Here is a 53,510-nt window from a genome sequence, read left to right as displayed (position 1 = left end):
CGCCCCCCCCCCCCCGCGGGGGCCCCCCCCCCCCCCCCCGCCCCCCCCCCCCCCGCCCCCCCCCCCCCCCCCCCCCCCCCCCCCCCCCCCCCCCCCCGGGACCGTATCTGTGTATCGACCGTGTCCCGGGGGGCGCAGCCCAAGGGCTGGTGCCGGCCGGGCAATGCGCCGTACCGGTTTGTACGTCGTCTTCAAGCGGCGGGACTGGCTCTGAGCGCTGTTGCGATCAAGGGCTGTCGGTCAGGGGCTGTCCTCGCCGCCCTCGGTGCCGCCGTTGGCCAGCCACTGCGCGTAGGCGATCGCGGCCAGGCGGGCCGAGAAGGCGTTGTCGCGTGCGGTGGCGGTAGTGACGGCGGCGGTGCCGGCGGCTGCGGTGAGGCCCGAAGTCGGCGTGTACATCGCCTCGTTGAAGACGGATCCGCTGGGGGCCGAGGCGACGGCGAAGACGGGATGTGCGGTTGTGCCGGAGAAGGACGTCGAGATGTAGTCGCCGACCATGGTGCCCTGCGTGGTGCTCGCCAGCCAGGAGTGGGTCATCGGACCGGCCAGCTGGGTGGGCGCCGTCCAGGTGCTGCCCGCGTTGGTCGAGGAGACGTACCCGACGTCCAACTGGCAGGTGGCGGCGGTGCAGTTGGCGGTCGGGTGGTAGTAGTACGTCAGCGCCAGGTGCGCGGTGGTGCCCGAGGTGGCCGGGTCGACCGCGAGGCCGGGGATGAAGTGGTCGACGGTGCTGGTCGTCGCGTCGATCGGGATGCGGGTCACCGACGACCAGGCGGTGCCGTTGGTGGTCGTCGCCATCACGATGTCGTTGGAGGTGCAGGAGCCTCCGCTCGCGCGGAAGCGGCAGTCCTGCCACACCACGTACACCTTCCCGGCGGCGTCGATCTCGGCGGAGGGCAGCGGGCCGCTGCGCAGCCCCCCGCGCACGGTGAACGTGCTGACGGTGGCCACGGTGCGGGCATTGGTCCAGGAGCTGCCGCCGTTGGTGGAGGTGAAGGCGCGGATCGCGGTCTCCGAGGCGTTGGAGATCGGGACCACCACGGTGCCGTTCGGCTGGACGACGGGCTGCCCGCCCAGGCCGGTGGCGTTGTTGCCGGTGTTCTTCGAGGCACCCCAGGTGAGACCGCCGTCGGAGGAGGTGGTCATCTTGATGCGGTCGCCGTCGCCGTTGTTGTCGTACTCGGTGTAGCAGTTGCCGTAGAAGGCGCTGGTGGCGGTGTTGTCGCAGACGATCCAGTTCTTGTCGAGGCTCGAACCGGTCGCGGTGACCACCGGGTTGCTCCAGGTCAGCCCGCCGTCGGTCGAACGGCTGGTGTAGACCTGGGGCACGGCGACGGACGAGGTGATGGGGATGGTGGAGATCAGCCAGGCGTTGTGCTTCGCGTCGTAGGCCACCGACGGGTCGCTGACCCTCTGAAAGGTGCCGCCCGCCTGTGTGGTGATCCCCGGCAGGAATCCCTTGGTCCAGGTGGTGCCGCCGTCGGTGGAGGTCGCGAAGCCGACGTTGGAGGAGCCGCCGTCGTTGAACCGGCCGACCTGGAAGGCGGAGACGATCGTGGAGCCGTACGAGAAGGTGTCCGGCTCGACCTCGGTGGCGTGCTGGCTGGTGGAGTTGGTGTAGGGATCGGCGCTGATCCGGGTGAGGGCGGGCGCGGCACTGGCGGTGGTCGTCGACAGGGCCAGCACGCCGGCCGCGAGGGCCGCCGTCACCAGGCCGGGTCTCGCCAGGCGGTGGAGGAATGACGCCAGGGACATGATCCGTTCCCTTTCGCAGAAGGGGCACGTCCGGCATCGGTGCGTCGCGAAGTGGGGTCGGGAGCATGCCTCGTACACGTCCGCGCCATGAGGGCGGGCGGAGCCCGGCCGGACCGAACATCGTGCAGGACGTGCTGAGGGACGCCGACACTCTGCTCTGCAAACATGGGCATGTCAATGCCATTGGTGCAACTCCGCCCGAACCCCAGGCAATTGACACCTCCTGCCCCGGAGAGAGCGCACGGCTCGCCCCCTCGGGCACAGGATCATCGGGTCAGCCGAGGCCGAACCAACCCAGGACGGTCTGGACGAGCAGGATGGTGGACATGCTCGCGACGCCCACCACCACGGCGGTGGCGGCGATGCGGTAGCGCGGGCTGTTGGCGGCCGGGCCGAGGACGGAGCGGCGGTTGGTCAGGACGAGGAGGTAGACCAGGACGATCGGGCTGATCAGGCCCTGCAGGACCTGGGTGCCGATGAGCAGCTGGATGACGTCGATCGGGGTCATCGCCACAGTGGCGCCCAGGACGATCTGGGCGGTGAACAGGCCGAGGAACAGCGGGGCGTCGCGGAAGCTGCGGGAGACGGAGCGCTCCACACCCGCGGCTTCCCCTATGGCGTAGCTCGCCGACAACGGCACCACTGCTCCGGCGAGGGCGGAGGCGCCGATCAGGCCCAGGGCGAAGAGGAGTTCGGCGTTCTGGCCGGCCACCGGTTCCAGGGCTTCCGCTGCCTGGGCGGCGGAGTTGAGCGGGCCCGTGCCGCCGATCGCGGAGGCCGTGGCGATGATGATCGTCAGGCTGATGATGCAGGCGAAGACCGCGCCGAGGACGGCGTCGGCGCGGATGAGGGGGTAGTCGGCGGGCTTGGCGCCTCGGTCCACCACGCCTGCGGCGGCGTAGAACTGCATGTACGGGCTGACCGTCGTGCCGATCAGGGCGACCGCGAGCAGGATGAAGTCCTTGCTCGGCTCCATGTGCGGGACGACGAGGTGGTGGCCGACGTCGGCCCAGTGCGGGTGGCCGAGGATCATCGCGACGGGGTACGCGAAGAAGGCCAGCGACATGATCAGGAAGATGCGTTCGGCCCAGTGGTAGGAGCCGAACAGGACCAGTGCCCACAGCAGGATCGCGGCCGGCGGGATGACCGCCCATTTGGGGACGCCGAGGAGTTCGAAGGCGGCGCCGATGCCGGCGAACTCGGAGACGACCAGGCCGGTGTTGGCGAGCAGCAGACAGAAGACGGCGAGCGCGGTCAGACGCAGGTTGAACTGCTCGCGGATCAGGGCGCCGAGGCCCTTGCCGGTGTGTGCGCCCAGGCGTACGGCCATCTCCTGGACCATCACCAGGGCGAGGGTGACCAGCACCATGAAGAACAGGGTGCCGTAGGTGAATTGGGAGCCGGCGGAGGCGTAGGTGGCGATGCCTGCGGCGTCGTTGCCGGCGTTCGCGGCGACCAGGCCGGGGCCGGCGACCGCCGCGATCATGGTGATGCGGCGCCACCCGGTGCGGCGGGCGGGGCTCTGCGCAGTCGTCGGCGCGGCGACGGTGTCGAGGTCGCGGGTCACTGCAGGAACCTCCGGAAGTGCAGGCGCCCGCGTTCGGGCAGCAGGGCGTCGAGCAGGTCGTCGGCCAGGATCCGGCCGAGCGGGCGGTCGCCGTCGTCGACCACGAGCAGCGAGGAGGCACGGGCGTCGACCAGTTCGTCGGCGGCCTCGGTCAGTGCGGTGTCCGGACGGACGGTGACGGGCGGACCGAACTGGGCCCGCCAGGCCACCAGATCGGCCACCGGGGTCGTGTCCTCGGCCACGGCGAGGTCGAACAGCGCGATGTCGGTGACCAGGCGGCCCTCCTCGTCCACGACCGCGACGGCGTCGATCTCGGTACGGTGCTCGGCCTGCTCGGCCAGCTGCGCGCGCACCTGGGCGACGGTCTGGTCCCGGCGGGCGGTGATCAGCAGCGTGGTCATGGCGCCGCCCGCGGTGCCCTCACGGTGGGTCAGCAGTCGCCGCAGCTCAGCCGCTTCCGTGGCGGGCATGCGGGTGAGCAGGTTCTCGCGCTCCTCCGGAGTGAGGTCGCGCAGGGCGTCGGTGGCCTCGTCCGGCTCCATCTCGTCGACCAGCCGGGCGGCGTGCTCCGGCTTCGCCTCGCGCAGGAGGTTCTCCAGCTCGTGCGGTTCCATCTCCTCCAGCGCGTCGGCGGCCTGCTCCGGCTCCAGCCAGCCCAGCAGCTGCTGCCGTTCGGCGCGGCCCAGGTCTTCGAGGATGTCGGCCAGGTCAGCCGGGCGCAGCCGGTGCAGGGCACCCCGGGAGGCGCGCAGCCGCACCTCCGGCGGGCCCTCGGTGGCCAGTTCGGCGAACGGGGCCACGGCCTGCCAGTCCAGCACCCGCTCCGGGGTCGGGCGTGCCTGCCAGCGGCGCGGGCCGAGCCGGCGCAGCAGTGTGGGCAGGGAGACGTCCACGCCGACCAGGACCACACGGTCGACCAGGGGGGCCAGGTAGAGGTCGGCGGCCCGGGTGACCTGGACGCCGTCGACGTCGACGAGTTGGTGGTCGAGGACGTCCTTGGCGAGCAGGGCCTCACCGGGGCGGCGGGCGAAGTCGCGCAGGTCCACCCGGGCGGTGTTGAGCCGTACGTGCCCGGCGTGCACCTTGCCGATCGCGTCGGCGGCCAGGAAGGTACGGCGTCGGCCGATGCGCAGGATCAGCCCGGTCACCGGCGGGTACGACTCCTCGCCGTACAGCCGGGCGACGACGTCGACGACGCGGCCGACCTCCTCCCCGGCCTGATTGGTGACCGGGCCGCCGATCAGACCGGCCAGTGACACCAGGGACGTACGGACCGCCTTGGAGGCAGTGGCACGGCGCTCCAGATGGACCCTGCGGTCGCGCAGGCGGGCCGAGGTGGACATGAGCAGAGTGTGGGCAGCCAAGGTGAACACCCCCTTGCCCCGGCGTGGCGGGGCATCGGGCGGCCCACGGCAGCGGTCTTCCCCACGGGGGCGCACCCGCACACGCGCACACGCCAATACAGGGCATGCGCAGGGCGGATGAGCGCGATTCAGGGGAGAGCGGGCTGCCTCGGGCCGCGGAAGGACGGCGCGGACAACACGAAGAAGGGCCGACTATGGCCCGGACTACTGTCCATCTCGCCTCCTCCCGGTCCCGGCCGCGTACAGGGGCGTCGCGGTCGCACGGCAAGGGGAAGCCGGGCAACGGACGGCCCGGCACACCCCAACTCGTCAGAGCTTTGGCACTCCACGGCGTGATCCCCCGCGGGGGAAGCCACTTGGGGTCACCCCTTGGGCCGGGGAGACCTGTCCTGATCCGGAGCGTCTCTCGACGGGTGGGATCAGTGGCCTGTGTCCGTGAAGACGCCTCACCGAACGAGGTGTCCGGTCAAACCGCCGACAGAATACGCCCGTCCCGGCCCCCGCCCCCAATCGATGACCAGCCCTTGACCTAGGGGGTACGGACCGACTCGGCCGTCGCGGTCTCCGGCTCGGCTTCCGCGAGCGCCTTGTTGCGGCGCACCGAGGACCAGAAGGACCAGCCGATCAGAACCACGCCGACCAGGCCGGTGACGACGTCGTTGATCTGGTACTGAATGGTGACCATGAGGATCACGGCCAGCGCGCCGATCGCGTAGTGCGCGCCGTGCTCCAGATAGACGTAGTCGTCGAGCGTGCCCTGGCGCACCAGGTACACGGTCAGCGAGCGGACGTACATGGCGCCGATGCCCAGGCCCAGTGCCATCAGCACGATGTCGTTGGTGATGGCGAACGCGCCGATCACGCCGTCGAAGGAGAAGGACGCGTCCAGGACCTCCAGGTAGAGGAACGTGAAGAACGCGGCCCGGCCCGCCAGTGCCACCGCGGAGCGCTGCCTGCCGGTGCGCGCGGCTTCCGCCTCCTGTTCCTCCTCTTCCTCAAGACGGTTCTCGAAGAAGCCCGACAGGCCGCCGACGACGAGATAGGTGGCGAGACCCGCGATGCCGGAGACGAGCACGGTCTGCGCCTTGTCGGCGTGCGTGCCGCCGTGCTGGTGGGCGTGGGCGGCGAAGGTGAACGACGTGATCAGCAGGACGGTCAGGGCGATACAGGCCGCCAGCATGTCGACCTTGCCGAGCCTGGCCAGCGGCCGCTCCAGCCACTGCAGCCACTGGATGTCGCGGTCCTCGAAGATGAAGTCGAGGAAGATCATCAGCAGGAACATGCCACCGAAGGCGGCGATCGCCGGGTGCGCGTCGGTGACCAGCTGCTGGTAGCGGTCCTTGTCGGTCAGGGCCAGGTGGACCGCGTCGTACGGGTTGAGCTTGGCCGTGATCGCGACGATGACGACCGGGAAGGCCAGCCGCATTCCGAAGACCGCGATGAGGACGCCGACGGTGAGGAAGATCTTCTGCCAGAAGGCATTCATCTTCTTCAGGACCCCGGCGTTGACGACAGCGTTGTCGAACGACAGGGAGACTTCCAGGACCGCGAGGATCGCCACGATGCCGAGAGCGGCCCAGCCGCCGTAGAGCACGCCCGCGCCCAGGCCGAGCGCCGTGAACACGAACGCCCAGCGAAAGGTCTTCAGCAGCACGGCCACCCACTCCTGTTGTCAACGCCCCGTACCCCTTAGAGCGTGTCTACCACGCTCACCTTTCGCCCGGATGGCCGGGCGAGAACCCCACTGCGATCCATCTGAAATGACAGGTTCTGATCAAAGAGTTGTCCAAATGCCGGACGCCTTCTCCCGCCGGTGATCAGGTCGTCCCCGACGGCAGTACCACCACCCGTTTTCGGAGGACCTGGTGCCAGCTCCAACCCCCAGCAGACGTTGGCTCACAACCTGCGCCATCACCGCAACCGCCGCACTGTTCGCGATACCCGCGAGCGCCGCACCCGCCCACGACAACAGCCCCTTCGGGGCCCGGACGCTCGCCCGACTCGCCGCCGAACGCGCACAGTCGGTGGGCGCCATGAGCCCCAGGCTGAAGGGCGAGGACGGTGACGACGGCAACGAGGCCGACGAGATAGCCGAAGGCGCGGACCAGTACGCCGAGGCCCGCACCTCGCCCGGCATCGTCGCCCCGGGCGCCTACGGTGCCGCCTGGGACGACCTGACCAACCTGCCCAGTACCGGCGGCAGTTGGCGCAACGTCACCGACCTGCCCTACAACTCCGACGACCCGCGCTACCGGGACATCGACTCCAACTCCAGCGGCGGCTCGGGCAATGTGACCGGCCGGATGGCGGCGCTCGCCGCCGACGACGACGGATACGTCTACGCGGGCAGCGCGGGCGGCGGCGTATGGCGGTCGAAGCGCGGCGGCGGGCACTGGCAGCCCATCAGCGACCGGCTGCCGGCCCAGTCCACCGGCGCACTCGCGCTGGACGGCGCCGGACGGCTGTGGCTCGGCACCGGCGAGGCGACCACCAACGCCGACGCCTACCTCGGCAGCGGCGTCTACGTCCTGTCCCGCCCGCACCACGGCACCTTCTCCACCCGCAGCCGGGTCGGCGGCGACGAGCTGGAGTCCACCACCATCCACGAACTGCGCTTCGGCGGCGGCAAGGTGTGGGCGGCGACCAGCGAGGGCGTGTGGAGCCACTCCACGAAGACGCTGAAGGGCGCCTGGAAGCTGGAGTTCGCGCCCAACCCCGACTATCTGCCGGGCGGTTCGAAGGCGAGCGACGCCTCGGCCGCGTACAAGAACATCGCCAATGACATCGCGATCGACCCCAAGGACCCGGGCAAGGTCGTCCTCGCGGTCGGCTGGCGCAGCGGTGACGACTACAACGGCTTCTACACCAAGGGCGCGGACGGCACCTGGACGCGGATCACCAGCGGCCTGGGCGACCTGCCGGCCGACGCGGACAACGTCGGCAACGTCACCTTCGCCCGCTCCGCCGACGGCTCCCGCTACTACGCCATCGACCAGTCGCCGGAGCAGCTGAGCACCAACCCGGACAGCGGCCTGGAGGGCATCTTCGTCTCCAAGTCCGGCTCCCCCACCGGACCTTGGACGAAGATCGCCGACTACAAGGGCCTGTCCGCCGACGGTTCGGCGCTGACGACCAGCGGCTACATGCCGGGCGTACAGGCCTGGTACAACCAGTTCCTCGCCGTCGACCCGAACAACGCCGACCACGTGTACGCGGGCCTGGAAGAGGTCTACGAGACCAAGGACGGCGGCAGCACCTGGTCCACCGTCGGCCCGTACTGGAACTTCACCTTCCCCTGCTGGTCGATCGACCCGGCCAAGCAGACCGGCGACTGCAACCCGACCACCCACTCCGACCAGCACGGCGTCGCGATCGGCAGCTACCACGGCAAGAGCTTCGTGTACGTGGGGAATGACGGCGGCGTCTACAAGCGGCCGGTCGACGGCGCCCAGGACGCCTCGGGGCATGCCACCGACTGGACCTCGCTGAACGACGGGACCATCGACACCCTCCAGTACTACTCGGTGGGCGTCGGCAAGGACCTGGACCACGGCGGCGTCTCCGTCACCGGCGGCCTGCAGGACAATGGCCAGTCCGTCCTGCGCAGCAACGACAAGGTGATGGGCTCCGACTTCGGCGGCGACGGCGGCGACACGCTCACCGACCCGGCCAACGGCTGCAACATCGCCGAGGAGTACGTCTACCTCGCCATCCAGGTGACGCAGAACTGTGCGGTGAACGACGGCAGTTGGGTCACCGACTCCAGCAAGGCCACCTCCTACAACGTCGCCCCGGCCGACAACGCCACCAACGAGGCCCGCTTCATCGCCCCGCTCGCGGCCGACGCGAAGAACCCCTCGACCTGGATCGCCGGCGGCCGCCACATCTGGGTGCAGAGCAAGGGGTACGCCATCCGCAGCGGCTCCGAGTGGAAGAGCGTGTACGACCTCGGCGCCGGCCGCACCGCGACCGCCGTCGCCGCCTCCGGCGGCAAGGTGTACGCGGCCTGGTGCGGCCCCTGCAACAACCAGGGCTTCGCCCGCGGCATCTCCGTCGGCAACGCGGACGGCACCGGCTGGCACGACATCAGCCTGCCCGTGGACGGCACGGTGCCCAACCGCTACCTCAGCGGTTTCGCCGTCGACCCGAAGAACGCCGACCACGTCTACCTCGCGGTCAACGGCTTCTCCCGGCACTGGACCGAGGGTCCCGGCGCCGGCGTCGGCCATGTCTTCGAGTCCACCGACGGCGGCACCACCTGGAAGGACATCTCCAAGAACCTTCCCGACGTGCCGACCAACTCCGCCGTCGTCACGCCGAACGGCGGCCTCGCCGTCGCCACCGACCTCGGCGTCGTCTACCGGGCGCCGGGCCGCACGGCCTGGCAGCGCGTCGGCAGCCTTCCGGCCGTCGCCGTGCTCCAGCTGAAGCCGAGCCCCGACGGCAGCACCCTGTACGCCGCCACCCACGGCCGCGGCATCTACACGATCAAGGTGCGCGACTGCGGCTGACGCAGTGCTGTCGCAGGGGTGGTCCCGGCTCCCGGGACCACCCCTGCGTCGTGTCCGCGCCGCGGATCGGAGCGCTCCGGTTCAGATCTCCGCGAAGTGACTGGGCCGGCCTTCACGAAGGATCAGGCGGCCCCGCCCGGCAGCCTCGGCCCCGGGGAGAAGCGTCCAGGTGCCGTCGGTGCGATGCAGCGCCGCCGAGTGCCAAGGGGTGGTCCAGGCGTCGGGGGTGTCGAGGAGGCGGATGCCGAACTTGGGGGCGCCGATCGGCTGGGGGTGGATGGACAGGCGTACGGAGTGGGGGTGGTGATCGCCGATGAGTTCGCCCCACGCGCGACTGCGCTGGATGACGCCGTACGCGCGCTTGCGGCAGTCGCGTTGGAGGGCGGAGCGGGTGCCTTCGTGGTCAGCGGTGTCCTCGACGAGGAAGCGGGTGATGCCGCGGTACAGGGCGAGGGTGGGGGCGTCCGTGTGGATCTCGGCGCGCAGGGCGTCCAGGGTGGGGGCGTAGCGCTCGTGGACGTGGGCGCGTTTCGCCTCGTGCGGGAGGTCGCCGAGGACGTCGCGCAGGTCGAAGACGGACAGTCTGTGCAGGCCCAGTTGTCGTATGAGGGTGCGGAGTTCGTCGGCGTAGGCGTCGATGCGGGCGTCGGGGACGCCTATCAGGTCGCCGAAGACGTGGCCGTCGGAGCAGATCAGCATGCGGGCGCCGGGCGGGTGGAGGCGCTCGATCTCCGTGCACAGGGTGTCGAGGAACGTGAGCGAGAGGCGTTCGCCCATGTCGGGGAGGTGACCGAGAACCTTGGCGGGGTTGGGCGACTTGCAGGGGAAGCCGGGCAGAGTGAAGACGATGGGGGCTCCTTTGCGCACGCAGTCGGTGATCTGGCGCAGTTGGTGCGGGAACGCCTCGGCGCGGGCGCGAGCCCGGTCGGTCGTGCGGTGGTGGGGCAGGAGCAGGTTCAGGATCGCGGTGCCGGTGGTCGTGGGGGTGGTGTCCGGGGCGGCCGTGAGCGGCATGTCGTTCCTTCAGGGGCGTGTGGGCATGACGGCATGGCGCGTCGGCTCGTGTGCCGGGCGCCGTCTTGTCGGATGGGCCGGGTCGGCGGGGACCGGGTAAGGCGGTACGGCCGGACCCGGTCAGCGGGAGGCCGGGGTCAGCAGCGGCGGTCGTAGCCGACGGGCAGGTGGTTGGTGCCGCGGCCGAGGACGGCCTGGATCCATGCGAGGTCCTCGTCCGGGATCGCCAGGTGCAGGCCGGGCAGGCGGGTGAGGAGGGTGCCGAGCGCGATCTGGAGTTCGGCGCGGGCGAGCGCGGCGCCGGGACAGAAGTGGATTCCGTGGCCGAAGGCCAGATGGGGGTTGGGCGAGCGGTCGAGGTCCAGGGTGTCCGGGTCGGGGAAGCGGCGCGGGTCGCGGTTGGCCGCGCGCAGGGAGACGATGACCGAGTCGCCGGCGGGGACGCGGGTGCCGTGCAGGTCGTTGTCCTGGTCGAAGAAGCGCCAGGTGGTGAGCTCGAAGGCGCTGTCGTGGCGCAGGAGTTCCTCGACCGCCCGGGGAAGCAGGGAGAGATCCTGGCGGAGGCGGGTGAGCTGGTCCGGGTTGCGGAACAGGGCGATCAGGGCCGTGGTGATCTGGTTGGTGACCGGTTCCTGGCCGGCCACCAGGAGCTGGAAGATCATCGAGTCCAGCTCCTCCTGGGAGAGTTCGCGGCGGTCGCGGGCCACGACCAGGCGGCTGAGCAGGTCGTCCTCCCAGTGCTCCCGCTTGTGGGCGACGACCTCGGCGATGTAGCTCTGCAGGCCGTGCAGGCGGGCCTCGTAGAGCGGGCGTCCGGGGTCGGTCGGGCCGACCGGTTGGACGACCTTCCCCCAGTCGCGGTCGAAGCGGGCCGCCAGCTCCCGTGGCAGGCCGATGACTTCGGCGAGGACCTGGAAGGGGAAGTAGGCGGCGAAGCCGGTGACGAGGTCGGCGGGGCCCGTCTCGGGGAGGGCGTCGACCAGGGCGTTCGCCAGCTGCTGGAAGCGGGGGCGGAGGCCATCGATGCGGCGCGGGGTGAAGGCGTCCGTCACGAAGCGCCGCATCCGCGTGTGCTTCGGCGGGTCCTGGTGGAGGAGGTGGACCTGGAGCTGGGAGTGTTGCGGCTCGGGCATGATCGAGGCGCGGGCGCGCCAGCGGTCGTTGCCGCGGTCGTGGTTCTTGCCGAGGCGGTCGTCGTTCAGGGCGGAGTGGGCGGCGTCGTAACCGGTGACCAGCCATGCCTGTACGCCGCTGGGGAAGAGGACGCGGTGCACCGGGCCGGCCTCGCGCAGCTGCTCGTAGAGCGGGTAGGGGTCGGCCTTGTACGGGCAGCCCATGAGAGGGACCGGGTCCGTGGTCGTGCCGGGTTCCTGGATGGTCATGAACGGGGCTCCTCAGAGGGCGAGTTCGGGCTGGTGGTGGTCGAGCCACAGGGCGAGGTCGACGACGCGTTCAAGACGCAGGCGGTGGCCCCACTCCAGCCGGTCGGGCGGGGTGTCCAGGCAGGGTTTGATGCGGGTTTCGTCGGCCAGGGCGCGGACCTGCTCGGTGGCGAGGGCGTCGCGGGCCATGTCCTGCAGGCCGCGGTTGTAGTCGGGGTGGTGGGTGGCCGGGTAGTGGTTCTTGGGGCGCCACAGGACCGACTCCGGCGCCAGGCCCGTACCGGCCGCGCGCAGCAGGCTCTTCTCCCGGCCGTCGAAGCTCTTCAGCGCCCAGGGCGTGGTGAAGGCGTACTCGACGAGGCGGTGGTCGCAGTAGGGGACGCGGACCTCCAGGCCCTGGGCCATGCTCAACCGGTCCTTGCGGTGCAGGAGTTGGCCCAGCCAGCGGGTCAGGGACAGGTGCTGCATCTCGCGCTGCCGGTGCTCGGCGGGGCTCTCGCCGTCCAGGTGGGGTACGGCGGCCAGCGCGCTGCGGTAGGTGTCGTCGCGGAACTCGCCGATGCGCAGGTCGAGTTCGGGGTTGAGCGGCATGGCGGCTTCGTCGCCCGTCACCAGCAGCCAGGGGAAGGTCCGGGCAGCGAGTGCCCTGGGGTTGTGGAACCAGGGGTAGCCGCCGAACACCTCGTCCGCCGCCTCGCCGGACAGGGCGACGGTGGAGTGCCGCCGTATCTCCCCGAACAGCAGGTACAGCGAGGTGTCCATGTCGCCGACGCCGATCGGCGAGTCGCGGGCCACGACGACCGCCTTGCGGTGCTCGGGGTCGAGCAGGGCGCGCGGGTCCAGTACGACCGTGCTGTGGTCGGTGCCGATGAAGGCGCCGGCCTCGGTGGCGTACGGGGTGTCGTGGCCCGTACGCAGCACATCGCCCGTGAAGCGGGACGCCTGGTCGCTGTAGTCGACGGCGTAGGAGCGGATACGGGCGTCCGGGCCCCCGCGCAGGCGGAGTTCGTCGGCGAGCAGGGCCGTCAGGACGGTGGAGTCGAGGCCGCCGGAGAGCAGGGAGCACAGCGGAACGTCTGCTTCCAGCCGGCTGCGGGCGGCGGCGCTCACCAGGTCGTGGACACGCGCGACGGTCGCCTGCCGGTCGTCGCCGTGCGGACCGGCCTCCAGCTGCCAGTAGCGGCGCTCGCTAATGCCGTCCCGGTCCAGGACGAGGATCCCGCCGGGCTCGACCTCCCGCACTCCCGCCCAGACCGTCGGTCCGGTGTTGAACAGCAGGCTGTACGCCTCCCGCAGACCGTCGGCGTCCACGCGCGGCCGGATCTCCGGGTGGGCGAACAGCGCCTTCGGTTCGGAGCCGAAGGCGAGGCCGCCGCCGACGGCCGCCCAGAACAGCGGCTTCACCCCGAGCCGGTCGCGCACCAGCACCAGCCGCTGTTCGCGCTCGTCCCACAGGGCGAAGGCGAACATGCCCTCCAGGTGCTCGGCGACGTCCTCGCCCCACTCGGCGTACGCGCGCAGCACGACCTCGGTGTCGCTGCGGCTGCTGAAGTGGTGGCCCAAGTGCCTTAGCTGCGAACGGAGTTCGTGGTGGTTGTAGACCTCGCCGCTGTAGCTGAGGACGAGGGACGGCTCGTGGGGCCGGTCGGTCATGGGCTGTGCGCCGCCCTCGATGTCGATGACGGCGAGGCGGCGATGGCCGATCGCCGCGCGCTCGCCGAGCCAGATACCTCCGGCGTCCGGGCCGCGCCGGGTGAGGGTGGCGGTCATGGCCTCGATGACCGGGGCCTGGGTGCGGGCGTCGTGGTGGAAGGACGCCCAGCCGGTGATTCCGCACATACGAGCTCCAGGGGGTCAGTGGTGGGCGGTGACGGTCTGCTCGGGAAGTGGCGCAGGACGTCTGCCGGGCAACGCGAGCAGGGGTACGGCCAGACAGGCGGCGGTGGCGGCGAGCGCGAGGCCCGCGGTCGGAGCACCGCCCGTTCCCCAGGCGGCCGTGGCCAGGGCGGGGCCGAGGGTGAAGCCGAGGCTGCGGGCGAGTTGGACGGTGGAGCCGACGGTGGCGATGCGGTCCGGCGGGGCCGAGCTCATCACCAGGGCCTGGGTCGGGCCGCCGTTGAGGCCCATGCCGACACCGGCCAGTGCCAGCCGCCATGCCACCTGCCACGGGGGCCAGCCGTCGCCCAGCGGGACGAGCAGGAGCAGTCCGGCTGCGGTGAGGGCGGCTCCGGTGACGGCCACCGGGCGGGCGCCGTACCCGTCGGCCAGACGACCGCCGAGCGGGCCGGCCAGACCCATGCCGAGCGGGAAGGCGAGGACGACCAGACCGGTCGTCGTGGCGCTGACTCCGTCGTCGCGCTGGAGGTGCAGGGCTACGACGTAGTGCATCGCGGCGAAACCGGCAGCCAGCGCCAGCACCGCCCCGTGCGCCCGCCACAGCCCCGAGACGCGCAGCACGCCCGTCACCGGACGCCCGCCGGGGCCGCGCAGCCACCGCCACAGCGGCGGGACCGCGGCGCACACGAGCAGCAGCCACCACGGATCGTCCGAGGCCAGGGTGAACGCCAGCAGAAGCGCCGCCACGCCGGTCGCCACCAGCAGCGCATCCGCCGACGAGCGGCGATCCGGTCGTCGCAGCCGCCCGTCCCCGGGCATCGCCCGCCACGCCACAACCAGAGCGAGCAGGCAGAAGGGAATCTTCACGAGGAACACCGCATGCCAGCCGAACCGGTCGAGGAGCAGGCCGCCGACAGCCGGTCCGGTCACCGCGCCCAGCGGGCCGAGGGTCGCGGGCACGCTCATCGCCCTCCCCCGGGCCTCCGGCCGCACCGAGCGCATGGCGAGCACCGGCATCAGCACGAACAGCGCCGCCCCGAACACACCCTGCGCGAGCCGGGCGGCGATCAGCCAGGCCGCCCAGGGCGCGACGGCCGCCAGCGCGCTGCACAGGCCGAAGCCGGCAGTGGCGACGAGCACGGCGGACCGCGTCCCGACGCCGTCCAGCCACCGTCCTGCGGGCAACAGCAGGGCGACGACGGGCAGTTGGTAGGCGAGCACGGCCCACTGGGCTGTGGCCGCGGACACGTGCAGCCCTTCGGCGATGTCCGCCAGGGCCACGTTGACGATGTTCATGTCGAGCATCGCCACGAACGACAGCAGGCCCGCCACGGCCACCAGCAGCCAGCGATCCTCGCCGGGGGCTGCCCGGCCGGACTGTTCGTGATGTATCACCCGTGCGCACCTCGCCGTCGCGGGTGGGCTGCCGGTGCCCGGTGGTCGAAGGCGATCAGCGGATCCCCGGTCAGGGGGTGGTCGACCACCGCTGCCCGCACCCCGAACACCTCCGCCAGCAGGGCGGGGGTGAGGACTTCGCGGGGCGGGCCGGAGGCCACCACGGCGCCGTCGTGCAGTACATGCAGCCGGTCGCACACGGACGCGGCGGCATTGAGGTCGTGCAGCGACACCAGTGTCGTACGGCGTCGGGTGCGCAGCAGGGCCAGCAGCTCGACCTGATGGCGGACGTCGAGGTGGTTGGTCGGCTCGTCCAGGACCAGGACGTCGGGGCCCTGGGCGAACGCCCTTGCCAGCAGGACGCGTTGGCGTTCGCCGCCGGACAGGGCCGTGAACCGGCGTCCGGCGTACCCGTCCATGCCTGCATCGGCCAGAGCTCGCGCGACGATGTCCCGGTCGGCGGCGTCCTCCCCGGCGAAGGCCCGCTTGTAGGGCGTACGGCCCATGGCGACGACCTCGCGCACGGTCAGCTCGAAGTCGCTGCCCCGCTCCTGCGGGAGTGCCGCGACATGTCGGGCCGACCGGGCCGGCGCCATCCCCCGGATGTCGGCCCCGTCGAGCAGCACCCGCCCGGACACCGGCTTCAGATGCCGGTAGACCGTGCGCAGGAGCGTGGACTTGCCGCTGCCGTTGGGGCCGACCAGACCCGTGATCTCGCCCTCGGCCGCCACCAGGCGGGCGCCCGCCACGACCGTACGGCCCGCGTACGCGACCTGCAGATCCTCGATGTCGATCCTCAACTGCCGCTCCCCAGCCGCCGGTCCAGCAGATACAGCAGGGCCGGAGCCCCGATGAGCGAGGTGACCACGCCGACCGGCAGCTCCTGCGTGTCCATGGCCGTACGGCAGACGATGTCGACCACGACCAGCAGCAGGGCACCGAACAGCGCGGAGACGGGCAGGAGCCGGCGGTGGTCGCCGCCGAGGACCAGGCGGCAGACGTGCGGCACCATCAGGGCGACGAAGGCGATCGCGCCGGAGACGGCGACCAGGACGCCGGTCAGCACGCTGGTCACGGTGAACAGCTCGCGACGCAGCCGCGTCACGTCGATGCCGAGCCCGGCCGCCGTCTCGTCGCCCATCAGCAGGGCGTTCAGTCCGCGGGCGCGGGCCTGGAGCCACACTCCGGCGGCGGGTACGGCGACGGCGGGCACCGCCAGCAGTTCCCAGTTCGCCCCGCTCAGGCTGCCCATGAGCCAGAACAGCACGCTGTGGGTCTGCTGTTCGTCCCCGGCCTGGAGGACCAGGTAGCTGGTGAAACCGGAGAGGAACTGGCCGACGGCGACTCCGGCCAGGACCAGCCGCAGCGGCGCGAAGCCCCCGCCCCTCCGCGCCACCGCCCATACCAGGGCGAAGGTGGCCAGCGCTCCGACGAAGGCCGCGCCGGACAACCCGAGTCCCAGCGCACCGCCGGCCCCGAAGCCGAGCACGATCGCGGCGACCGCCCCCAGCGAGGCGCCGTTGGAGATGCCCAGCAGATACGGGTCGGCCAGCGGGTTGCGTACCAGCGCCTGCACGGCCGTACCGACGAGACCGAGGCCGGCGCCGACGAGCGCGGCCAACAGGGCGCGGGGCAGGCGGAGTTGCCAGACGATGAGATCGTCCGTGCCGGGACGTGGTGCCTCGCCGGACAGGCGGTGCCACACCACGCTCCACACCTCGCCGGGCGGAATGGAGGTCGAGCCCCAGGCAACGGCGGCCGTCAGCGCGGCCAGGAGTGCCACGCCCAGGACGGCTGCCAGTGGGCCTGCGGGCAGAGGGCCGCGTGTCTCTGCCGTCGTGGTCGCCGTGGTCTTCCGGCGTACCAGTGTGAAGGCCACGGTCAGCCGACCTTGCCGGGGTAGAGCGCCTTGGCGATGGTCTCGACGGTGTCGGCGTTCTCGACGCCCGCGATGGTGGTCTGCTCGGAGCCGATGCGCAGGAAGTGGCCCTCCTCGACCGCCTTCAGGCCCTTGGTGGCCGAGTTGGACTTCAGCCACTTCTCGGCCTCGTCGAAGGCTTCTTTGTTCGCCGCCTCGCTGCCCCGGTTGCGGATCCCGAGCTGGATCCAGTCCGGGTTCTTGGCGATGACGTCCTCCCAGCCGACCTGCTTGTAGTCGCCGTCGCAGTCGGCGAAGACATTGCGGGCACCGGCCAGGGTGATCACGGCGTTGGCGACCTGGCGATTGCAGGTGACGGTCGGCTGCTTGGTGCCGGCGTCGTAGTCGAAGAAGAAGTACGTCGGCCGAGCGCTCCGAGCCGCACCGCCGACCGCCCTCTGTACGGCGCCGACCTTCTCCTTCATCGCGGCGACGAGTTCCTTCGCCTTGCCGCTCGTACCCGTGACCCGGCCAAGGGCGGTGATGTCGGCCTCGACGGCGGACAGATCGGTCACCGCGCTCCTGCTCTGCGCCGCGCAGGCAGTGGACTTCAGATAGATGTGCTTGATCCCGGCGGCCTGGAACTCCTCCTCGGACGGCGTGTCCCCCATACCACCGCCCATGCTCATCCCGGCGAAGGTGTCGATGTACAGGTCGGCGCCGGAACCGAGGAGCTTCTCCTTCGGGATGACGGCCCGGCTGAGCACCTTCACCTTCTGCGCCTCGGCGTCCAGCGCACCGGGCAACGTGCCCTTGCCCGGCGGGAAGCCGGTACCGGTCACCTTGTCGCCCGCACCGAGACGGAGCAGCAGCTCCAGGCTGGAAGCGTTGCTGGTGACGATCCTCTCGGGAGCCTTGGTGAAGGTGGTCCCGGCACCCTTGCAGTCCGTGACGGAGACCGGGTACTCACCCGAGACCGCCTTCCCCGCGCCGTCGTCCGCCGTGCCGTTCCTTTCAGCGGCCCCGCCACCGCAGCCGGCCGCCAGCAGGCCACCCAGCACGACGGCCGCCGTACCGCCCCACACACGAGAACGAGAACGCATCGAACAACTCCCGGATCCACTCGGCACACGGGGCGAACCTCCGTCACCCGGTCCAGTAGTCGGGGCGAACACGGCCTGAGTTCCCGGCCGGTCGGAGATACCGAGTCCGCCGAGGGTGTCGGGGCGGCCGGCCCGACACCCTCGTACGAATGGAGCTCAGACCCCCGCCGGCGCGGCGGGCTCGGCCTCGTCCAGCAGGTCCACCAGGGTCGCCCGGGCGCGGGCCACGCGGGAGCGGACCGTGCCGATCGGGCAGTCGCTGACCTCGGCCGCCTCCGCGTACGGGAGGCCCACCAGCTGGGTGAGGATGAACGCCTCCCGGCGCTCGTCGGGCAGCGCGGCCAGCAGGTCGAGCAGGGCGATGCCGTCGTCGAAGCCGGGCAGGTCGCACGGTTGGGCCAGTTCCACGGCCAGCTGCCAGTCCGGTACGTCGGACAGGCGGGGCCGGGCAGCGGCGTACCGGTAGCTGTCGACGACCGCCCGGCGCGCGATGGACAGCAGCCATGCGCGCGCCGAGGAGCGGCCCTCGAAGCGGTGCAGGCTGCCGAGCGCACGCAGGAAGGTGTCCTGGGCGAGGTCGTCGACCGCCTGGGGATCGCCGCAGAGATGGGCGACATAACGCTGGACATCGCGGTGCAGAGCGCCGACGAACTGCTCGACGGCGTCCGCGTCACCGCCTCGGGCGGCCAGCGCCCAGGCGGTTATCGACTCATCGACAGATGCCGCTTTCTTCGTCTCGTTCGTCTTGTCCGTCTTGCTGTGCGCATCGGGCAGGGCAGAGGTGATCACCTGGTGTCCTTCTCGGGATCCGTGCACCGGACCGGGGCGCGCGAGGGCGCGGGCGGTCCGGTGGAAAAGGGGGAGACGGCCCTACGGCGCTTGCGCGGGCGTAGGGCCGGGGCCCGAGGCGCGGATGGGCGGCCCCGGGAAACCAGCTGTCGTCAGATGACAGCCGTCTCCGCCGGAGGCCCCCGGGAGGTGATCGCGTGGACGAGGAGACGAAGGCTCGGTGCCCGGTCCGAGCGGGGGCGACGCGGGCGGACGCGCGGACGGTCCGGGGCGGCGGGCAGCGCCAGCAGCAGCCGTAGCGGCGCCGCCAGCCGTCCGGCCACCGCCCGCAGGATGCGGAACGCCGCCTTTTCGCCGTAGGCCAGCCACAGACCGGTCAGGAGCGCGGCGAGCAGGTGGGCGGCGAGCATGCCGGACGACATACCGCCGCCGTCCATCGAATGACCGACGTGCCCCATGTGATCCATGCGGCTCATGTCCATGTGCCCCATGTCCATGGAGTCCATCCGCATCGAGCCCATGTCCGCGGAGGCCGACCCGCCCGATGCCGACTGCGCGAGGGAGAACGCCTCGTGGAGCACCGTCTGGACGACGACCACGACCGTGATGATCAGCGGCAGTCCGCGTTCCCGGCCCGCCAGGCCCCAGCCGACGACGCCCGTCCCGGCCGCCCCGGCGACCAGCGCCCAGGCGGGCACATGGCTGCCGGACATCATGACGTGACCCAGGGCGGCGAGCAGCACGCATACGGCCGCGAACACCGCGGCCCGTACCGTGCGAGAACACCACCCTGCTGTCATGGCGCCTCATCCTCGCATCCGGGCGTCGGCCGTCATGCGGGGGTACGGATATCCACAGGGGAACACACTCAATCCACGGAGTGTGATCCAGACCACGACAAGGAGCTGGAACCGGCCCGGAGTTCCGTCCGACTTCTGGTGGAGAAGGGGGGTGCCCGCTCACGACCTCGGCCGGATGACCACCGCGAGAGTCTCGACCGACCCACTGCGCTCGAACCGCAGCGTGAAGGGCACGAGGTCCCCGGCCCGCATGCGCGCCTCGGCTGTCAGCGTGACGTCCAGGCCGTCCGGCGACATGGACACTTCGCCGCCCGCGGGGACGGCGGCCGAGGACACGTCGGCCCTGGCAGCGACCCCACCGCCGATCATGCGGTGTCGGCTGAGGGTGATCCGCCCGCTCGTGGCGGAGGAGGTCACCCCGACCAGCCGGTCGTCCGCCCCGCCGAGGTTGGTGACGTCGAAGAAGGCGGCGGTTTCCGTGGTGTTGCCGTACGGCAGGAAGATCCGCCCGTTCGACACGGCGACCCGGGCCGGGCTGCCCGCCTTCCCCGCACTGACCCAGGTGGTCAGCCCGCCCAGGGCGACACAGCACGCGGTGACGGGAGCGACCGCGGCGAGGAGGGTGTCGGTGAGACGGCGACGGGTCGGCCGCCAGAGGGACTGGTGAGTCATCGGGTACGCCTCCGTGCGGCGGCAGCGGGCGAGGGCTGCCGACCGCGCAACCGCAGGCTGTTGCCGACCACCAGCAGCGAACTGGCCGACATCGCGGCCGCGGCGAGCATCGGGTTGAGCAGGCCGACCATGGCGAGCGGCACGGTCACGACGTTGTAGCCGAAGGCCCAGACGAGGTTGGCGCGGATGGTGCCGAGCGTGCGCCGGGCCAGTCGTACGGCGTCCGCCAGGGCTTCGATGTCGCCGCGTACGAGGGTCACGTCGGCGGCCCCCATGGCCACGTCGGTACCGCCGCCCATGGCGATGCCGAGATCGGCGCCGGCGAGTGCCGCGGCGTCGTTGACGCCGTCGCCGATGACCGCGACCCGGCAGCCCTGCTCCTGCAGGTCCCGTACGAGGCCGGCCTTGTCCTGAGGGGTGCAGCGGGCGTGCACTTCGTCGATGCCCAGCGCCTTCGCGACGGCGCGGGCGGGCGCCTCCCGGTCGCCGGTGGCCAGCACCGGCCGTACGCCCAGGCGCCGCAGCCGGTCGACGGCCCGATAGCTGCCGGACCGTACGACGTCGCCGACCTCGATCAGGGCCTCGGCCACACCGTCCACGTACACCAGCACCGGTGTGTGCGCCACGGTCTCATCCACCGACAGTCCGGCGGGCAACTCGCCGTCCGGCGCAAGGACTTCGACGAGCCGTCCCTCGACGCGGCCGCGGACCCCCTTGCCGGGCAGGGCGCTGAACTCGTCCACCTCGGGCAGTCGCTCGCCCGACTCCCGGCGGGCGTACGCGGCCATGGCCCGCCCCAGCGGGTGCTCCGATCCCTGCTCGACGGCTCCTGCCAGCCGCAGCACCGCATCACGACCGAGACCGTCCGCTACGACGGTGATCCGGGCGACGCTCATATGCCCCGAAGTGAGCGTGCCGGTCTTGTCCAGGACGACGGCGTCGAGGTGCTGGAGTCCCTCCAGGGCCTGCGGACCGGTGACGAGGACACCCAGTTGGGCGCCGCGCCCGGTGGCGGCCATCAGCGCGGTCGGAGTGGCCAGGCCGAGCGCGCACGGGCAGGCCACGACCAGGACGGCGACGCACGCGGTGATCGCCGCCTGCGGATCGGCACCGGCGCCCAGCCAGAACCCGAGCGCCGTGACGGCCAGCGCCAGCACCACGGGGACGAAGACCCCGGCCACCGAGTCGGCCAGCCGCTGCGCCTTCGCCTTGCCGGCCTGCGCCTCGGTCACCAGCCTGGTGATCCGGGCGAGTTGGGTGTCCGCGCCGACCGCGGCGGCCCGTACGAACAGCAGCCCACCGGCGTTGACGGCCCCGCCGACCACGGCCGAACCGGGCCCGACCTCGACGGGTTCGGACTCTCCGGTGACCAGGGACAGGTCCACGGCCGAACTCCCCTCCACCACCTGCCCGTCGGTGGCGACCCGCTCGCCGGGGCGCACGACGAAGACCTGCCCGACGGCCAACTCCTCAATGGGGACGAGCCGTTCGGAACCGCCCTCCCGTACGGCGACCTCCTTGGCGGCGAGTCGGGCGAGCGACCGCAGCGCCGCCCCGGTGCCGCGCCGCGCCCGAGCTTCCAGGAACCGGCCCGCGAGCACGAACAGCGGTACGCCGACGGCCGCTTCGAGGTAGAGGTGCGCGACGCCGTCCGAGGCGGACGGCACCAGGCTGAAGGGCATCCGCATCCCGGGGTTGCCCGCGCCACCGAGGAAGAGCGCGTACGCCGACCAGGAGTAGGACGCCGCCACACCCAGCGAGACCAGGGTGTCCATGGTCGCCGCGGAGTGCCGCAGGCCGCGCACCGCCCGCGTGTGGAACGGCCACGCGCCCCACACGGTGACCGGCGCCGCGAGCACGAAGCACAGCCACTGCCAGTTGCGGAACTGGAGCGCGGGCACCATCGACAGCACGAGGACGGGCACGGAGAGCAGCGCGGTGACCAGCAGACGGTCACGCTCCCGCCGGGCGTCCGCGAACTCCGTACCCTCCTCGGGCTGTTGCTGCTGCGGCGGCTCGGGCAGAGCGGCCGTATACCCTGCCTTCTCGACCGTGGCGACGAGCTCGTCCGGACCGATCTGCGGCGGATGGCTCACCCGGGCCCGTCCGGTGGCCAGATTGACGGTCGCCGTGACCCCGTCCAGCTTGCCGAGTTTCTTCTCGACGCGCTTCACGCAGGCCGCGCAGGTCATGCCGCCGACGGTCAGATCCGTCGTGACCAGGGCCGTCATCGGTTCGGCGCCCATCAATTGCTTCCCCCGTGCATGTTCCCCATCTCGCCGTCCGTGCTCCCGCCGCCTCCGGTGCCGCCACCGCCCCGGCTCGTGCCGGTGCCGTGCATGCCGGGTGCGACGGGCCCTGCGGAGGTGCCGACGGCGTAGGACACCGCGAATATCAGGGCCAGGAGCAGAAGGAAGCCGCAGAGGGCGGGCGGGGGTGCCGGTTTCCGAAGCGCCGCACCCGCATCGGAGGAGGATTGCCGTGACTCGTCCACGCTTCAGGAGTCGGAGCGTCCAAGTACGGAGTTCCGAGGCCGAGGTGTGGTGCGCGTCACGGAAATCTGACTGACTGAAGCCGACCGGAGAAAATCAAGCCCATGCCCGCCTCCCCCGCCCCTCTCGCCTCCTACGTCGAGACCTGGCACCCCGATCCGGTCACGGACGGAGACGCCCTGCCGCCCGGTCCGGCGGCTGCCCTGTCGGCGCTGCTGGACCTCCCGGACGCCGCGGCCACGGCCGGTGACCCGCTGCCCCCGCTGTGGCAGTGGCTGTACTTCCTGCACTGGCCGCCCCAGCAGGCCCTCGGCCCGGACGGGCATCTGCGCGACGCCCGCTTTCTGCCTCCCGTCCCCAGCCGTCGGCGGATGTTCGCCGGAGGACGCTGCACGATCAGCGAGCCGCTGCGCCTCGCCGAACCGGCGGAACGCGTGAGCAGTCTGGCCGCGGTCACCCCCAAGCAGGGCCGCAGCGGCGAGCTGCTGTTCGTCACCGAACGCCAGGAGTTCCGGCAGCGGGGCCGTACCTGCCTGGTCGAGGAGCAGGACATCGTCTACCGCTCGGGCGACGGCTCAGCGCCCCGGCACCCGGCCACACTCGACGACTCCGCCGTACCGGAGGCGGAGGGTCCGTGGCGGCTGCGCCTGCGGCCGGACGAGACCCTGCTCTTCCGCTTCAGCGCGCTCACCGCCAACGCCCACCGCATTCACTACGACACCCCGTACTGCCGTGACGTGGAGGGCTATCCCGGCCTCGTCGTCCACGGCCCGCTCCTGGCCCTGCTGATGCTGGAGCTGGTCCGCAGGAACGCCCCGGAGCGGGAGGTGCGGTCGCTGTCCTACCGGCTGCACCGGCCGGCGTTCCTGGGTGAACACCTCCTCGCCGACGGCACACCCTCCGACGGACACGCCCGACTGCACATCGCCACCCACCGCGAGGACCGGCACGCGAGCGCCGAGGTGAGCTTCACCTGAGCCGGAGGAGGACGGCCGTGTCGGGGCGGGGCAGACGGACGGTGAGCGTGCCTTCCGCCGCGTTCCACCGTGCGGTGCTGTCGGACGCGGCGGGGTGGAGCACGTCCGGCCGGAGCCGGGCGCCCCGCAGGTGGGGAAGGGTGAGCTCGCAGCTCGTTCCGCCGGCGGACCCGCGGCGCCACACCGTGACGAACGTGGACTCCTGACCGCGCAGCCCGTGGGCGATCCAGGTGTCGTCCCAGCCCGGCAGCCCCAGCGGCCAGAAGGGGTGTGCCTGGGCGATCTGCGGCCGGATGTCCTTGTACACGCGCAGCGCCGAGCGTACGAGGGCGCACTGGTCGTCGTTCATGCGGTCGAGGAAACCGGAGAGATGGACACGGCCGAGCAGCGCCCCGGCGAGGGTGAAGGCGATCTCGTCGAGGGTGTGGCCGGGCTGCGGGTAGGCCCACACGGCGGCCTGCTCGGGGGTCACGGCGGTGGCGGCCGCGGCGGCGATCGGCGGGTAGCGCAGCAGGTCCTGCTGGTCGCTCGTGGACTGCAGCTGGGCCACCGCCAGCTGGGCGTAGTCCATGCGCAGGCCGCCCGATCCGCAGTTCTCCAGGACCAGGCCGGGGTGCCGGTCCAGGACGGCGGCCATCCAGTCGAGGTGGGCGCGGTGATGTCCGAGCAGTCCGGCGCCCGGGCTCTCGAGGCCGTTCTCCGTACCGGGGCCGATGTTGATGTTGTAGTCGAGCTTGAGGTACCCGACACCCCACTCGCCGACCAGCCGGTCCACGACCGAGTCGAGATGGGCGCGCGCCGCGGGGTGACGCAGGTCCAGGTGGTGCCGGCCGTGTTCGGTGACGCGGATGCCCCCGCGCCGGAAGAACGCCTCGGGCGGCAGGGTGCGGGCCAACGGGCTGCGCACACCGACGACTTCGGGCTCCAGCCACAGCCCCGGGGTCATGCCGTGCCCTCGGACGGCGTCCAGGACCTCCTGGATGCCGCCGGGGAAGCGCCCCTGGGCGGGCTCCCACGCGCCGACGGCGTCCCACCAGCCCTGGGCGTCGTCGTCGTACCAACCCGCGTCGACGACGAAGACCTCGGCGCCGGCCGCCCCCGCCGCCTCGATGAGCGGCAGGAGTTTCCTGGTGGTCGGGTCGCCCATGAGGGTGTTCATGTAGTCGTTGTAGATCACCGGGAGTGTGCGGTGGTCGGGGTGGTCGCGGCGCAGACCGCGGCGGTAGTCGGTGAGTTCACCGAAGGCGGCGTCCAGCCCGCCGGCCTCGGTGCGGACGAGCGCGGCGGGAACGGTGTGGAACTCCTCGCCGGGTGCGAGGGTGTGCTGCCACTGGTGGTGGGCGTCGTCGGGGCCGAACAGGGCGACGTAGGCAGCGCCTTCGCGTTCACCGGTCTCGAAGCGCCAGCCCGCGCTGGACTCGATCTGCCACAGCCAGGCGCGTCCGTCCGGGTCGGTGAGTGCGCCGACGGGGAGGTGGCGGCCGGTCGACCAACTGCCCTGCGAGCAGCGCTCGAAGCAGCCGCGCCCCTCGTGTCCGTGGGCGGACCGGCTGAGCGGGACGACCTGGTCGCGGAAGGCGGCCCGCCGCCAGCGGCATTCGGCGAGCCAGTCGTTGTCGGCCCAGTGCAGGGTCAGGCCTTCGGTGCCACCCTCGGCGCCGGCGATGCCGCCGAGGGTCAGGGTGGTCACGCTCTCCAGCCGGAGCGGCGCGCTGCCCTCGTTGACCAGGCGCACTCGCGCGCGCAGGAAACCGGCGCCCGGGCTCGTCTCCAGGACGACGTGGACGGCCAGTTCGGTCACGGGGTCCGCCAGCCGGATCGTCGTACGCGCCCGGCTTCCGTCCGCGGCCGTGTCGTGGCCGCGGTAGGTCAGACGGTCGCCGATGGCCGTCTCGATGAAGCGTTCGCCCGACCACAGGCGTCCGTGGCCGGTGGCGGTGACCTCGACGAGGGGGATCAGGGCGGCCCAGTCCTGGTCGGGCGTGCCCAGCCTGACCGAGCCGGTGGCGTCCACGAAGGCGTGCAGCCCGAGCTCCGGGTGCGACCAGAGGCGGGATCGCCCGGCTGTTTTGACGGCAGCGGTCAACGCGCATTCCCCTTCCGGGACGGTTCTGCATCCTGACCCTGTCGGGCGGTCCGATCGAGGGACATTGCGAGTGTCCGCGAGGGACATTGCGAGTGTCACCGAGGTGCACCGAGACGCGGAGCGCCAAGGTGGCCGCCATGAAGAAGAAGATCATGCGCTTGTTCGCGCTGTCGACCGTCCTGACCTGTCTGCTCGGCGCCGCCGATGGCCAGCCGAAGGAGGGCGAGCAGTACTTCAAGCTCAAGCACCGGGTCACCGGTGTCGCCGCCCGGGAGGTGGCGGAGGTGTTCTACTACGACTGCCCGCACTCCTACGAGCTCGAGAAGCCGCTGGAGGACTGGGCCGCACAGCAGAGTCCCGCGGTGAAGGTGGTGCGGATCCCCGCGGTCTGGGCGGACCAGCCCGACATGGTCGCCTACGCCCGCCTGTTCTACACGCTGGACAAGCTCCACCTCGCGGAGAAGGAGGCGCTTCCCGTGTTCCAGGCCGTGCGGGACCAGGGCAAGGACCTCACCTCCGAGCAGACCGTCGTGAGATGGGCGGCCAGAGAGGGGCTCGACGTGGCGGCGGTACGGGCCGCCTACACGTCCAAGGAGGTCGACGCCTCCGTCGAGGCGGCACCTGCGCTCCGTGAGCACTACCAGGTGACCGAGATGCCCACCGTGGTCGTGGGCGGGCGCTTCCGCACCACCCCGATGCTGGTCGGCAGTGCCGAGGACACCGTCACGGTGCTGGACCACCTCTACCGCACGTCAAAGGGCCGCTGAGCCGCGGTCGAGGCGGTCGGGGGGCTCCGGGAGCTCAGCGGTAGGTGAGCAGTCGGCGGCCGTCGCCGGTGAAGTGGGCATGGTCGTTGAAGGTGAGGAGGCTGGTCCCGGAGCCGCCCACGACGAGGGTGGTGACGGAGGCGTTGACGACGACGCGGTTGAGGGCGACCACCGAGGCGGGCGGCAGGGACAGCAGGGTGCCGCAGAGCGCGGCGAGGACGCCGCCCGAGGTGACCACGACCGCGTCGCGGCCCTGGCCGAGGGTCGTGGACAACTCGGCCAGCGCCGCGGTCGCGCCGCTCGCGAACGCCGTCCAGCCGGCCGGGCCCGTCTCGGCGGTGTCCTCGATCCACCGCCCCAGGGCGCGGTCGAGGACCACCTGCACTGCGCGGGAGTCCGCCTGGTCGTCGGGCCGGGGGTGCTGGGGGTAGCGGGACAGCAGGGCGGTGTGGTCGTACTCGTTCCACCGCGGGTCCTCGGGAGAGGGCCCCTCGAATCCGGCCGCGTCGGCGAGGAGCCGGGCCGTGTCGCGCTGGCGGGTGAGTGTCCCGGAGACGACATGCGGGTCGCGCAGCCCGCGGCGGGCCAGCTCCCGGCCGACGGCGGTGCCCTGTTCGCGGCCGAGGGCCGACAGGGCGTCGTAGTCCTGCGCGCCGAAAGAGGCCTGGCCGTGGCGGACGAGGCAGATGAGCGGCATACGAATGTTCCTGCTTCCCGGCTTTTCGGCGGTCGGTGCGGTCGATCGTCAATACGACGACGTCCGTCAAGGTAGTTGACGACCGGGCGCCGGACTGTGGTCGCCGATCCCCAGCACCCGGCGTCACGGGGTGCCGCCTCCCGGGGACCCGGTCACACGCTGAGTGCCGTGCGCACCGCCTGTTCCGAGTCGGGGCCGCCCTCGCCGGAGGAGGTGACCCGGCCGGCTTCGAGGACGTAGTACCGGTCGGCCGCGCGCATCGCGAACCCGACGTGCTGCTCGACCAGGAGGACCGAAAGTCCGCCGCGCCGGGCGAGGGCGAGGACGGTCTCCTCGATCTCGGCGACCACGGAGGGCTGGATGCCCTCGGTCGGTTCGTCGAGCAGCAGCAGCCTGGGGCGGGTCACCAGGGCGCGGGCGATGGCGAGTTGCTGACGCTGGCCGCCGGACAGCAACCCGGCCCGGCGGCCGGAGAGTTCGCGCAGGACGGGGAAGAGGTCGAGCGCCTCGGCGATCGCCTCCTTCCCGTCCTTGCGCCCGTCCGCGACGAGCTGGAGGTTCTCGGCGGTGGTGAGGTGCGGGAAGGACTGCTGGCCCTGCGGGACGTAGGCCATGCCGCGGGCCACCCGCTGGTGGGGTGAGAGGCGGGTGATGTCCTCGCCGTCGAGCAGGATCGTCCCGCCCTTCGGTTTGATCAGGCCCATCGCGGTGCGCAGCAGGGTGGACTTGCCGGCGCCGTTGTGGCCGAGGACGGTGGCGACGCCGTCCTTCGGGACCGACACGCTCACGCCGTGCAGGACGGGCGAACGGTCGTATCCCGCCCGGATGTTGCTCAGCTCCAGCATGCTGTCAGGCCTCCTCGGCGACGGGGACGACAGGGCTGGGTTCGGGCTCGGCGGCCCGCCCCAGGTAGACCTCCTGCACCTTGGCGTCGGCCTGGACCTCGGCCACCGTGCCCTCGCTGAGCACCTTGCCGGCGTGCAGGACGCTGACACTGCGGGCGAAGGAGCGCATGAAGTCCATGTCGTGCTCGATGACGACGACCGTGCGGTCCTCGCTGACGCGCTGCAGCAGCTCGCCGGTGGCCTCGCGCTCCTCGTGGCTCATCCCGGCCACCGGCTCGTCCAGCAGCAGGAGTCGGACGTCCTGGACGAGCAGCATGCCGATCTCCAGCCACTGCTTCTGCCCGTGCGCGAGGACGCCGGCCGGGCGGTCGCTCAGGTCGGCGAGGCCGGTGGTCTCCAGGGCCTTGGTGACCGACTCCGGCACGCCCTTGCGGCGCCGCAGCATGGTGAGCGGGCCGCGCCCGGCACCGGCCGCGATGTCCAGATTCTGAAGGACCGTCAGCTCCTCGAAGACCGTGGCCGTCTGGAACGTACGGCCGATCCCGAGCCGGGCGATCCTGTGCACCGCTTTCCCCAGCAGCTCCTCGCCGCCGAAGCGCACCGAACCCGTCGCCTTCACCAGACCGGTGACCGCGTCGACCAGGGTCGTCTTCCCGGCGCCGTTCGGCCCGATCAGGAACCGCAGGTCGCCGGGGCTGATGTCGAGGTCCACCCCGTCGACCGCGGTGAAGCCGTCGAAGGTGACCCTCAGGTCGCGGACGGTCAGTCCCTCGCCGCTCATTCCGTCTCTCCCACCGTCACAGCAACCGGTTCTTGTGCAGCAGGGGCCTTGGGCGTACGGCGCCTGCGCAGCACCGCGCCGAGCGAGGCGAGCCCGCCCGGCAGGAAGCCCACCGCCAGCACGAACAGCAGCCCCTGGAGGTACGTCCACGCGGCCGGGAACTCGTCGGACAGCGTGCTCTGCGCCCAGGCCACGGCGATCGCGCCGAGCACAGCGCCCACCAGCGAGGCCCGTCCGCCGACGGCCGCGCCGATGACGAAGCCGATGGACGGCACGATCCCGATCAGCGCCGGGGAGATGATCCCGACCGCCGGTACGAAGAGGGCGCCGGAAAGGCCCGCCATACCGGCCGCGACGACGTAGGCGACGAGCTTGACGTTGGCCGGGTCGTACCCGAGGAAGCGCACCCGCTCCTCCGAGTCCCGTACGGCGATGAGGAGTTCGCCGTAGCGGCTGACGAACAGCTGGCGGGCCAGGGCCATCAGGAGCAACAGAACGGCGGCGATGATGAAGTACACCATCCGCTGGTTGACCGGGTCGTCCAGCGAGTAGCCGAAGAAGCCCTGGATGTCGGTCAGGCCGTTGGTGCCGCCCGTGGTGGCCTGCTGGCCGATCAGCCAGATGGAGAGGGCCGCGGCCAGCGCCTGGCTGAGGATCGCGAAGTAGGCGCCCTTGACCCGGCGGCGGAAGACGAAGAAACCCAGCAGCGCGGCGACCGCCATCGGCAGCAGCACGGTCATGGCGAGCGCGAACGCCGGGTTGGCGAACGGCTTCCACCACCACGGCAGCGCGTCCGAAGTGCCGTACAACTGCATGAAGTCGGGGAGTTTCTCGCCGGTCGCGGCGGCGTCGGTGAGCTTGAGGTGCATGGCCATGGCGTAGCCGCCGAGGCCGAAGAAGACGCCCTGGCCGAGGACCATCAGCCCACCGCGGCCCCAGGCGAGACTCACGCCGACGGCGACGATCGCGTAGCAGAGGTACTTGGCGAGCAGGGAGAGACGGAAGTCGGAGAGGGCGAGCGGGGCGACGCCCAGCAACAGCACGGCGCCCAGGGCGAAGGCGCCGGGGACGCGGAGGCGTTCGGTGATCGTCGTCATGCCAGGCTCCGGGTGCGCAGTGTGTACAGTCCCTGCGGTCGCCACTGGAGGAAGGCGACGATCGCCACCAGCACGGCGACCTTGGCGACGCTGACCGTCGTCGAGTATTCGAGGACCGACTGCAGCACGCCCAGCGCGAACGCCGTGATGACGCTGCCCTTGAGCTGTCCGATGCCGCCGACGACCACGACGAGGAAGGCGTCGACGATGTAGTTGGTGCCCATCGTCGGGCCGATCGGTCCGACCAGGGTAAGCGCGACGCCAGCCACGCCCGCGAGGCCCGAGCCGATGAAGAAGGTGATCCGGTCGACCCGTCCGGTCGCGATGCCGGAGACCTCGGCGAGGTCGCGGTTCTGTACGACGGCCCGGATGCGGCGGCCGAGCGGGGTGAACCGCAGGACGAGGGTGAGGCCGAGGACGCAGAGCAGGGCCAACCCCAGGATGAACAGGCGGTTGTTGGCGAAGGTGACGCCGCCGACGGAGATGTTGCCGGTGAGGATGTCGGGCGCGGCGGTCTGCACATTGGGGGCGCCGAAGACGTCCCGGGCCAGCTGCTGGAGCATGAGCGAGACGCCCCAGGTGACCAGCAGGGTGTCCAGCGGGCGCGTGTACAGGCGCCGGATCAGCAGCCATTCGAGCAGCGCACCCATCGCTCCGGCGACGAGGAACGCGAGCGGCAGGGCGGCCAGGAGCGAGACGCCGGCGCTGCTGATGGACTTCTGCAGGACGTACGTCGTGTAGGCGCCGGCCATGATGAACTCGCCGTGCGCCATGTTGATCACGCCCATCTGACCGAAGGTGAGGGTCAGACCGAGGGCGATGAGGAGCAGGACGGCACCGATGCTGATGCCCGTGAAGGTTTGACTGAGGACGACCGTCATGAAGCGGCTCCGTGGGGCTCCGTGTGGAGGGGACGGGGGTGCGGGCGCGGGACGGAACCCGGCGCGGGTGGCGCCGGGTTCCGCGCGAGACGAGCTGGGGCTCAGGACAGGGCGGAGGCCCAGTCGTAGCCCTTCAGGTACGGGTCCGGCTTGATCGGCTTGCCCGAGTTCCAGACCTCCTCGATCAGACCGTCGGAGCCGACCTTGCCGATCCGGGCCGTCTTGTAGACGTGCTGGGAGGCGCCGTCGACGGTGACCTTGCCCTCGGGGGCGTCGAAGGTGATGCCGTCGCTGGCCGCCTTGACCTTGGCGACGTCGAAGGAGCCCGCCTTCTCGACCATCTCCTTCCAGAGATAGACGGAGATGTACGCCGCCTCCATCGGGTCGGACGTCGGCTTGTCCTTGCCGTAGGCCGCCTGGTAGGCGGCGACGAACTTCTTGTTCGCGGCGCCCGGGGTGGTCTCGTAGTAGTTCCAGGCGGTCAACTGGCCTTCCAGGTACTGCGTTCCGATGCTCTTGACCTCCTCCTCGGCGATGGAGACGGAGAGCACCGGCAGGCTCTTGGCGGTCAGGCCCGCGGACTTGTACTCCTTGAAGAAGGCCACGTTGCTGTCGCCGTTGAGGGTGTTGAACACGGCGTCCGCGCCGGCGTCCTTCACCTTGTTGGTGATGGTGCTGAACTCGGTGGAGCCGAGCGGCGCGTAGTCCTCGCCGACCACCTTCAGGCCCTTGGCCTTCGCGTACGCCTTGATGATCTTGTTGGCGGTGCGCGGGAAGACGTAGTCGCTGCCGACCAGGTAGAGGCGGGTCAGGCCCTGCTTCTTGAGGTAGTCGAGGGCGGGCACGATCTGCTGGTTGGTGGTGGCGCCGACATAGAAGATGTACGGCGACTCCTCCAGGCCCTCGTACTGGACGGGGTAGTAGAGCAGCGACTTGTAGCGCTCGAAGACCGGCTTGACGGCCTTGCGGCTGGCCGAGGTCCAGCAGCCGAAGGTGGCGACGACCTTGTCGTCCTTGATCAGGGCCTCCGCCTTCTCGGCGAACGTCGGCCAGTCGGAGGCGCCGTCCTGGCTGACGGGCTTGAGCTTCTTGCCCAGGACGCCGCCCGCCGCGTTGATCTCCTTCACGGCGAGCAACAGCGCGTTGTGGACGGTGACTTCGCTGATGGCCATGGTGCCCGAGAGCGAGTTCAGCAGACCCACCTTCACGGTGCTGCCGGAGGTGTCCGCCTTGGCGCCGGCGCCGGACGACGTGTCGGTGCCGGTCTTGGCGCCGCACGCGGTGAGGGCGGCGGACGCGCCGAGGGCGGAAGCGCCGGCCAGAAGACCGCGTCTGCTCAGGCTGAGCCCGGACATGCAATACCTCCTTGCCCGAGGGCAATGAAAAGAGATCGTGAATTCGGGAGGGGAAATGCGGGGGCGCACTTGGCGGTTGAGCTGCGGGAGCGCGGTCCACAGACTGCGCCGGGCCTGTTTCCCCCGCGTTTCAAGGTCATTGATGAACCGTTGCGCTTGGCGCACGGCAACATATGAATCAGAAAAATGGATACTTCCAGCAGGAAGCATTAATTACGGCTTGGGATGATCGCGGGTACGCTGTCGAACATCCCCCGTGGACCCGTGACTTGAGGAGTGCGATGGCGGCGAGCCGGCCCCAGGAACTGCTCCGGCTGCTGACCCGGGCCGAGCGCCTTTCCGCACGCCGGATGCAGCAGGTGCTGGACGAGTTCGGCTGCTCGGTGGAGGAGTGGCGGGTGCTGGCACTGCTCTCCGACGGGCAGGGGCACAACATGACGGCCATCGCCGACTGCGCCTTTCTGCCGCCGCCGAGCCTCACCAAGCTGATGGACCACCTCGTCGACCAGAACCTGGTCTACCGGCGCACGGATCCGGCCGACCGGCGCCGGATCCTGGCCCAGCTGACGCCGCGCGGGCAGCAGTTCTGGCAGCGGGTGGACCGCCGGGTGCGGGCGGACTGGGCGGAGCTGGTGCCGCTGCTGGAGCAGGACGACGGGGACCGGCTGCGGGCGCTGCTGTCCCGGCTGGGCGATGCCCTGGACGGGGACGGCGAGGTCACAACAGGTCGTGCGGGGAACGGAGTTGGGCGAGCACGGTGAAGTCGAGCCCGTCCGCCTGCGCGAGGTAGATCCGCTGGCGGACATGCCGGCCGTCCAGGCCGATCAGGCCGCGCGGGCCCTCGTAGGAGACGTCCTCGGCGGCCGCTCCGATCGCGGAGACGTCCAGGGTGCGGGCCCGTTCGATGAGTGCGGCGAGGAGCAGTACGCCTTCGTAGCAGGACTCGCCGAGGCTGCCGGGGACGGGCGCGTCGGCGCCGAACCGGTCGGCGTAACTGCCATGGAAGTCCATGCTGTTGCGGTCCGCGAGCGAGCTGAAGAAGCCGGCCGTGCTGAAGAGGTCGGAGGTGGCCTCGGGTCCGCTGCCCAGCAGCATGTTCTCGTCCATCAGCGTGCTCAGTCTGAGGCACCGCTGGTCGAGGCCGGCGGCGGCGAAGGCCCGGTTGAAGCGGACCGCGTCGCTGCCGACCAGCAGCATCAGCACGGCGTCGGCGTCCGTGCGCTCGATGCGCCGCAGGACGTCGCCGAAGTCCTCGGCGCCCAGCGGCAGATAGGCCTCGCCGCAGACCCGGCCGCGGCACTCGCGCACATAGCGACGGGCCGCGCGGGCCGTGCGGCGCGGCCAGACGTAGTTGTTGCCGACGACGAACCAGCGCCGCACCCGCCGGGTCTCCGCCAGCAGCCGCATGGCCGGCAGCAGCTGCCAGGCGGGCGTCTCGCTGGTCATGAAGACACCCTCGGTGCGCTCGCCGCCCTCGTACAGGGCCGTGTAGACGTACGGCACCCGGTGCGCGATGCGCGGTGCGACGGCCTGCCGTACGGAGGAGATGTGCCAGCCCGTGACGCCCTGCACCACCCCCGTCGAGACCAGGGCCTCGACCTCCTCGGCGACCCGCCCGGGTGCCGCTCCGCCGTCGACCTCGAGGAGCCTGAGCTCCCGCCCCAGCACCCCGCCCGCCTTGTTGATCTCCTCCGCGGCGAGCCGCGCGCAGGCCTCGCAGGTGGGCCCGAAAATCCCGGCGGGGCCCTGCATCGGGTACACGAGCGCGACGTTCAGGGCCGAGTCGTCGGCCGTGAACCAGTCGGGGGCGTGGAGGCGGGGCGGCGGCCGGTGCATGGCCACATGATTACGGGGCCGCTCCGGGTGCCCAAGCGGGGGGCCGGATCGAGACCGATTCGTACCCGGCGCGGCTGCGCCCGTGGGGGCGCCGTCTGCGAACCCGTCGCGTCAGCTCACCGCCCCGCCGTCCGTCTTCCGGGCCTCGCCGACGGCGTACGGCACCACCGTCACCGCCACGGCCGACAGTCTGCCCAGGGCGTGGGCCAGCCGCTCGGCGGTGCCGCGGTGCAGGAGGCGGCCCAGGAGGCTGGGGTAGGCACGACGCGGGAGCAGGAGGGTGAGTGCGGTGTCGCCGTCGGCCGTGGTCGCGGAGGCCAGTTCGGTCAGGGCGCGTACGACTCTGCGGTCCGGGCAGTCGACGAGTTCCAGCGCAACGTCGGTGGCGTCGGTCTCCTGCCAGCGCGCGGCGAGGCGCTCGGCGCGCGGGACGTCCGCGGCGACGTGCACGGCCCGCACCTCGTCGGGGCGCAGTTCGTGCGCGTACCGCAGGGCCTGGAAGACCGCCGGGTCGAAGGCGTCCACCAGGACGAGGACGATGTGCCGGCGCCAGTGCGCGCGGTCGCTCTCCTCGGCGGGCGGCAGGGACTGCAGCGCGACGGCCTCGGCCCGGTACTCGCGGTTGATGCGGATCAGCGTCCACACGCCGAGCGGGAAGACCACCACGACCAGCCAGGCGCCCTCGGTGAACTTGGTGACCGCGAAGATCAGCACCACGGCCGCCGAGACCACCGCGGCCGTCGCGTTGACCGCGACCTTCCAGAACCGGCCGGGCTCTCGCCGGCGCAGGTGATAGGCCGTCAGCCCGGCTCCCGCCATGGTGAACGCCGTGAACACCCCGATCGCGTACAGCGCGACCAGCCGGTCCACATTGGCGTCGGTGACCAGGAGCAGGGCCAGCGCCACCACGGAGAGCGTGATGATCCCGTTGGAGAAGGCGAGCCGGTGTCCGCGCCGGGTCAACTGCCGCGGCAGGAACTGGTCTTCGGCGACGAAGCTGGCCAGGTAGGGGAAGCCGGTGAAGGGTGTGTTGGCGCCGGTGTAGAGGATCAGCGCGGTGGCCAGCTGCACGAGGACCAGTCCGGCCCAGCCCGCCCAGGAGCGTCCGAAGACCAGATGGGCCTCCTGGGCGAGGACGGTCGGGGTGCCGTCGGTGTACGGGATCGCGTGGGTGAGGTGGGCGAGCCCGGAGACACCGAGGACGAGGACGCCGAGGATGCAGCTCATGGCGATGAGGGTGCGGCGGGCGTTGCGGCCCTGGGGTTCGCGGAACGCGGAGATGCTGTTGGAGATCGCCTCCAGGCCGGTCAGCGAGGAGCCGCCGTTGGCGAAGGCGCGCAGCACCATGAAAAGTGACGCTCCGTAGAGCCAGCCGGACCCCTGGGTGCCGAGTGGCACGGCCCCGGCGGCGTGCACGTCGGCGTGCGGGAGGTCGCCGAACATCCAGCGGCCCACTCCGACGGCGAGCATCAGCCCGACCGCGCCCATGAACAGGTACGCGGGCGCCGCGAAGATCCGGCCGGCCTCCCTCAGTCCGCGCAGATTCCCGTACGCGAGAATCCCCACCACCCCTACGCTGACCGGGAGTTGCAGGTGGTCGAGGCCGGTCCAGCCGCCGCCGGTCAGATGCGCCAGGGAGATGATCGCGTTGGTGCCGGCCGACACCTGGACGGCGACCGTGACGACGTAGTCGACCAGCAGCGCCACCGCCGCGACCTGGGCGATGTCGGGCCCGAAGTTCTCCCGGGCGACGACGTACGAGCCGCCGGCCCGGGTGTAGATCATGACGACGTCGCTGTAACACAGCGTCAGCAGCACCAGCACGCACAGGATCGCACCGGTCACCGGCATCAGCAGCGTGAACGCGGCGACCCCGACCACGGGGACCAGGACCCGCAGCATCTCCTCACTGCCGTAGGCCGAGGAGCTGATGCAGTCCGAGGCCAGCACGCCGAGGGCGGTGCGGTTGCCGAGTTTCTCATGGCGGATGCGCGCGGTGGCCAGCGGCGGCCCCAGCAGCAGGCGCTTGAGGCGGTAGCCGAGCGGCTCGGCGCGGCCGGGGACACGGTCGTTGACGGACATGGGGCCCATGACAGCGAGGTTCCCCCGGGAAGCCGAGGGGCCACCCCGGTTCAGGGCCAAGCGAGTGTAAAGCGGAGGTGACGAAACCGTTGACGGGAGCATGTCCGCACTTCTATCTTCGGCCGGAATCACGAACCACGTTCGAAATTACGAACGCGCGAGCAACCTCCGTTACGGCCAAGGAAATACGGACAGGGACGGTCTCGTATGCCTCAGACCCACTCCAGGACGCGCCGCAGACCGCTCTTCCTCTGCGTGCTCGCCGCCCTCCTCGCCCTGCTGGCGTCGACGCAACCAGCATCCGCGGCGGACGGCCGCCCGTACACCAACCCGCTGAAGTCGGCCAAGGGCGCCGACCCCTGGCTGGAGTACTACGACGGCAACTACTACCTGATCACCACGACGTTCACCGGCATCCTCGGCATGCGCAAGTCGCCGACCCTGGCGGGGCTCGCCACCGCGCCCAACGTCCAGGTGTGGTCCGACACCACCTCGACGCGCAACACCAACATCTGGGCGCCGGAGATCCACTTCATCGACGGCCACTGGTATCTGTACTACTCGGCCGGCCAGAGCGGTGTGGCCTGCTGCGACTCGCAGCGCACGCATGTCCTGGAGAGTGCGGGCACCGACCCGCTCGGCCCGTACACGTACAAGAACACGCTCACCGGGTCGAACCTCTCCCCGAACGGCTGGCTGATCGATGCGAGCGTGCTGCAGACGGGCGGCAAGCTGTACCTGGTCGGCAGCGGCTTCGTGAACGGCAGTGCGCAGAGCCTGGTCATCGCGCCGATGAGCAACCCGTACACCCTCGCGAGCAGCAGCTTCACGGTCATCTCCAGTCCGACGCTGGACTGGGAGAAGTCGGGCGCCCCCGTCAACGAGGGTCCGGAGCCGCTCTATCACGACGGCCGCACCTTCCTCACGTACTCGGCGAGCTACTGCCAGATCGCCGACTACAAGCTGGGCCAGTTGGAGTTGACGGGTTCGGACCCGCTCAGCCCTTCGTCATGGACGAAGAAGTCGACGCCGGTCTTCCAGCGCAGTGACGCGAACGGCGTGTACGGCCCCGGTCACAACGGCTTCTTCACCTCGCCCGACGGCACCGAGAACTGGATCGTCTACCACGCGAACTCCTCGTCGAGCGGCGGCTGCGGCAACGGACGGACCACCCGTGCGCAGAAGTTCACGTGGAACGCCGACGGCACCCCGGACTTCGGCACCCCGGTCGCCCTGGGCGCCTCCCTCCCCGGCCCGTCCGGCGAGACGGCGGCGACCCCGACGTCGTACACCCTGGTCAACCGCAACAGCGGCAAGTGCCTGGACGTCGACGGCGGCAACACCGCCGACGGGACCAACATCTTCCAGTGGACCTGCAACGGCGGCACCAACCAGAAGTGGAAGGCCGAGGACCTCGGCGACGACACCAACCGGCTGGTCAACGTGGCCACCGGCAAGGTGCTGGACACCGCCGACTGCTCCACGGCCGACGGGGCCGACATCCGGCAGTGGTCCTGGCTGAACAACAAGTGCCAGCGCTCCCGGCTCGTCTTCACGGCGACCGGCGACTACGTCCGGATCGTCAACGAGAACAGCGGCAAGGTCGCCGACGTGACCGACTGCGGTACGGCGAACGGCACCGACGTACGCCAGTGGACCTGGCTGAACAACACCTGCCAGCAGTGGCGGCTCGTCCCCACCACCTGAGACCTGCCCCCCTGAGCTCTGGAAGACTCGGAGAACTCCCTTGAGACGCAACGCCGTTCGCCTGCTCCTGGCCGCGCTCGTGGCCATGGCGGCCTGCCTCACCGGGCCGGGCTCCGCCGCCCACGCGGCCGTACCCGACTCCCCCGCCGTGACCTACACCAACCCGATCGCGGAGAAGCGGGCCGACCCGCAGATCTACCGACACACCGACGGCTACTACTACTTCACCGCGACCGTCCCGGAGTACGACCGCATCGTGCTGCGCCGGGCCACCACCATCCAGGGACTGTCGACGGCGCCCGAGACCACGATCTGGACCAAGCACACGAGCGGCGTGATGGGCGCGCACATCTGGGCGCCGGAGATCCACTACATCGACGGCAAGTGGTACGTGTACTTCGCCGCCGGGTCGACCAGTGATGTGTGGGCGATCCGGATGTACGTCCTGGAGGGCACGGGCGCCAACCCGCTCACCGCCACCTGGACGGAAAAGGGCCAGATCAAGACCACGTGGGAGAGCTTCTCGCTCGACTCGACCACCTTCGTCGTGAACGGCGTGCGCTATCTGGCCTGGGCCCAGCGCAATCCGTCCGAGGACAACAACACCAGCCTGTTCATTGCAAAGTTGGCCAACCCCTGGACCATCAGCGGGACTCCGGCCGAGATCTCGCAGCCCACGCTGTCCTGGGAGACCGTCGGCTACAAGGTCAACGAGGGCCTCGCGGTCATCCAGCACGGCGGCAAGGTGTTCATGACGTACTCGGCGAGCGCGACGGACGCCAACTACTGCCTGGGGATGCTCACCGCGTCCGCGACCGCCGACCTCACCGACCCGGCGTCCTGGTCGAAGGGTTCGCAGCCGGTCTTCAAGTCGAACGACTCGACCTCGCAGTACGGGCCGGGCCACAACTCCTTCACCGTCTCCGAGGACGGCAAGTCGGACATCCTCGTCTACCACGACCGCAGCTACAAGGACATCACCGGCGACCCGCTCAACGACCCCAACCGCCGCACCCGCGTGCAGAAGATCTACTGGAAGGCCGACGGCACCCCCGACTTCGGCATCCCCGTCGCCGACGGAGTCTCGCCGCAGCGCTTCTCGTCGTACAACTACCCGGACCGCTTCATCCGCCACTACGACTACCGCGCCAAGATCGAGGCGAACGTCAGCCCCCTCGCTGACTCGCAGTTCCGCGTCGTGACCGGGCTCGCCGGCAGCGGGACCGTCTCGCTGGAGTCGGCCGACTACCCCGGCTACTACCTCCGTCACAAGAACTTCGAGGTGTGGCTGGAGAAGAACGACGGGACGACGGCCTTCGCCTCCGACGCCACGTTCTACCGGCGGGCCGGTCTGTCCGACTCCGCGGGCGTCTCCTACGAGTCCTACAACTACGCGGGCCGCTACATCCGGCACTACAACTACCTGCTGTACGTGCAGACCCCGAGCACGGCGACGGACAAGGGGGATGCCACCTTCTACGGGCAGTAACCCCGCGGACAGCCCTCACTCACCAGGTCAGGCGCAGGGCCTCCGGTGAACGGTGGATCATCGTGGGCCGCATGGTGACCGGACGGTCGTCCACCGGGCGCAGCCCCGGCAGCCTGCGGGTCAACTCCTCCAGGGTGAGGCGGAGTTGCTCGCGGGCCAGCTGGGATCCGGGGCAGCCGTGCACGCCGAAGCCGAAGGCGAGGTGGCGTCCGGGGGTGCGGGTGATGTCGAACTCGTCGGGGCGGGGGTGCCGGGAGGAGTCCCGGTTGGCGGCGCCGAAGGCCACGAACAGCGTTGCCCCGGCGGGCAGTTCGGTGTCGGCGAGGGTGACCGGGCCGGTGGTGATGCGGCGGAAGCCCTGCAGGGCGCTGTCATAGCGGGCGGCTTCCTCGACCGCCGCCGGTATCCGCTCGGGCTCGGCGCACAGCAGCTCCCACTGGCGGGGGTGCCGGAGCAGGTGCAGGACGGTCGTGCCGATGAGCGCGGTCGTGGTCAGCTGCCCGGCGATCAGCAGGTTCTGGAGATGGGCGACGAGTTCGTGCCGGCGCTCCAGGGTGAGCTCGCCCTCGCCGACGACGGATGCGACGAGCTCCGTGCAGAGGTCCTCGCGGGGCTCGGCGTGCCGCTCCCGTGCGTAGCGGTCGAGGATGTGCTGCATCGCGACCACGTCCTCGGCCGCTGCAATCTGCTCGTCCTCCTCCAGGGGGCGGAACAGCAGCTCCTCGGCGCGATGGCCGCCGTGTACGACGGCGGGCACGTCGGCGGGATCGAGGCCGACGATGCGGCCGATGACCTCGCCGGGGAGCTTCCCGGCGTACGCCGACATCAGCTCGACCTGCCCGTCCTTCACGAAGGCGTCGACCAACGCGGCGGCCCGTTCGGCGGCGTACGGCAGTACGGCCGCGACGCGCGCCGGTGAGAGCCCGCGGACGATCGGCGCACGGAGCTGCTGGTGGTGTGCGCCGTCGGCGGTGACGACGACGGGCCGCCCGCCGAACCCGCCGCCCAGGACGGCGAGTGCGGCGGGCGCCGGCAGGACGTCGGGAATCAGGGCGTTCGCGGACGAGAAGTCCTGCGGCCGGCGCAGGACTTCCCGTACGTCGGCGTCCCGGGCGACCAGCCAGGCGTCGAGCTCGGCGACGTGGGTCAGCCCGTCGGCGCGCCGTGCCCGCTCGTAGTGCGGATAGGGGTCGCGCTGCAACTCGTTGAGCCTGCCGTGCAGTTCACGGTCCACGGGACACCCTCCCGGCCGGCGGTGGTGCGGGGTCGGGCTCATCGTGCCGTACGGGTGTGCGAGTGCGGTAGGGGTCGCCCGGGTGCGGTCAGAACACCACGGACCAGCCTTCGCGGGCGGCCTGCTCGGCGGTGTAGGAAACCCCGTGCACCTTCAGGCCGTCCGCGTCCTTCAGGGTGATCTCCCCGCCGTGGTTGCCGAGTTGGGCGCCGCCGGTGAGGGGGACGGGCAGACAGACGCCGGCGGCGAGCGGGCCGGGTGGCACCGGGGAGGCCTGGCCCAGGCGGTCGGCGATGTGCCAGCCGGTCAGGTCGACAGGGGCGGGCGAGGCGTTGAGCAGCGTCACCGTCTCCGACTCGGGGGCCGGGCCCGCCGGGTTGACCAGCGCCGCAACGATACGGACGGGCTGGGTGCCCGGCTGCGGACGGTTGCCGTCGACGTCGTCGAGGGCGTGTCCGGTGACGTCGTCCGTGTGCCAGGACTGGCTCTGGAAGGCGAGGAAGATACCGATCCAGCGGTCCTGCGCCGGGAAGTGCAGGAGCAGTCCGCCGTCCTGCCAGACGCCGTCGTCACCCTGGAACTTGCGGCTGTTGCCCTGGTTCATGTGGATGTCGTGGACGCCGTTGCCGGGCAGGAAGCCGAACACCTTGTCCCTGACGGCCGGTTCGGGGCCGAAGCGCTCGCCGAAGACGTACAGCCGGGCCGCGGCGTCGTCGACCGCGCGGCGCACGTAGTGGTCGAGGAGGTCGGCCAGGTCGTTGTCGGGGCCGGAGCGGTCCGGCGGCAGGGTGCGCATCTTCGCCGGGTCGAAGAGGTTGCCTCGCACGAAGTCGAGGTTCGGGCCGCCGGGGCCGGGCGGCAGGGTGTTCCAGCCGCTGGGCAGGCCGTCCAGGCGGGCGGTGACCGGATGCCGGAGGTCCTCGTCAACCAGGTAGAGCAGCTCGGAGGGCCGTTCCTGGGAAAGGACATTGACGGCTGCGCGGTAGTGAGTGCCGGCTTCGTCCGTGAGGTGGATCTGGTAGTGCGGTGTGTCGGTGGCGCCCTCGCGCCGGGTGTCGACCGCGCGCGCGATCAGCACGCCGTAGGCCTTGAGCGGCATGATGTCCAACTTCCCCCGGGGGCAGGCGGATTGCCCGCCCATGGGAGGAATGGTAGAGGGATGGGACGTATGTGACCCCACTCTTGCCGCATTCCACACCCACCGTCCTGTCTACGCCTTCTGGCGATTACGCCGCTGGACCAAGTGCGTGACGCGCGGATGAACACCCTTCTGAGCAGCCCGGATTCCCTACGATTCGTTACGTGGTCAACTTCCTCCTCGAACGCACGGCACCGCTCCCTCTCGACGAGGCGTGGCGCCGCCTGACCCAGTGGCCCCGCCACGGCGAAGTGGTCCCGCTGACCCGCGTCACGGTGACCACTCCCCCGCCGACGCACCAGGGCACCGTCGTCGTGGCCCGTTCGGGACTGGGACCGCTCGCCTTCGACGACCGCATGGAGGTCACGGTGTGGCAGCCGCCGACGGACGACGCGCCCGGTCTGTGCCGGCTGGAGAAGCGGGGCCGGGTGGTGCGGGGCTGGGCGGAGATCGAGGTAGGGCCGGGGCCGGGCGGACGGAGCCGGGTGGTCTGGCGGGAGGAGCTGGGGGTCCGGTGGCTGCCGGGGTTCTTCGACCCGCTCCTCGCACGGGCGGCACGGTACGTGTTCGGTCGGGCGGCGAACCGCCTTCTCAGGATGCCGTGATGCCCGTCGGCCGGGAGCACTGGGAGGACCACTTCGCCGCCGGTAACGGCTTCCACCACGCCGACGCCCGCGAGATACGGCTGCTCGCCGAGGCCGTACGCCCACACCCCGGGACCCGCGCTCTGGACGTCGGCTGCGGCCTGGGCGCGTACGCGGCAGCCCTGGCCCGTCTCGGGTATCGCACGCTCGCGGTCGACTGGGCCGACTCGGCGGTGGCGGCGACACGGGACCGCTACGCGGACCTGGAGCCTCGGTTGGAGGCGGGCCGGCTGGCCTTCGAGGACGCGACGGCGCGGCTGCCGCGGGTGGCGTTCGACCTGGTGACCATGCGGCTCGTCTTCGCCTTCATGACCGACAAGGCTGCGGTCGCCGAGCGCGTGCGCGGGCTGTTGACGCCCGGCGGGGCGTGGGTGGTGACGACACCGCCGGCTCAGCGGCTGCCCGAGGAGCGCCGGCACATCGGGCTGACGGTGGCCGAGGCCGGCGGGCTCATGGGCGGCTGGAGCCGGGGGCACTGGTACGACCTGGAGCCGGGCGGACTGCGCGTCTTCGTGCTGCGCGCACACGACGGCTGAGCGGTGGCTCGCGGCGCCGCCTGGGCGGGTGGTGCCGATCATGCAACAGTGGGCGCCATGAGCGCAGTTGGCGGCACGGATGTGACGGTGGACGAGGTCGAGGCGCTCGCGGCGGACGGCCTGCGCTGGCTGCTCGCGGCGGCGCGGGAGACGGAGGGCGGCGGCCTCGGCTGGGCGAACAGGCCCTCGGACGACGAGATCGACCCGATGTTCTACAGCGGTACGGCCGGGGTGGTGCCGGTCCTTCTGGAGGCGCGCCGGCACTTCGGCGACGACTCCTACGGCGACACCGCCGTGCGCGCGGCCCGCAGTCTGGTCACGGCCGTCGACGACATCGACGACGACTCCCTGTACTTCGGCCGCACCGGAATCGCCCTCGTCCTGCGCGCCGTCCACGACGAGCTCGGCGACAGCCAGGCCGGTGCCGCGGCGGACCGGGCCCTGCGGATCGTACGGTCGCGCTTCGACGGAACGCGCTGGGGTGAGCTGTTCGAGCTGATGGGCGGCAACGCGGGGATCGGGCTCGGCGCGTCGGTGCTGGGCGACGCCGAGCTGGCCGTACTCGCCCTGGAGCCCTATCTGCGTACGGCCGAGAAGACCGCGGCGGGCGTGCAGTGGGCGCATCGGCCGGACCGGGAGTCCCGCCTGCACCACATCTCGCACGGCACCCTCGGCATCGTGTCCGCGCTGGCCCGGGTGGGCCGGGCGACCGGCCGCGCGGACTTCGTCGAGGCGGCGCTGGCCGGTGCCGCGGACGTCGTGGCCCGCGACGAGGCCGGCCCGGACGGCTTCCTGGTCGCGCACTCCGACCCGATGTCGCGCCCCGACGTGGTGCAGCGCTTCAACTACGGGTGGTGCCACGGCCCGGCCGGCGACGCCCAGGTCTTCCGGCAGCTGAGGGACGTCACCGCCGACCCCGTCTGGTCCTCCCTCGCCGACCGCTGCCATCACACCCTGGTCCACTCCGGCATCCCGGAGCGGCTGCGCCCCGGCTTCTGGGACAACAACGGCCGCTGCTGCGGCACCGCCGGCGTCCTCGCCCTGGCCTGCGACCGGATGGCCGAGCAGAACGACGGCGCCGGCTTCGCCCAGGTCCTCGTCGCGGACATCGTCGCCCGCGCGACCCGGGACGGCGACGGCACCCGCTGGTCGAACTTCGAGCACCGGGCCACCCCGAGCGACCTCGAGCCCCACACCGGCTGGGCGATGGGCAACGCGGGCATCGTGCGGGAACTGCTGCGCTTCGTACGGCTGAGCCGCGGGGGCGATCCGGCGTACGCCTTCGACTGGCCGGACCAGCCGCCGGTGCGCCGCCCGGCCTGAGCCGCGCACTGGGCACTCCGGAGCGCGGGCTCAGGCCACCGACCCGATCCGCCCCGCCGGCACCGACGCCGCATCGCGATGGATCGGCGTATGCGCCCCGGTGAGCGAAACCCCGCTGCCGCCACGCCGGTTGGCGACGATCTCGGAGGCGATCGACAGGGCCGTCTCCTCCGGTGTACGGGCACCGAGGTCCAGCCCGATCGGGGACCGCAGCCGCGCCAGCTCCAGCTCGGTCACGCCGACTTCACGAAGGCGTTCGTTCCGTTCGAGGTGGGTGCGGCGGGAGCCCATCGCGCCGACGTATGCCACCGGGAGTCGAAGGGCCAGCTGCAGCAGCGGTACGTCGAACTTGGCGTCGTGGGTGAGGACGCACAGGACGGTGCGGGCGTCCACGGACGTCCGCTCCAGGTACTTGTGGGGCCATTCGACGACGATCTCGTCGGCCTCCGGGAAACGTGTCCTCGTCGCGAACACGGGGCGCGCGTCGCACACCGTCACGCGGTAGTTCAGGAACTTGCCGATCCGCACCAGCGCCGAAGCGAAGTCGATCGCACCGAACACGATCATCCGGGGCGGGGGAACGGAGGACTCGACCAGGACCGTGAGCGGGGCTCCGCAGCGGGAGCCCTGCTCGCCGATCTCCAGGGTGCCGGTGCGCCCGGCGTCCAGGAAGGCCGCCGCCTCCCCGACCACCGTGCGGTCCAGTTCCGGATGTGCGCCGAAGCCGCCCTCGTAGGAGCCGTCGGGGCGGACCATGAGCGCCCGGCCCCGCAGTTCGGCCGGTCCCGACACGATCCGCGCCACCGCCGCCGCCTCCCCACGGGCGGCGGCGGCCAGCGCGGACGCGACCACCGGGCGGGCCGGATCCGCGGCCCGTACCGGAGTGACGAGGATGTCGATGATGCCGCCGCAGGTCAGGCCGACTGCGAAGGCGTCCTCGTCGCTGTACCCGAAGCGCTCCAGGACGGTTTCGCCGTCCTCGAGGGCCTGTTGGCACAGGTCGTACACGGCGCCCTCCACGCAGCCGCCGGAGACCGAGCCGATCGCCGTGCCGTCGGCGTCCACCGCGAGGGCGGCGCCCGGCTGGCGCGGGGCGCTGCCGCCGACGGCCACCACGGTGGCCACGGCGAAGTCGCGTCCCTGCTCGACCCACCGGTTCAGCTCCTCGGCGATGTCCAGCATCTGTCGGTCTCCTAACGGGGTGTGTGTGGAGGGCCATTCAAGGACGGCTAGTGCACGCCCATCCAGCTCTCGATGGGATTGAGGGAGAAATAGACCAGGAAGATCACTGTCAGGCCCCACATGAAGGCACCGATCTCCCGCGCCTTGCCCTGGGCGATCTTGATGGCGACGTAGGAGATGACTCCGGCCGCGACGCCCGCCGTGATGGAGTACGTGAACGGCATGATCACGACGGTCAGGAAGACCGGTATCGCGGTGGCGCGGTCGGCCCAGTCCACATGGCGGGCGTTCATCATCATCATGGCGCCGATCACCACCAGCGCCGCGGCCGCGACCTCGCCGGGGACGATCGCCGTCAGCGGGGTGAAGAACAGACAGGCCGCGAAGAACAGACCGGTGACGACGGAGGAGAGTCCGGTACGGGCTCCCTCGCCGACGCCCGTCGCGGACTCGACGAACACGGTCTGGCCGGAGGCGCCCGCGACGCCGCCGATCGCGCCGCCCGCGCCGTCGATGAACAGCGCCTTGGACAGGCCCGGCATCCGGCCCTGCTCGTCGGCCAGCTTGGCCTCGGTGCCGACGCCGATGATCGTCGCCATGGCGTCGAAGAAGCCGGCGAGCACGAGCGTGAACACGATCATGCCGACCGTCATCGCACCGACGCTGCCCCAGCCGCCGAACTCGACGTGCCCGAAGATCGAGAAGTCCGGCATCGAGACCGCGCTGCCGTGCAGTTCGGGAGCACCGCTCGCCCACTGCTTGGGGTCGATGACGCCCAGTGCGTTGAGCACCACGGCGAGTACGGTGCCGCCGACGATGCCGATCAGGATCGCGCCGGGCACGCCGCGCGCCTGCAGCATGAAGATGACGAGGAGCGTGGCCGCGAAGAGCAGCACCGGCCAGCCCGCGAGTTCACCGGTCGGACCGAGGGTGACCGGGGTCGCCTTGCCCTGGTGCACGAAGCCCGCCTTGACCAGGCCGATCAGGGCGACGAACAGACCGATGCCCATGGTGATCGCGTGCTTGAGCGCGAGCGGGATCGCATTCATGATCATCTCGCGCAGGCCGGTGACGACCAGCAGCATGATGACCACGCCGTACATCACGCACATGCCCATGGCCTGCGGCCAGGTCATCTGGGGCGCGACCTGCGACGAGAGCACACCGGAGACGGAGAGGCCGGCGGCGAGGGCCAGGGGCACCTTGCCGAAGAAGCCCATCAGCAGCGTGGTGAAGGCCGCCGCGAACGCGGTCGCGGTGATGAGGGCCTTCTGGCCGAGCGTGTCCCCGGCAGCGTCCTTGCCGGACAGGATCAGGGGGTTGAGCAGGAGGATGTACGCCATCGCCATGAAGGTGGTGACGCCGCCGCGCACCTCGCGCGCGACCGTGGATCCTCTCTTCGATATGTGAAAGTACCGGTCGAGCCAGGACCTGCCGGCCGGGATACGGGTTCCTTCACCCGCATCGTCGGCGGTGGTGTCTGGCTCCAGTGACTGCTGGGTCATGTGGGCCTACTCCCAAGGTTCACAGGGGCACCCGCGGTCGCTCTCTGCGTTTGCGGGATTTGGGAAGGTGCTTCGGCCGCACGACCCGGGGGACGGCCCGAGACGAACGAACTCTCTGGTACTGACGGTGGTGCTGTGGTGCTTCAAGTTCCGCGAGCGGTGCGGTGCTTGAGTACTCCGGGCGGCGCGGCGAAGTGTGACGTTCCCGGCGCCGCCCGGAGAGACTGTGCCTACGCCGTTCCGGTGAGGTGCTCCGGACGTACCGGCGTGCGGTTGAGCTCCAGCCCGGTCGCGTTCCGGATCGCCGCGAGGACGGCCGGAGTCGACGACAGGGTGGGGGCCTCGCCGATGCCGCGGAGCCCGTACGGGGCGTGGTCGTCGGCGAGTTCGAGCACGTCGACCGGGATGATCGGCGTGTCGAGGATGGTCGGAAGCAGGTAGTCCGTGAAGGACGGGTTCCTGACCTTCGCGGTCTTGGGATCGACGATGATCTCCTCCATCACCGCGATGCCCATGCCCTGGAGGGTGCCGCCCTGGATCTGGCCGAGGACGGACAGCGGGTTGAGCGCCTTGCCGACGTCCTGGGCGCAGGCCAGCTCGATCACCTTGACCAGGCCGAGCTCGGTGTCGACCTCGACGACGGCGCGGTGCGCCGCGAAGGAGTACTGGACGTGGCCGTTGCCCTGGCCGGTGCGCAGGTCGAAGGCCTCCGTCGGGCGGTGGCGCCACTCGGCCTCGACCTCGACCGCCTCGTTCTCCAGTACGTCGACCAGGTCGGCGAGGACCTCGCCGCCGTCGGTGACGACCTTGCCGCCCTCCAGCAGGAGTTCGGCGGTGGCCCAAGCCGGGTGATACGTACCGAACTTGCGGCGCCCGATCTCCAGGACCTTCTCCCGGACGAGCTCGCAGGAGTTCTTGACGGCGCCACCGGTGACGTACGTCTGCCGCGACGCGGACGTCGAGCCGGCGGAGCCGACCTGCGTGTCCGCCGGGTGGATCGTCACCTGCGCGACGCCCAGCTCGGTGCGGGCGATCTGCGCATGGACGGTGACACCGCCCTGGCCGACCTCCGCCATCGCGGTGTGCACGGTCGCGACCGGCTCGCCGCCGACGACCTCCATGCGTACCTTGGCGGTGGAGTAGTCGTCGAAGCCCTCGGAGAAGCCGACGTTCTTGATGCCGACCGCATAGCCCACACCTCGTACGACGCCTTCGCCGTGGGTGGTGTTGGACAGACCGCCGGGCAGCTGCCGTACGTCGGAGCCCTCGCTGGACTCCCACTGGCGCTCCGGCGGCAGCGGCATCGTCTTGACGCGGCGCAGGAGTTCGGCGACGGGGGCCGGGGAGTCGACCGGCTGCCCGGTCGGCATGATCGTGCCCTGCTCCATCGCGTTGAGCTGACGGAACTCGACCCGGTCCATGCCCACCTTGTCGGCGAGCTTGTCCATCTGCGCCTCGTAGGCGAAGCACGCCTGGACGGCGCCGAAGCCGCGCATGGCGCCGCAGGGCGGGTTGTTGGTGTAGAGGGCGATGGCCTCGATGTCGACGTCGTCGATCACGTACGGGCCGACGCTCAGCGAGGAGGCGTTGCCGACGACCGCCGGGGAGGCCGAGGCGTAGGCGCCGCCGTCCAGGACGATCCGGCACTTCATGTGGGTGAGCTTGCCGTCCTTGGTCGCCCCGTGCTCGTAGTAGAGCTTGGCGGGGTGGCGGTGGACGTGCCCGAAGAAGGACTCGAAGCGGTTGTAGACGATCTTGACGGGCTTGCCGGTGCGCATCGCGAGCAGGCAGGCGTGGATCTGCATCGACAGGTCCTCGCGGCCGCCGAAGGCGCCGCCGACGCCGGAGAGCGTCATGCGGACCTTGTCCTCGGGCAGGCCCAGGACCGGGGCGATCTGGCGCAGGTCGGAGTGCAGCCACTGGGTGGCGATGTAGAGGTCGACGCCGCCGTCCTCCGAGGGGACCGCGAGACCGGACTCCGGGCCGAGGAAGGCCTGGTCCTGCATGCCGAAGGTGTACTCGCCCCTGACGATGAAGTCGGCCTTCTTGGCGGCCTCTTCGGCGTTGCCGCGCACGATCGGCTGGCGGTGGACGATGTTCGGGTGCGGGACGTGGCCGATGTGGTGGTCATCGCGGTTCTCGTGGACGAGGATCGCGTCCGGCGCGGTCGCGGAGGCCTCGTCGGTGATGACCGGCAGCTCGCGGTAGTCGACCTTGATCTTGGCGGCGGCGCGGCGCGCGGTCTCCGGGTGGTCGGCGGCGACGATGGCGACCGGCTCGCCGTGGTGGCGCACCTTGCCGTGCGCGAGGACCGGGGTGTCCTGGATCTCCAGGCCGTAGTTCTTCACCGCGGTCGGCAGGTCGTCGTACGTCAGGACGGCGTACACGCCCGGCGTCTTCAGCGCCTCGCTCGTGTCGATGGAGACGATCTCGGCATGGGCGACCGTGGAGCGCAGGATCTGGCCCCAGAGCATGTCCTCGTGCCACATGTCGGACGAGTACGCGAACTCGCCGGTGACCTTGAGGGTGCCGTCCGGGCGGAGCGTGGACTCGCCGATGCCGCCCTTGGTCTGGGAACCCTGGGTGACCTTGGTGGGAGTGCCGATGGGAGCACCGTTGGTGGGCATCGTCAGACCGCCTCTCCCTGCCGGGCGGCCGCCAGGCGGACCGCGTCCATGATCTTCTCGTAGCCCGTGCAGCGGCACAGGTTGCCCGACAGGGCCTCGCGGATGTCCGCGTCGGTCGGGTTCGGGTTGCGCTCGAGCATCTCGTCGGCGGCGACCAGCAGACCCGGGGTGCAGAAACCGCACTGCACGGCGCCGGCGTCGATGAACGCCTGCTGGATCGGGGAGAGTTCGGTGCCCTCGCCGGTCTGCGAGTCCTGGCCCTTGGCGGCCCACTGCTGGGCGTCCTGCAGCGTCGTACCGCAGGCACCGGAGGCGCAACCGCCGTGCTCCGCGCGCTGCTTGGCGAAGTCCGCGAGGCCCTCGACGGTCACGACGTCACGGCCCTCGACCTGACCGGCGGCGACCAGGCAGGAACACACGGGCACGCCGTCCAGGCGGACCGTGCAGGAGCCGCACTCGCCCTGCTCACAGGCGTTCTTGGAACCGGGCAGGCCCAGGCGCTCCCGGAGCACGTACAGCAGGCTCTCGCCCTCCCAGACGTCGTCGGCTTCCTGCGGACGTCCGTTGACGGTGAAGTTGACGCGCATTACGCAGCTCCCTCGGTGGTGCGGCGGGCGCCGCGGTACGACTCCCAGGTCCAGGTCAGCGTGCGGCGGGCCATCACGCCCACCGCGTGGCGGCGGTAGCTCGCCGTGCCCCGGACGTCGTCGATCGGGTTGCAGGCGCCGGAGCACAGCTCCGCGAACTGCTTGGCGACCGACGGGGTGATGATCTTTCCGTTGTCCCAGAAGCCGCCCTCTTCGAGCGCCGCGTTCAGGAACTCCTCCGCGGCCTTCGCCCGGACGGGGGTGGGCGCGGCCGAACCGATGCCCGTACGGACCGTGCGCGTGTCAGGGTGCAGCGCGAGCCCGAAGGCGCACACGGCGATCACCATGGCGTTGCGCGTACCGACCTTCGAGTACTGCTGTGGGCCGTCGGCCTTCTTGATGTGCACGGCACGGATCAGCTCGTCGGCCGCCAGAGCGTTGCGCTTCACGCCGGTGTAGAACTCGTCGATCGGGATCATCCGGGAGCCGCGCACCGACTCGACCTCGACCTCGGCGCCCGCCGCGAGCAGCGCGGGATGGGCGTCGCCGGCCGGGGAGGCGGTGCCGAGGTTGCCGCCGACGCCGCCGCGGTTGCGGATCTGCGGGGAGGCCACCGTGTGCGAGGCGAGGGCGAGACCCGGCAGCTCTGCGCGCAGGTGCTCCATGATCTTGGTGTACGGGACGGAGGCACCCAGCCGCACCGTCTCCTCGCCGACCTCCCACTCGGTGAGGCCGGTGATGCGGTTCAGGTCGAGCAGGTACTCGGGCCGCCGGTGGTCGAAGTTGATCTCGACCATCACATCGGTGCCGCCCGCAATGGGCACAGCGGTGGGGTGCTCAGCCTTGGCGGCGAGCGCCTCCTCCCAGCTGGCGGGGCGAAGGAAGTCCATGACCGGCTCTCTTCTTCGTCTCGTGAGTCGTACGGATTGAGCCACATCCGGTGCGGCGGGACCGGCTCGTTCATGTGCTGTTTACGCGGATTGGAGTCAGTACACAGCGCCGTGCTCCACCGGGGTCAGTCACGGAAACCATGAAGGAGTTGGCTGGCCAGGCCGGGCATCTTGTAGATTCGTATGAACGGAGGTCATCAGTAACCTCTTGGTTTTCCTGTAGAAACGCAGGAAACAGCCTGGCAATCAAAGGATGCGCCGCGCGCACCGGTCGCCGGGCTCCTCCCACCGACCATCCTCAAGACTCATCGTAGATTTCGAGACAAAGAACGGCGGCGACGAGAATGCGGCTGCGCGCACTGCTGGACACCGACGCGCTGGGCCTGCGGCTCCTCGGCGGCGAGGACGAGCTGGACCGCACCGTGCGCGGTGTGATGACCACCGACCTCAGGGATCCCAGCCGCTACCTCTCGGGCGGGGAGCTGGTCCTCACGGGGCTGGCCTGGCGCCGCGACGCCGACGACTCCGAGTCGTTCGTACGGATCCTGGCGCAGGCCGGGGTGGTCGCGCTGGCCGCCGGCGAGGCGGAGCTGGGGGACATCCCGGACGACCTGATCGTGGCCTGCGCCCGCCACCGCCTGCCGCTCTTCGCGGTGCACGAGTCGGTGGCCTTCGCGACGATCACCGAGCACGTCGTACGGCAGGTGTCCGGGGAGCGCGCCGGGGATCTGGCGGCCGTCGTCGACCGGCACCGCCGGATGATGACCTCGGGCCCGGCGGGCGGCGGCCCGGACGTGGTCCTCGACCTGCTCGGCTCCGACCTGGACCTGCGGGCCTGGGTCCTGTCCCCCACCGGACGGCTCATCGCGGGCCCGAAGATCGCGGGCCCCGGGCTGCCCGCCGACACCTGCGCCAAGCTGGCCGCCGAGCACCTCGCCGCCGCCCGCACGGGCCGCCGCGGACCCCACCGGCTGACGCTCGGCCCGGTGACGTACAGCCTCTTCCCGATCCGCAGCAGCGGGCGCTCCCCGCAGGCCTCCCGGGACGTGCGCGAGACGGTCCTGTCGGACTGGCTGCTGGCCGTCGAGGCGGACGCGGGCGAATGGCCCGCGGAACGCCTGGACCTCCTCCAGGGGGTCACCCAGCTGATCTCGGTCGAGCGGGACCGCCGGGACGCTGCGCGCACGGTGCGCAGGCGGCTGGCGCAGGAGGTCCTGGAGCTGGTGCAGACGGGTGCCGCGCCCGCCGAGATCGCCGCCCGGCTGCGGGTGGCCGCGCCGGTGCTGCTGCCCGGCCTGGGGGCCGCACCGCACTGGCAGGTGGTGGTGGCCCGCGTCGAGTGGGAGGGCGGCGACATCGAGGCGGGGCCGGTCACCCAGTCGCTCCTGGAGGAGATCCTCGTCGACCCGCTCGCCACGGGGCCCGAGCCCTCCGACCGCATCGCCGTGGCCCACACGGGCGACGAGGCCATCGCACTCGTACCGCTGCCGGCCGTCTCCACCGAGCACGACGGCTCGGAGTCCGGCATCCTCGCGGATGCGCTCCTGGAGTCCGTACGGGACCCGCTGTCGGCCGGGCTGGACGGCGACGGGCAGGTCACGCTGGGTGTCAGCGCGGCCGTGCACTCGGCTGAGGGGCTGCGCGGGGCGCTGGAGGAGGCGCGGCACGCACGGCGGGTGGCGGCGGCGCGGCCCGGGCGGGTGTGTGCGGCGGGCCACCAGGAGCTGGCCTCGCACGTCCTCCTGCTCCCGTTCGTGCCGGACGACGTGCGGCGGGCGTTCACGGCGAGGCTGCTCGACCCGCTGCGCGACTACGACCGCCGCCACCGCGCCGAGCTGATCCCCACCCTGGAGGCGTTCCTCGACTGCGACGGCTCCTGGACGCGCTGCGCGACACGGCTGCACCTGCACGTCAACACGCTGCGCTACCGGGTCGGGCGGATCGAGCAGTTGACGAGCCGCGACCTGTCGCGACTGGAGGACAAGCTGGATTTCTTCCTGGCATTGCGCATGAGCTGAGGTCACCGGGGCATGCCGCGGAGGTGGCACCAAGTGCCGTCGCTGTCCCACGACTTTGTGAAATCCTTCACCCACCCCCTTGGCCGGGCGCCGCGATTCGTGCTGAGATGCCGCCACCACTCAACAGCTCGATGGCGTGCTCGGGGAGGGCAACGTGGCGCATACCGCCATGTCTGGTAACGGAACGACCGCTGGTGACGATCCCCTCCAGACCGCGGTATGGCGGCTGCGCTCGCGCGCCTGCTGGGCCGACGCGGCAGCCCTGCTCCGGCCCGACACCCCGGCGGCCGCGCTTCAGCGGGCGGCGCTGCTGGTCGAGCGGTGTCTGTACACGGAGCAGGGCTGGGAAGAGGCCGAGGACGCGCTGCGTACGGCCGAGGCGCTGGCCCACACCGACGACGAGCGGGGCGCGGCCGCTTGTGAACGAGGGCAACTTGCGTACGCGGCCACGCTGCACTCAGTGCGCGACCGGGCCGACGAGGCGCGGGCCGCGCTGGGGCGGGCGGCGGCGCTGATCCCTCCGGGGGCGGCGGGGCGGGCGGTGCTGGACTTCCGGCGCGGGCTGCTCGCGGAGAACCTTGCACGGTCGCCCCAGGCCGCGCGGGCGGCGTACCGGAGGGCGCACGCGGGCGCCACGGCGCACGCGGACCCCCTGCTGCTGTCCTTCACCTGGCGGCACCTCGCCGGA

General features: G+C 71.2%; 42 protein-coding genes and 1 riboswitch (1 of these 43 running past the window's edge). Of the genes, 11 read left to right on the top strand and 31 right to left on the bottom strand.

All coding sequences use genetic code 11. The features are described from left to right. Nucleotides 1–240 precede the first annotated feature (240 nt). The 4 genes from ACFY10_RS11005 to ACFY10_RS10990 all read right to left on the bottom strand — a co-directional run bounded on the left by ACFY10_RS11005 (nt 241) and on the right by ACFY10_RS10990 (nt 6,340). Complete coding sequence (locus tag ACFY10_RS11005) at nt 241–1,755, bottom strand: sialidase family protein (RefSeq protein WP_390664750.1); 1,515 nt, start codon at nt 1,753–1,755, stop codon at nt 241–243. Between the two features lie 274 nt (nt 1,756–2,029). Beyond that, nucleotides 2,030–3,322 (bottom strand): NRAMP family divalent metal transporter, encoded by a 1,293-nt coding sequence (locus ACFY10_RS11000; protein WP_390664749.1) that lies wholly within the window; start codon nt 3,320–3,322, stop codon nt 2,030–2,032. Continuing rightward, nucleotides 3,319–4,665 carry a magnesium transporter MgtE N-terminal domain-containing protein gene (locus ACFY10_RS10995; RefSeq protein WP_390664748.1) on the bottom strand — a complete coding sequence of 449 codons (1,347 nt, stop codon included), beginning with the start codon at nt 4,663–4,665 and terminating at the stop codon, nt 3,319–3,321. The genes ACFY10_RS11000 and ACFY10_RS10995 overlap by 4 nt, the downstream gene beginning before the upstream one ends. A 314-nt stretch (nt 4,666–4,979) precedes the next feature. Then, a riboswitch (M-box (ykoK) riboswitch) is annotated at nt 4,980–5,151 on the bottom strand. A gap of 64 nt (nt 5,152–5,215) precedes the next feature. Continuing rightward, nucleotides 5,216–6,340 carry a DUF475 domain-containing protein gene (locus tag ACFY10_RS10990; protein ID WP_390664747.1) on the bottom strand — a complete coding sequence of 375 codons (1,125 nt, stop codon included), beginning with the start codon at nt 6,338–6,340 and terminating at the stop codon, nt 5,216–5,218. Nucleotides 6,341–6,551: 211 nt separating this feature from the next. Here ACFY10_RS10990 and ACFY10_RS10985 point away from each other — a divergent pair, with 211 nt between their 5' ends. Beyond that, a complete protein-coding gene (locus ACFY10_RS10985) occupies nt 6,552–9,197 on the top strand; it encodes a glycosyl hydrolase (protein WP_390664746.1) in 2,646 nt (881 codons plus the stop codon). An 81-nt stretch (nt 9,198–9,278) separates the two neighbouring features. Here the strand turns inward: ACFY10_RS10985 and ACFY10_RS10980 are convergent, their stop codons facing one another. The 11 genes from ACFY10_RS10980 to ACFY10_RS10930 form a co-directional block, all read right to left on the bottom strand. Continuing rightward, entirely contained in the window at nt 9,279–10,211 is a 933-nt protein-coding gene (locus ACFY10_RS10980; RefSeq protein ID WP_390664745.1) for an L-tyrosine/L-tryptophan isonitrile synthase family protein, read from the bottom strand. Between the two features lie 137 nt (nt 10,212–10,348). Next, nucleotides 10,349–11,593, bottom strand: coding sequence for a cytochrome P450 (locus ACFY10_RS10975; RefSeq protein ID WP_390664744.1), 1,245 nt, complete (start codon nt 11,591–11,593; stop codon nt 10,349–10,351). Nucleotides 11,594–11,605: 12 nt separating this feature from the next. Beyond that, a complete protein-coding gene (gene asnB, locus ACFY10_RS10970) occupies nt 11,606–13,432 on the bottom strand; it encodes an asparagine synthase (glutamine-hydrolyzing) (RefSeq protein WP_390664743.1) in 1,827 nt (608 codons plus the stop codon). Between the two features lie 15 nt (nt 13,433–13,447). Then, entirely contained in the window at nt 13,448–14,824 is a 1,377-nt protein-coding gene (locus ACFY10_RS10965) for an MFS transporter (RefSeq protein ID WP_390664742.1), read from the bottom strand. Further along, complete coding sequence (locus ACFY10_RS10960; RefSeq protein ID WP_390664741.1) at nt 14,821–15,624, bottom strand: ABC transporter ATP-binding protein; 804 nt, start codon at nt 15,622–15,624, stop codon at nt 14,821–14,823. The genes ACFY10_RS10965 and ACFY10_RS10960 overlap by 4 nt, the downstream gene beginning before the upstream one ends. Continuing rightward, a complete protein-coding gene (locus tag ACFY10_RS10955; protein ID WP_390664740.1) occupies nt 15,621–16,703 on the bottom strand; it encodes a FecCD family ABC transporter permease in 1,083 nt (360 codons plus the stop codon). Before ACFY10_RS10955 ends, ACFY10_RS10960 begins: the two co-directional genes overlap by 4 nt. Before the next feature lie 2 nt (nt 16,704–16,705). Further along, a complete protein-coding gene (locus ACFY10_RS10950) occupies nt 16,706–17,785 on the bottom strand; it encodes an ABC transporter substrate-binding protein (protein WP_390664739.1) in 1,080 nt (359 codons plus the stop codon). A gap of 156 nt (nt 17,786–17,941) precedes the next feature. After that, complete coding sequence (locus tag ACFY10_RS10945) at nt 17,942–18,574, bottom strand: sigma-70 family RNA polymerase sigma factor (RefSeq protein WP_390664738.1); 633 nt, start codon at nt 18,572–18,574, stop codon at nt 17,942–17,944. A 152-nt stretch (nt 18,575–18,726) separates the two neighbouring features. After that, nucleotides 18,727–19,374 carry a hypothetical protein gene (locus tag ACFY10_RS10940; RefSeq protein WP_390664737.1) on the bottom strand — a complete coding sequence of 216 codons (648 nt, stop codon included), beginning with the start codon at nt 19,372–19,374 and terminating at the stop codon, nt 18,727–18,729. 159 nt (nt 19,375–19,533) lie between these two features. Further along, nucleotides 19,534–20,046 carry a copper chaperone PCu(A)C gene (locus ACFY10_RS10935; protein ID WP_390664736.1) on the bottom strand — a complete coding sequence of 171 codons (513 nt, stop codon included), beginning with the start codon at nt 20,044–20,046 and terminating at the stop codon, nt 19,534–19,536. Continuing rightward, a complete protein-coding gene (locus ACFY10_RS10930) occupies nt 20,043–22,292 on the bottom strand; it encodes a heavy metal translocating P-type ATPase (protein ID WP_390664735.1) in 2,250 nt (749 codons plus the stop codon). The genes ACFY10_RS10935 and ACFY10_RS10930 overlap by 4 nt, the downstream gene beginning before the upstream one ends. Before the next feature lie 350 nt (nt 22,293–22,642). Here ACFY10_RS10930 and ACFY10_RS10925 point away from each other — a divergent pair, with 350 nt between their 5' ends. Further along, nucleotides 22,643–23,515, top strand: a complete 873-nt coding sequence (locus ACFY10_RS10925; RefSeq protein ID WP_390664734.1) for a hypothetical protein — start codon at nt 22,643–22,645, stop codon at nt 23,513–23,515. Here the strand turns inward: ACFY10_RS10925 and ACFY10_RS10920 are convergent. After that, nucleotides 23,508–25,601, bottom strand: coding sequence for an alpha-galactosidase (locus ACFY10_RS10920; RefSeq protein ID WP_390664733.1), 2,094 nt, complete (start codon nt 25,599–25,601; stop codon nt 23,508–23,510). The two genes, ACFY10_RS10925 and ACFY10_RS10920, sit on opposite strands and share 8 nt — an antisense overlap. 137 nt (nt 25,602–25,738) lie before the next feature. On the opposite strand from ACFY10_RS10920, the gene ACFY10_RS10915 reads away from it, so the two are divergent. After that, nucleotides 25,739–26,368: a thiol:disulfide interchange protein DsbA/DsbL gene (locus ACFY10_RS10915; RefSeq protein WP_390664732.1), complete on the top strand. Its 630-nt coding sequence runs from the start codon at nt 25,739–25,741 to the stop codon at nt 26,366–26,368. 34 nt (nt 26,369–26,402) lie between these two features. On the opposite strand, the gene ACFY10_RS10910 is transcribed toward ACFY10_RS10915, so the two are convergent. The 6 genes from ACFY10_RS10910 to urtA form a co-directional block, all read right to left on the bottom strand. Beyond that, nucleotides 26,403–27,065, bottom strand: a complete 663-nt coding sequence (locus tag ACFY10_RS10910; protein WP_390664731.1) for a histidine phosphatase family protein — start codon at nt 27,063–27,065, stop codon at nt 26,403–26,405. Between the two features lie 152 nt (nt 27,066–27,217). Next, entirely contained in the window at nt 27,218–27,910 is a 693-nt protein-coding gene (urtE, locus tag ACFY10_RS10905) for an urea ABC transporter ATP-binding subunit UrtE (RefSeq protein ID WP_390664730.1), read from the bottom strand. Between the two features lie 4 nt (nt 27,911–27,914). Then, nucleotides 27,915–28,691 carry an urea ABC transporter ATP-binding protein UrtD gene (gene urtD, locus ACFY10_RS10900; protein ID WP_390664729.1) on the bottom strand — a complete coding sequence of 259 codons (777 nt, stop codon included), beginning with the start codon at nt 28,689–28,691 and terminating at the stop codon, nt 27,915–27,917. After that, nucleotides 28,688–29,788, bottom strand: a complete 1,101-nt coding sequence (gene urtC, locus ACFY10_RS10895) for an urea ABC transporter permease subunit UrtC (protein ID WP_390664728.1) — start codon at nt 29,786–29,788, stop codon at nt 28,688–28,690. The genes urtD and urtC overlap by 4 nt, the downstream gene beginning before the upstream one ends. Further along, nucleotides 29,785–30,669, bottom strand: coding sequence for an urea ABC transporter permease subunit UrtB (gene urtB / locus ACFY10_RS10890; protein ID WP_390664727.1), 885 nt, complete (start codon nt 30,667–30,669; stop codon nt 29,785–29,787). Before urtB ends, urtC begins: the two co-directional genes overlap by 4 nt. 101 nt (nt 30,670–30,770) lie before the next feature. Continuing rightward, nucleotides 30,771–32,024 (bottom strand): urea ABC transporter substrate-binding protein, encoded by a 1,254-nt coding sequence (urtA, locus tag ACFY10_RS10885; RefSeq protein ID WP_390664726.1) that lies wholly within the window; start codon nt 32,022–32,024, stop codon nt 30,771–30,773. 281 nt (nt 32,025–32,305) lie between these two features. Here urtA and ACFY10_RS10880 point away from each other — a divergent pair, with 281 nt between their 5' ends. After that, on the top strand, nt 32,306–32,785 hold the full coding sequence (locus ACFY10_RS10880) for a MarR family winged helix-turn-helix transcriptional regulator (RefSeq protein WP_390664725.1): 480 nt from the start codon (nt 32,306–32,308) through the stop codon (nt 32,783–32,785). Here ACFY10_RS10880 and ACFY10_RS10875 read toward each other — a convergent pair. After that, nucleotides 32,742–33,860: a substrate-binding domain-containing protein gene (locus ACFY10_RS10875; RefSeq protein ID WP_390664724.1), complete on the bottom strand. Its 1,119-nt coding sequence runs from the start codon at nt 33,858–33,860 to the stop codon at nt 32,742–32,744. The genes ACFY10_RS10880 and ACFY10_RS10875 overlap by 44 nt on opposite strands. Nucleotides 33,861–33,971: 111 nt before the next feature. Continuing rightward, entirely contained in the window at nt 33,972–35,942 is a 1,971-nt protein-coding gene (locus ACFY10_RS10870; RefSeq protein WP_390664723.1) for an APC family permease, read from the bottom strand. Between the two features lie 207 nt (nt 35,943–36,149). On the opposite strand from ACFY10_RS10870, the gene ACFY10_RS10865 reads away from it, so the two are divergent. Then, a complete protein-coding gene (locus tag ACFY10_RS10865; RefSeq protein WP_390664721.1) occupies nt 36,150–37,649 on the top strand; it encodes a family 43 glycosylhydrolase in 1,500 nt (499 codons plus the stop codon). A 40-nt stretch (nt 37,650–37,689) separates the two neighbouring features. After that, nucleotides 37,690–39,138: a family 43 glycosylhydrolase gene (locus ACFY10_RS10860; protein ID WP_390664720.1), complete on the top strand. Its 1,449-nt coding sequence runs from the start codon at nt 37,690–37,692 to the stop codon at nt 39,136–39,138. 19 nt (nt 39,139–39,157) lie between these two features. Here ACFY10_RS10860 and ACFY10_RS10855 read toward each other — a convergent pair whose 3' ends face one another. Both ACFY10_RS10855 and ACFY10_RS10850 read right to left on the bottom strand, forming a co-directional pair. Beyond that, nucleotides 39,158–40,372 (bottom strand): cytochrome P450, encoded by a 1,215-nt coding sequence (locus ACFY10_RS10855; RefSeq protein ID WP_390664719.1) that lies wholly within the window; start codon nt 40,370–40,372, stop codon nt 39,158–39,160. Between the two features lie 88 nt (nt 40,373–40,460). Beyond that, a complete protein-coding gene (locus ACFY10_RS10850; protein ID WP_390664935.1) occupies nt 40,461–41,471 on the bottom strand; it encodes a DUF2278 family protein in 1,011 nt (336 codons plus the stop codon). Nucleotides 41,472–41,674: 203 nt separating this feature from the next. Here ACFY10_RS10850 and ACFY10_RS10845 point away from each other — a divergent pair, with 203 nt between their 5' ends. From ACFY10_RS10845 to ACFY10_RS10835, 3 genes are read left to right on the top strand one after another with little or no spacing between them, the layout of a single operon-like run. Further along, nucleotides 41,675–42,115 carry an SRPBCC family protein gene (locus ACFY10_RS10845; protein ID WP_390664718.1) on the top strand — a complete coding sequence of 147 codons (441 nt, stop codon included), beginning with the start codon at nt 41,675–41,677 and terminating at the stop codon, nt 42,113–42,115. Further along, nucleotides 42,115–42,690, top strand: coding sequence for a class I SAM-dependent methyltransferase (locus tag ACFY10_RS10840; protein ID WP_390664717.1), 576 nt, complete (start codon nt 42,115–42,117; stop codon nt 42,688–42,690). Before ACFY10_RS10845 ends, ACFY10_RS10840 begins: the two co-directional genes overlap by 1 nt. A gap of 57 nt (nt 42,691–42,747) precedes the next feature. Next, nucleotides 42,748–44,013 (top strand): lanthionine synthetase LanC family protein, encoded by a 1,266-nt coding sequence (locus ACFY10_RS10835; RefSeq protein ID WP_390664716.1) that lies wholly within the window; start codon nt 42,748–42,750, stop codon nt 44,011–44,013. Between the two features lie 30 nt (nt 44,014–44,043). Here ACFY10_RS10835 and ACFY10_RS10830 read toward each other — a convergent pair whose 3' ends face one another. The 5 genes from ACFY10_RS10830 to ACFY10_RS10810 form a co-directional block, all read right to left on the bottom strand. Next, entirely contained in the window at nt 44,044–45,195 is a 1,152-nt protein-coding gene (locus ACFY10_RS10830) for an XdhC family protein (RefSeq protein ID WP_390664715.1), read from the bottom strand. A 47-nt stretch (nt 45,196–45,242) separates the two neighbouring features. Next, the gene (locus tag ACFY10_RS10825) at nt 45,243–46,700 is read right to left on the bottom strand and encodes an NCS2 family permease (protein ID WP_390664714.1); all 1,458 of its coding nucleotides are present in this window, start codon (nt 46,698–46,700) and stop codon (nt 45,243–45,245) included. 230 nt (nt 46,701–46,930) lie between these two features. Beyond that, on the bottom strand, nt 46,931–49,327 hold the full coding sequence (locus ACFY10_RS10820; protein WP_390664713.1) for a xanthine dehydrogenase family protein molybdopterin-binding subunit: 2,397 nt from the start codon (nt 49,325–49,327) through the stop codon (nt 46,931–46,933). A gap of 2 nt (nt 49,328–49,329) precedes the next feature. Further along, nucleotides 49,330–49,914 (bottom strand): (2Fe-2S)-binding protein, encoded by a 585-nt coding sequence (locus tag ACFY10_RS10815; RefSeq protein WP_390664712.1) that lies wholly within the window; start codon nt 49,912–49,914, stop codon nt 49,330–49,332. After that, nucleotides 49,914–50,804: an FAD binding domain-containing protein gene (locus ACFY10_RS10810; protein ID WP_390664711.1), complete on the bottom strand. Its 891-nt coding sequence runs from the start codon at nt 50,802–50,804 to the stop codon at nt 49,914–49,916. Before ACFY10_RS10810 ends, ACFY10_RS10815 begins: the two co-directional genes overlap by 1 nt. Nucleotides 50,805–51,148: 344 nt before the next feature. On the opposite strand from ACFY10_RS10810, the gene ACFY10_RS10805 reads away from it, so the two are divergent. Continuing rightward, nucleotides 51,149–52,822: a PucR family transcriptional regulator gene (locus ACFY10_RS10805; protein WP_390664710.1), complete on the top strand. Its 1,674-nt coding sequence runs from the start codon at nt 51,149–51,151 to the stop codon at nt 52,820–52,822. 154 nt (nt 52,823–52,976) lie between these two features. Further along, nucleotides 52,977–53,510, top strand: the 5' portion of a protein-coding gene (locus ACFY10_RS10800) for a hypothetical protein (protein ID WP_390664709.1). Its footprint extends 249 nt past the window's final position; the window shows 534 of its 783 coding nt (coding positions 1–534); its start codon is at nt 52,977–52,979; the stop codon falls past the right edge of the window.

The organism is Streptomyces sp. NPDC001401, assembly GCF_042895385.1.
Lineage (GTDB): Bacteria > Actinomycetota > Actinomycetes > Streptomycetales > Streptomycetaceae > Streptomyces.
The sequence above is the reverse complement of the archived record's forward strand: the minus strand, read 5'-3'. Positions and strand labels throughout refer to the sequence as shown.

Bases quoted from the DNA above. Each gene is read 5' to 3' on its own strand.
- ACFY10_RS11005 (WP_390664750.1), bottom strand. From the start codon at position 1,755: ATGTCCCTGGCGTCATTCCTCCACCGCCTGGCGAGACCCGGCCTGGTG.
- ACFY10_RS10995 (WP_390664748.1), bottom strand. From the start codon at position 4,665: ATGTCCACCTCGGCCCGCCTGCGCGACCGCAGGGTCCATCTGGAGCGC.
- ACFY10_RS10980 (WP_390664745.1), bottom strand. From the start codon at position 10,211: ATGCCGCTCACGGCCGCCCCGGACACCACCCCCACGACCACCGGCACC.
- ACFY10_RS10975 (WP_390664744.1), bottom strand. From the start codon at position 11,593: ATGACCATCCAGGAACCCGGCACGACCACGGACCCGGTCCCTCTCATG.
- asnB (WP_390664743.1), bottom strand. From the start codon at position 13,432: ATGTGCGGAATCACCGGCTGGGCGTCCTTCCACCACGACGCCCGCACC.
- ACFY10_RS10950 (WP_390664739.1), bottom strand. From the start codon at position 17,785: ATGCGTTCTCGTTCTCGTGTGTGGGGCGGTACGGCGGCCGTCGTGCTG.
- ACFY10_RS10940 (WP_390664737.1), bottom strand. From the start codon at position 19,374: ATGACAGCAGGGTGGTGTTCTCGCACGGTACGGGCCGCGGTGTTCGCG.
- ACFY10_RS10935 (WP_390664736.1), bottom strand. From the start codon at position 20,046: ATGACTCACCAGTCCCTCTGGCGGCCGACCCGTCGCCGTCTCACCGAC.
- ACFY10_RS10930 (WP_390664735.1), bottom strand. From the start codon at position 22,292: ATGGGCGCCGAACCGATGACGGCCCTGGTCACGACGGATCTGACCGTC.
- ACFY10_RS10925 (WP_390664734.1), top strand. From the start codon at position 22,643: ATGCCCGCCTCCCCCGCCCCTCTCGCCTCCTACGTCGAGACCTGGCAC.
- ACFY10_RS10915 (WP_390664732.1), top strand. From the start codon at position 25,739: ATGAAGAAGAAGATCATGCGCTTGTTCGCGCTGTCGACCGTCCTGACC.
- ACFY10_RS10910 (WP_390664731.1), bottom strand. From the start codon at position 27,065: ATGCCGCTCATCTGCCTCGTCCGCCACGGCCAGGCCTCTTTCGGCGCG.
- urtE (WP_390664730.1), bottom strand. From the start codon at position 27,910: ATGCTGGAGCTGAGCAACATCCGGGCGGGATACGACCGTTCGCCCGTC.
- urtD (WP_390664729.1), bottom strand. From the start codon at position 28,691: ATGAGCGGCGAGGGACTGACCGTCCGCGACCTGAGGGTCACCTTCGAC.
- urtC (WP_390664728.1), bottom strand. From the start codon at position 29,788: ATGACGACGATCACCGAACGCCTCCGCGTCCCCGGCGCCTTCGCCCTG.
- urtB (WP_390664727.1), bottom strand. From the start codon at position 30,669: ATGACGGTCGTCCTCAGTCAAACCTTCACGGGCATCAGCATCGGTGCC.
- urtA (WP_390664726.1), bottom strand. From the start codon at position 32,024: ATGTCCGGGCTCAGCCTGAGCAGACGCGGTCTTCTGGCCGGCGCTTCC.
- ACFY10_RS10880 (WP_390664725.1), top strand. From the start codon at position 32,306: ATGGCGGCGAGCCGGCCCCAGGAACTGCTCCGGCTGCTGACCCGGGCC.
- ACFY10_RS10875 (WP_390664724.1), bottom strand. From the start codon at position 33,860: ATGCACCGGCCGCCGCCCCGCCTCCACGCCCCCGACTGGTTCACGGCC.
- ACFY10_RS10870 (WP_390664723.1), bottom strand. From the start codon at position 35,942: ATGTCCGTCAACGACCGTGTCCCCGGCCGCGCCGAGCCGCTCGGCTAC.
- ACFY10_RS10865 (WP_390664721.1), top strand. From the start codon at position 36,150: ATGCCTCAGACCCACTCCAGGACGCGCCGCAGACCGCTCTTCCTCTGC.
- ACFY10_RS10850 (WP_390664935.1), bottom strand. From the start codon at position 41,471: ATGCCGCTCAAGGCCTACGGCGTGCTGATCGCGCGCGCGGTCGACACC.
- ACFY10_RS10840 (WP_390664717.1), top strand. From the start codon at position 42,115: ATGCCCGTCGGCCGGGAGCACTGGGAGGACCACTTCGCCGCCGGTAAC.
- ACFY10_RS10835 (WP_390664716.1), top strand. From the start codon at position 42,748: ATGAGCGCAGTTGGCGGCACGGATGTGACGGTGGACGAGGTCGAGGCG.
- ACFY10_RS10830 (WP_390664715.1), bottom strand. From the start codon at position 45,195: ATGCTGGACATCGCCGAGGAGCTGAACCGGTGGGTCGAGCAGGGACGC.
- ACFY10_RS10825 (WP_390664714.1), bottom strand. From the start codon at position 46,700: ATGACCCAGCAGTCACTGGAGCCAGACACCACCGCCGACGATGCGGGT.
- ACFY10_RS10820 (WP_390664713.1), bottom strand. From the start codon at position 49,327: ATGCCCACCAACGGTGCTCCCATCGGCACTCCCACCAAGGTCACCCAG.
- ACFY10_RS10815 (WP_390664712.1), bottom strand. From the start codon at position 49,914: ATGCGCGTCAACTTCACCGTCAACGGACGTCCGCAGGAAGCCGACGAC.
- ACFY10_RS10810 (WP_390664711.1), bottom strand. From the start codon at position 50,804: ATGGACTTCCTTCGCCCCGCCAGCTGGGAGGAGGCGCTCGCCGCCAAG.
- ACFY10_RS10805 (WP_390664710.1), top strand. From the start codon at position 51,149: ATGCGGCTGCGCGCACTGCTGGACACCGACGCGCTGGGCCTGCGGCTC.